The organism is Winogradskyella flava, from assembly GCF_014243395.1.
Taxonomy (GTDB): Bacteria; Bacteroidota; Bacteroidia; order Flavobacteriales; family Flavobacteriaceae; genus Winogradskyella; species Winogradskyella flava.
Genome location: NZ_JACLCP010000005.1, coordinates 57,672 through 115,342, shown reverse-complemented (window position 1 = coordinate 115,342; position 57,671 = coordinate 57,672). Strand labels below are relative to the sequence as shown.

Sequence of the window (57,671 nt, the reverse complement as noted above, 5' to 3'; positions counted from 1 at the left end):
ATTGAAACTTGAGTAATTTAAGCTAGCCACGTGAGAAAGTCCATTCTCTAAAATTGGATTACCCGAAAAAGGCGCATTAAAGTTATTTAATACTAACCCTCTAGCAAACCTCTTTACATCATTAAACTGTGTTCTCATATTATATCGGAACCTTAAATTTTCACTCTTTTTTAATTTAATTCTTGCTGTAAAATCCGGTAAAATTCTAAAAAAACTGTCATCAAATTCTTCTCCAAACTGTTTATTATTTACACTGTAAGCATGTAAATTAAAACCAGGCGTAAAAGTAAATATGCCTGTTTTAAATTGATAGTGTATTCCTGCATACAAATCAGAAAATCTATACTCTATATCATTTGTATTAAGTCCATCATTTATTAGTGGTGTTGGAACAAATTCTGAGCGGTTTAAATCTCCCATATTCCCTAACAGTTGGAAAAAATCAGAGTTGAAACGTTGACGACTTAATGTAGTGCCTAATGTAAAATTAATATTACTTCTTTCTGTAAGAACATTCCAATAGTCTAATCTAGAATCTAGTTGATTGGTTTTAACACGCCTTTCTTGAGATAAATTATAATTATCAAATGATCTATTTAAACCTAAATTCTCAGCTGTTAAATCAAAGGCATCAGCATCGTCATCGTCATTATTAGATGGGTTATTCTCTAATGCCGCGTTATAGAATGGATCTTCATCTTGAATTAGATATTGAGACGATAGTGCAAAAATATTGTTCTCATTGAAAGTATAATAATAATTTAAACTTTGTCTTAAGCTAAAAGGTGTAATATCTTCAAATTCGTCGGTACTCCCTGTAACTGTCGAAAAGAAATCCTGAGTTTGTGAAGTTTTTGACAATCGTCCTTGTATGTTGTATTCTAATTGATTATTTGAATTAGGTTTGTATTTTCCGCTTAATTTTAATAACCCTATATCTGAAGCTTGTTGCGTCTGACTAACTGTTGCCTCATCTGGTGGTGTATTAAGAGACTCATCTATTGCAGTGTCTGGGTTATCTTCGAATTGTACAAACTGTGCAAAGCGATTCTGTCTTTGATCTACTCGACTACTTGAAAACACCCCAAAACCATTAATACTTATATTTTTAGTTGGCGAATAGCTGAAGTTGGCAGCACCGAGCTTTGTATTTATATCTAAAGCATTATTATTTTGAATTGCTAAAAAACCTATATCATTATTACCCAGGTTAATATTTGTACCACTAGAGGCACTTGGAGCTCTAAACCCACTAGAGAGTTTAAAAAGGTCACTTCTATTAAGAACGACTTCTCCAATATTATTTAAATCACCGATTAAATTAATACTGTATTTTGGACTATAGTAAAATAACTTTGGTTGTAACACATAAAGGTTATCTCCTTTTAAAGTAAAGTTAGATGACAATCCTGTATCAAAAGCAACATCGTTATTTGGTATGTCAAAATCTCCTGAAAATCCAACTCCAGCCTTAATATCTCCAAACCAAAAATTCTTTTTGCCTTCTTTAAGTTTGATATTTAAAGCCAAATTATCTGAATTATCTTGCACTCCTTTTAACTGGTCTACTTCAGAGAAATTTTTTAAAACTTGTACTTTATCCACAGCATTGGATGGTATATTTTTAGTTCCTAATTTGGTGTCTCCATCGAAAAAAACTTCGCCATCAATCATTAGTTTTTGAATTGTTTTTCCCTCTACCTTAACCTCTCCTGCGTCATTGACTTCTATTCCTGGCATGTTTTTTAATAAATCACCAAGCTTTCTATCTGTTGGCCTCTTAAAAGAATCTGCATTATAAGTTATAGTGTCTCCATCTATCTTAACAGGAATTTCATAAGTCAATTCTATCTCGTCCAACAGGTTATCTTCTTTTAAAACGAAGTCTTTGCTAACATCTACCTCTTTAGTTTCATAGGTATCACTAATTGCCTTGTAACCAATAGAACTTACTTGAAGTATATATTTGGTGTTTTTCTCAACACTAAGCCTATATTTCCCTTCTTCATTTGTAATAGCAAAAGATTCTAACCCATTCGTTTCTTTATTAATTGCAACCACATTTGCAAGTTCCAATGGATTACCTATACTATCCTTAACAATTCCATCTATTTTAATTTGCGCAAAGGAAGTGCTAGCCACTATGAAAAACATAGTAGTAAATATATATTTCATTATATGATTTGTTAAATTTGAAAAGTTATAAGACACCCTACTTTGATCCTTATATGAATAATAATTACATATGATTTTATTGATTTATAGGACTAAGTATTAACCACCAATTTTTATCATTTGCACAGACTCGCCGCTTCTGCGTCTAGATCTAAATTGCTCCATCTGTTCCTCTGACTTTTTCTTTACAATTTTATCGTATTCTTTTTGATTGACTTTTTTACCTTTTTTAGGTTCTTTAATCTCAAAACCGTCTTTTGGGTTAATCTCAATCTTACTACAAATCGTCGTTGTTCTTCCATCATTAACCTCCAAGATTAAACCAGGAAGTCCGTGATAAATGTCTGGACCTGTACTAACAGGAATTTGAGGTGTGTACCATGCAGTAACCGTTACTTCAACCTCTTTTGTTTCTGGCTCTTTCTTTTTTTCATCTTCTTTGTCTTTGCCATTTACATTAAAACTGGTAAATGTCCTTACCGTTTCTTTTCTTGTAAATGTCTTAGTCGCTTTATAACAAGTATATTCTCCTATATTTTTTGTTTCATTTTCTAATTTCCAGTCATGTTCTTGAAGCTCATCTTGTATTAAAAATAACTTACTAAAAGTTTCGCTTGAACTCGTATACCTTTTCTCTTTAATATTTTTATATAGGATATCACCCGCTCCTCCACTAAAGTTAATCGAAAAACTTACATTGCCAGAGTTAGGTTTTGGCTTCTCTAATTTTTCTTCTTTTTTATAGATAGATTGTTCCTTATCGAAACTTAACTTATAGGTCTGTTGAGAACCTTTCTTTAATTGTTCCATTATTTGTTCTCGCATCTCTGTCGAGATACTTACATCACTAGATTTTGCTTTGGTACTCCCTAAGCTTGTACTATCTAACTTTAAATTTAATTTTGTAAGCGTCTTGTATGTTGCGACGCCTTGAAAATCTTGTGCATTACCGTTAAAGAAGGCTAACATTAATGCCAAGACTAAAACTCTAATAATTGTTGTCATATTATGCTCTATTTTTATAATACTTAATTGCTGCTTTTCTTACCTTTTTAATGCTTTTGATAAAAAAATCTTTATCATCAGTATTCCCTTTAACCGTATAAGACGCTGATGATTTATAACCAGTTGAAGCATTCTTATTATTACAAGTCATCTTAAATATGATGCTTTCATCTTCTGATATTTCATCTAGAATGCGTTTGATATCCTCAGTTGAAAACGTAGATTTTATTTCCTCTACAGAATCTACAGTTATTTCAATTTTTAAATTTTCAATCTTAGTTTCTTTTTCAGAAGTTTCTAAAGTTCCACTGAGACTTTTAGTTTGCCCAAAAGTTAGCGCTATCATTAAAAGTGATAAGCCTGTGATGAAATTTTTCATTTGATGTTTTTGTTTTATGATTAATACATCACAAATATCAACAGCATAATTATTTTTTTAAGTTAACCTGTGTTAACGTGTGTTAACCGATTAGTTTAACTTGTGATTAACCTATACTTTTGAAGCATGAACGATCAACGTTATAAATATATCTTATACACCATTGTATTGGTAATAGTGGTCACAATTGGCATACAAGTCTATTGGAATTTTAAAAATTATCAGATTAATAAACAGCAATTGATTAATGATGTGCAGGTTAGTTTGGATAAAGCTGTGGACGATTATTATGCAGATTTAGCTCAAAAAACAACCTTAGGATTTTCTTTCAATGGAAAAGGTCATAAAGAAGTATTTAAACAGGGAGGGAAATTTCGAAAACTTTTAAGCACAATTGATGAATCTGAAGGTTCTTTTAAAAACTTAGATTCCATAAGCATAAATTTTATTGACGATATTACGGTTTTAAGAGGCTTAAAAGCCGACTCAATGATGAAACATTACACTGAGCGGCACAAACCCGTTTCCCTAGATTCAATTAAAGCAACTTTAAGAAACACAAAGCAGGTTCGTGATTCTTCCGATATTTCTAATTTAGAAATGTTGACTTCAAAAATTGTTATCTCCATTACTAATGATACTCTAAATCTAAAAAAAATAGATGGCAACCTAAAGTCTGAATTGAGTCGGAAAAATATTAGTGTTGACTATCAATTAAATTATAAACAGCCAGAATATAGTTTTAACACTTCGAATAATTTAATTATTGTAAAAACAGACACCACAGACTTAGGTAATGGCACATTATTGAATGTGCTTTCAAAGTCCTCTTTCTTACCAAAAGAAAGTGAATTAAGCATCGATTTTACCAATGAAACCAAAGTCGTTTTAAAACGAATGTTAGGTGGAATTTCGATATCAACACTACTAGTATTAGCAGTTATTAGCTGTCTTTTCTATTTACTAAAAATCATAAAACACCAAAAACAATTAGCAGAAGTTAAAAACGACCTCATAAGTAATATTACACATGAGTTTAAAACACCAATAGCAACTATTGGTGTTGCTTTAGAAAGTATCAATAACTTCAACGGCATTGACGATAAAGAGAAGACAAAAAAGTATATCAATATGTCCTCTGAGCAATTAAACAAGTTGAATATAATGGTAGAAAAACTTCTAGAAACTGCAACACTGGACAGCGACAGTTTGGAATTAAATAAAGACCAAATTGATATTGTCGATCTGCTAAACACTTTGTCAAACAGGTATAAAATCCAGTATCCAGAAAAGGAATTCCAAACAAACTTTAGGGCAGATAGCTTAATGGCCAGCGTAGATGTTTTTCATTTTGAAAATGCCCTGAACAATATTTTCGATAATGCCGTTAAATATGGAGGGAACATCATTTTCATAGATTTAATACCTAAAAAGGATTTGTTTCATATCCATATTTCCGATAATGGAAATTCTTTATCTAAAGATAATAAAGAGCGAATTTTCGAAAAGTTCTATCGTGTTACCGAAGGCAATACCCATAACGTCAAAGGTTTCGGAATTGGTCTTTATTACACCAAAACGATTATTGAAAAACATGAGGGCATTATTAGTTTAGCTATAGAACATAATCTTACGACTTTTAAAATATCGCTTCCCAATGGCTGAAAACATAAAACTATTAATAGCTGAAGATGAAGCAGCATTAGGTCAGATAATAAAAGAAAGTCTCGAAACCAGAGACTTTGAAGTTATTCTTTGCGAAAACGGCGAAAAGGCCTATGAAAAGTATAATTCAGAAAATCCAGATATTTTGGTCTTGGACGTTATGATGCCCAAAAAAGATGGCTTTACTTTGGCGAAAGAAATACGAGCTATAGATAATACCATTCCCATTATTTTTTTAACAGCAAAATCACAAACTGCAGATGTTGTTGAAGGCTTTTCCATTGGAGGGAATGATTATTTGAAAAAACCTTTTAGCATGGAAGAGCTCATTGTGCGTATCCATAATTTGATAAACCGTACTGCCGTTCAAAAAACGTCCAAAGTATTTGAAGTCGGCCATTATTCGTTTGATTTTCCGAAACAGCAGCTTCAGTTTAGAGATGAGGAATCGGTCCAGTTAACGCACAGAGAAGCACATTTATTATTTCATCTTATACAAAACAAGAATAAGGTTTTGGATCGCTCATTAATTCTTAACAAACTCTGGGGAACGGATGACTTTTTCTCGACTCGTAGTATGGATGTTTTTATTACCAAGCTTCGCAAGAAACTGAAGAAAGATGAGAACATTCAAATTATTAATGTCCGTGGATATGGTTATAAACTTACCGTTTAAAATGCCATCCTATCGGTTTGTCATACTGACTTCATTCAGCATCCCATAAAAAGCATCGACTATGTGAATTGAGATACTGAAACAAACTTCGACAAGCTCATTGTAAAAGTTTAGAACGACAGTAAACGTTTGGAGCAATTTTTGTACTTTTCTGAATCCTATGTACAAAGCATTTATTTTCTTTTTTATAATCAGTTTTTCAGCTTTTGCCCAAGAGCAAATTCATATCAGTATAAAAGACTCTACCACTCTAAAAGCTGACAAGATTTTTGGAGTCGATACTTTCGGGACACTGTATTATACAGCAGAAGACAATACCTTTCATAAAAAAACCAAGGACACCACAATCACCTACACTAATTTTCAGCTTAGTGAAATCACCTCTGCCAATGCCTTTAACCCTTTAAAAATCAATTTATTTTATCAAGATTTTAATACCGTAATTATTTTAGATAATCGCCTAGCTGAAGTCTTTAAAATAGACTTTAATACTGTTCAACCTTATAAAAACGTAAGTTTTATATCCACTGGATACGACAACACGCTTTGGATATTCAATCAAGATTTACAGCAGTTGGAATTGTATGACTACAAAACCAATAAGATAAGATTGAAAACGGTACCTGTACAGTCACAAATCTTAGATCTTAAAAGCGACTACAATAATTGCTACATGCTCACGGAAAACTATTTATACATCTATAATTATTTTGGAAGCTTAATAGCAAAACACAAAAATGATGGTTTTGAAAATATGGCATTTAGTAAAGCACATTTAGTGTTGAAAAAAGACAATGGACTGAATATTTTAACTAAAAACACTACTGAAATAAAACCTGTTGAACATCCAAATTTGTTAATAAATCAGTTTTTGGTAACCAATGAAACCTTGTATATTTACGACGACGAAATTCTGCGTCAATACCAACTTAAACTAGAATAGATTATGCATGTTGCTGTTGCAGGAAATATAGGAGCAGGTAAAACCACGCTCACAAAATTACTCGCCAAACATTACAAGTGGGAAGCCCAATTAGAAGATGTTGTTGACAATCCATATCTAGACGATTTTTATAATCAAATGGAACGTTGGAGCTTTAACTTACAGGTCTATTTCTTAAACAGCAGATTTCGTCAGGTCAATCAGATTCATAATAGTGGAAAGGATATCATACAGGATAGAACCATATATGAGGATGCCCATATTTTCGCTCCCAACTTGCACGCTATGGGCTTAATGACCAATCGTGATTTTGAAAACTACTCTTCTTTATTTGAGTTAATGGAATCTTTTGTAAAAGGTCCTGACTTATTAATCTATTTGCGAAGTAGCATTCCAAATTTGGTAGCACAAATTCATAAGCGTGGTCGTGATTATGAAAACACCATTAGTATTGATTACCTGAGTCGATTGAATGAACGCTACGAAGCTTGGATTACTAAATACGACAAAGGCAACTTGCTTATTATAGATGTAGACAATCTCGATTTCGTGACCAATCCGGAAGATTTAGGAGGCATCATTAATAAAATTGATGCTCAGATTCACGGTTTATTTTAAGCAATAAAACCATGTTGTTTTGCATGCTCAATAGCTTGCTGACTATTTTCTACCATTAATACAGGCGTTGTTTTATAGTTTTCAACTAATGCTCTTACACGCAGCATTTTCTTCCTATGCTTCACACTTCTGAGATAAATTGATAATATTCGATCCGGAAATTCTTCTGCAATCTCCATATAGATATCGGGATCGTGCTCTCCACTATCTCCAATGAGAATAAATGGCAAATCGGGATAGGTTTTAAGAAGGTTTAAAATTTCTTTTTGCTTTTGAGGTTTGTCATCTTGAGATTTCTTTCTCAATATATTACTAAAACTCCTTAATAATATTGGACCCTTCGGGAAATTATTCTGTCTCAAAAACAACTCGAGATAGCGATACAAATTCCATGGACTATGACTGACATAAAAAATAGGGTTGGCATTATCGTCCGAAGCGCCTCTATGTAATTTATGATAAAACTCCGCAGCACCTTCAAGTGGTATTCTATTTTTGGCATGTTTGAATACGGAATTATAAATGACTTTCCATTTTAGCGTAGACACTACTCCTGTATGCAAAATAGTATCATCAATATCGCTAGCTACACCAAATTGTGCTTTAGCGGACGGAATCAATATTTCTCCAGGAAATCGATTTTCATTCTGAATGGTTCGCTTTATGTTTACATCATTATAAGATAACTCAAAAGGCAGCCATCCTTCTTCATTTGTTATTTTTTTCAAATCACGGAGATCAGCGTCAACCTTATAATAGCCATCACTATCCGTAGTACCTTTTAAAATTATATGGTTTGGAAGCTTGATATCAATACCAACATTTTTTATTTCATCGGTTTCAAAACGCTTCCAGGTGTTTATAATGAGGTGCCAAATATGCTGATTTTCTAAATCTATGGATTCGTCCTCCAGAGCTCTACCGCGAGCATAGAAATGGGTATCTGTACCATAACCTTGAAAAGCTATGATTTGTAAGGGATCTTTTTTTAACATTTAGTGATGTTACAGGGTATAAAAATAAAAAAGCCACACGAATTGAGTGGCTATAAAATAGAATAATACCATTAATCAATAACAAAACGCAAATTAGCTGTATTTGTTTTTAAAATATAGACGCCTGACGAAAACTGACTTACATTGATAGTTGCTGTTTTGAGATCTATGTTTTGTTTATAGAGTAATTTTCCATGTGTATTAAATATTATTATAAGTCCAATAGCTCCATCTTTTTTTGAAATAGTTAGTTCACCATTAGATGGCACAGGATGAAGTTTAACAGTGACACTTTCTATATTCACGTCATTAACGGATAGTGCATTCAGAGTACCAAAACCTATTGTGGTGCCAACATCTGCAACCTCATAAGGCCCGACAGTTCCGCCTGCTCCAAATTCTTCTGCACCTGCATCAAAATCCATCTCTCTATCTCCGTACAGAATATCTGTGGTTAAAAATGTATACGATCCTACTCCAGCATCAATAGCTGCACTGCCTGATACTAATCGGTAAAAATCTGTTCCACTTGCTAATAATCCTGAAGTAACCGTTTCGTTGGAATTTACACCATTGGTTAAATCCCAACTTCCGTTTTGGGTGATATTTCCTTCATATACCGAACTTCCGATTGGAGCAGTAATTTCTTGAAACGCATTTATATCAGAATCTAAAATGATGTTATTAGCAACTATTAGATTTTCTGGTGGCAGCGTCGCCCCACTCAGACTCGTACCAACTCTAATACCTAGATCACAGTCGACAAGCGTATTATTTACAATTTGTACATTTTTAACTTGATAATAACCACTTAAAGCAGAATTTACTTGACCATTCATTACATTTAGAGCACCTGTGGTATTAGAACCTGATCCATTTGGTTTTCTATATCTAAGACCTTCAAAGTAATTGTTATATACCTTATGATCTTCTCCAATGACTCTTACTCCTCCTGAAAAAGCATTATTATTTCCAAAAAAATAGTTTCCATATACATCAGCATTATTACCATGTCTTAAGGTTAGTGTACCTTGATAATCTCTAAATGTGTTATTGTAATATCTATTACTTCCACTTTTGTTAGATATGATTTCTACTTCCCCTGACCAATTATTAAAAAGATTGTCATAAACTTCGGTGAACGAATCCGAAAGCGAAGTAGTACTGGTACCAATTCGAATAGCGTCTTGGTCATTTAATCCGTTAACATCATTATTTACAGGCACTCTATCTGCAAAGTAATTATGATGTATTTTAGAATAATCTGGTGTTGAATTATTATGGTTATCATTAATAATACTACCTACACCATTTTTACCTATGAAAGAAGAGTAGCTTACTTCATTATATTCACCATAAATAATAACCCATTTAAAAATATCTTCTTCTTGGGTAGAAGTACCATTATAAGCATCTACTTTTATATTTCTAACAGTACAATTAATACAATCATTATTGCTTGTATCTCTAAATTCTATAATAGGTTCTATTCTTCCATTACTTGTAATAAGTCCGGACGCATTTTGAAAAACAACACCTTCAAAAATAATGTACGAACCACCTAAACTAATATTTGAACGTCCTTCAAAAAATACGCTTCCAGGATTTTGTGCCTTAATAATACAAGGTTGGGATTCAATGGCATTAACGTTAATGGATATTTGAACACTGTTCCAAGTACCATCGGCGAGCTCAATTACAGTGCCTGCTTGCGCATTTGATATCGCATTTTGTAGTTCTGCATTATTGCTAACAATTTGTCCTTTGGCATTAAATGCTAATAATAATAAAAACACAAGCATATAAGTTTTCATAGCTTTCACATCATAAACTGGAAAACCAGATTGGTTAACCAATTTCAAAGATAAGAAGTATTTCGCGAAATACGATAAAAAAAGCCACACGAATCGTGTGGCTTTAAGACTAAATAATTTATTATCTATTCTTTAGTAATATCAACCTTTTCGATCACTTTCTCAACGTCTCCAGCTTCATTTTTCAAAGAGGCTTCAAAAGCTTTTAATTCTTTCTCAACCTCAACCTGAGTACCTTCAAAAGTTATGGTTTCCATAACTTTTTCACCATCTTTCATTGTTGAATAATCTACAGTTGCTGTCGCCATATCTTTAGACTTAACAGTCATTTCTATTGAAACTTCATCTTCAATAGTTGCCATCGCTGTTTCAGAAGAATGACCACCTAAAATTGGAGCGATTACTAAACCTATAAGACATGTTAACTTAATTAAGATATTCATTGAAGGCCCAGACGTATCTTTAAAAGGATCACCAACCGTGTCACCAGTTACAGCGGCTTTGTGCGCGTCAGAACCTTTATAAGTCATTTCACCGTTAATCTCAACTCCAGCTTCAAAAGACTTCTTAGCATTATCCCAAGCTCCACCAGCATTATTCTGGAAAATCGCCCATAATACACCAGACACTGTAACGCCAGCCATATAACCACCTAACATTTCTGCAATTGCCATATGACTCATTCCAAACAACATTGGAACAAAGGCTATAACTAATGGAAAACCAATAGTTAATAACCCTGGTAACATCATTTCTTTTAAAGACGCTTGCGTAGAAATTGCCACACACTTATCGTATTCTGGCTTACCAGTACCTTCCATAATTCCTGGAATGTCTCTAAACTGACGACGTACTTCTTCTACCATTTCCATAGCGGCTTTACCTACGGCGTTCATTGCTAAAGCAGAGAACACTACTGGTACCATTCCACCAACAAATAACATAGCTAATACTGGTGCTTTAAAAATATTAATACCGTCAATTCCCGTAAACGTTACGTAAGCAGCAAATAATGCTAAGGACGTTAATGCTGCAGAAGCAATAGCAAACCCTTTTCCTGTTGCTGCAGTTGTATTACCAACTGAATCTAATATATCTGTGCGTTCTCTTACGATTGGTTCTTGCTCACTCATTTCAGCTATACCTCCAGCATTATCAGAAATTGGTCCAAATGCATCAATCGCTAATTGCATAGCTGTTGTGGCCATCATCGCTGAAGCTGCCAATGCTACGCCATAGAAACCAGCAAATGCATAAGATGCCCAAATCGCACCAGCAAATAATAATACAGACGGGAAAGTAGATATCATACCAGTAGCTAAACCTGCTATAATGTTGGTTCCTGCACCAGTTGATGATTGTTGTACGATATTTAAAATTGGTTTTTTACCTAATCCTGTATAGTATTCAGTAACCGAAGAAATCACCGCTCCTACAAATAATCCAACTAGAGTTGCATAAAATACGCGCATTGATGAAATTTCAACTAATCCTTCTCCGAAGAAATTCATTTTCATTGTTTCAGGTAACATCCAAGTCACTAACCCAAAACAAGACACAGCTACTAAAACAATTGATGTCCAGTTACCAATGTTTAATGCACCCATAACTTGGGCTTCTTTGGCATCGTTACTCTTTATCTTAACCAGCATTGTGCCAATAATAGAAATGATAATTCCGGCACCAGCTATTGCCATAGGTAATAAGATTGGGCCAATACCTCCAAAAGCATCAGAGATTGCACCACCCATATCTTTAATTACATAATTACCTAAAACCATTGCGGCTAATACTGTAGCAACATAAGAACCAAATAGATCAGCTCCCATACCTGCAACATCACCTACATTGTCACCTACGTTATCTGCAATTGTTGCAGGATTACGAGGATCATCTTCTGGGATACCTGCTTCTACCTTACCTACTAAATCTGCACCAACATCTGCTGCTTTAGTATAAATTCCACCACCTACTCTTGCGAATAATGCAATAGATTCAGCTCCTAAAGAGAAACCGGCTAATGTTTCTAATACAATAGTCATATCCATTGTATTTGTCCAAACACCATCCATAAATACATGGAAAAATATAATAAAAAATACCGTTAAACCTAACACAGCTAAACCAGCAACTCCTAGTCCCATTACAGTGCCACCTCCAAAAGAAATCTTAAGAGCATTTGGCAAACTTGTACGTGCAGCTTGTGTAGTTCTTACATTAGTTTTCGTTGCTATTTTCATACCAATGTTTCCAGCAAAAGCAGAAAACACAGCTCCGAAAACAAAAGCGATTACAATTAACCAGTGTGTTGTAGGCACTACAAAAGACACAATGGCTAATAAAGCTGCAACAATCACTACAAAAACTGTAAGTAACCTATATTCAGCATTTAAAAATGCTAATGCGCCTTCATAAATGTGATCTGAAATTTCTTTCATCTTACCATCACCTGCATCCTGTTTCATTACCCAAGATTGCTTCACTAGCATATAAATTAATCCTAAAAGTGCCAAAGCTATTGGCATATAAATCATAAATGATTCCATATTATAAATTTTAATTTGATTTGTTTTTAGCTGGGCAAAAGTAGTAAAATCAAAGGGAATAGAAAAACCCTTTAGTGCTAATTAAGAAAGGGGTTCGTATTATTAATTTTATGAGAATTTTTCTAAATGGTAAAGTCGCCGTTTGCCTTATGCTTACTTGTTTCGTATCGTTCAATACATTTGTTGAGAATATCATAAGCCTCCTCAGCATTTCCCCAACCGCCAACATCAACTTTCTTTTTCTCCAAATCTTTGTAAACCTGAAAAAAATGTGTGATTTCTTTAATCCTATGGGTGTTAAGATCCATAATATCCATGTAGCTATTCCATATAGGATCACTAACTGGCACACAAACCAATTTTTCATCGGGACCTTTTTCATCTGCCATATGGAAAACACCAATTGGTTTTACTTCCATAACGCACATTGGAAATGTTGGCTCCGTTCCCATTACCAAGACATCAAGAGGGTCTCCATCTAAAGCCAAAGTCTCTGGTATAAAACCATAATCTCCAGGATACATCATAGATGAAAACAACATACGATCAAATCTAATTTTCTTTAAATCGAAATCGTACTCATATTTATTACGACTACCTTTCGGAATCTCAATTAATACATCAAAGGTTAGCTTGCCTGATTTGGTCATAATCTTCTTTTTAAGAGGGCTGCAAAGATAGGCAAGTGTTTAATTTTCACCAACTAAAACATACTCTGGTTTCTAATTTACTCATAAACCAATGGCTAAATTACTATCTTGTAGTCCAATTAATTTAATCCATTCTTTGATGAAACGTATTGTTACCCTTACACTTTCCATTTTATTATCCTTTAGCCTATATGCACAGGACCAAAAATATCAGGGGAAATTTGAACCTATAGATAATATGATTCCGCCTCCCAACGTCTATCGATCGGCAAGCGGTGCTCCAGGAAAAGCCTATTGGCAGCAGCGCGCAGATTATAAAATCAAAGCTAAGCTTGATGAAAGGAATAATATTTTAAGTGGTGATGAAACGATTACTTATTACAATAACTCACCAGATGACTTGTCTTATTTATGGATTCAGTTAGAACAGAATGTGAATAAAAAGGAGAACGAAGATTTTGGCTATGCTTTTGGAAATGTGCGCGACTCTATGAACACGAGACACATGCAATTCTTAACACGTGCTATTGATTTTCCCGCAGGTTATACCATAAAATATATTAAGGATGCTGGTGGTAAAGCGATTAAATCCTTAGTCAATAATACCATGATGAAAGTATTGCTAAACGAACCTTTAAAGTCAGGTGAATCCATGACATTCTCAATAGGTTGGTCCTATCACATTACAGATAGAAGCATGTTCTTATTGTCTCGTGAGGGCTATGAATACTTCCCAGGAGATGACAATACCGTGTATTTGATTGCGCACTGGTTTCCTAGAATGGCTGTTTATAATGATACGGAAGGTTGGCAAAACAAACAATTTCAAAAACTGGGTGAGTTCGCTTTGGAGTTTGGTGACTATCATGTTGAAATCACAGTACCAGCAGATCATCTTGTCGCTGCTACAGGCGAATTATTAAATGAAGCTGACGTACTTACCAAAACACAAAGACAACGCCTGGAAAAAGCTAGAAAATCTACAGATGAACCTATAATGATAGTCACTCCTGAAGAAGCCAAGGTCAATGAAAAATCTAAAACCGCTAAAACAAAGACATGGAAATTCAATGCTAAAAACGTACGTGACTTTGCCTTTGCCTCATCGCGTAAGTTCATTTGGGATGCCCAAGCTGTGCCTTTAGAAACGCATACGGTTATGGCGATGTCCTTTTATCCAAAAGAGGGCTTACCCGTTTGGAGTGACTCGTCTACATTGGCCGTAAAAAATGCATTGGAAGTCTATTCTGAAGCCGTTTTTGAATATCCTTATCCTGTATGTATTTCTGTAAACACCTCTAATATTGGTATGGAATTTCCAATGATAAGTTTTAATGGCGGGCGACCAATCAATGGAAAGATTAGCAAAAATGCTAAAGCAGGTATGATAAGTACCATAGTCCACGAAGTTGGTCACAACTGGTTTCCTATGATTGTAAGCTCAGATGAGCGACAATGGATGTGGATGGACGAAGGCCTCAATACCTTTATTCATCAACGCACTATGGAAGAACGTTATCCAGATTATAACCATACTACTCCAAAAAGTATCGTGCCTTTTATGAGTGGTGACAAGAGCATTATGCGTCCCATAATGACCTCTTCGGATAATGATTTATTAAATCAATTTGGCGCAAATTACTATCAAAAACCAACGGTAGGTTTGCAGATCCTCAGGAATTCGGTTATTGGCAAGGAATTGTTTGACCAAGCCTTTAAGGAATATGCCAATCGATGGAAATACAAACACCCAAATCCTGCGGATTTGTTTAGAACGCTAGAAGATGCTACGGCTGTAGACCTGGATTGGTTTTACAGAGGTTGGTTCTTTACGACAGACAATGTGGATATGGAACTCACCAACGTCAAGTGGTTTACTGTTGCCAACGAGGAAAATATTGAAAACAAAAACAAGATTACCAAAGCAAATATTAAGGCTGAAAATGCTGGCGAAAACACTACCAATTTTGCTGGTGGATCCGAAACCATAACCATGGTCTCTACACCAGACCAAGCTTATGGTCAGTTTTTATCCAGAATGAATGAACCTGAAATACGCAAACAACTATATGGCAAGAACATTTACGAGATTACTGTAAAAAATGTTGGAGGTCTTATCATGCCTGTGACGATTGAGTGGCAATATAAAGATGGTACAAGTGAGATTGATACACTGCCAGCAGAAATATGGCGATTGAACGAATATGAAATCACCGAAACCTTTATTAAAGACAAAGAAGTAAAGAAAGTTGTATTAGATCCTAATTTTGAATTTGCGGATACTAACATGAAAAACAATATGTTCCCTAAAGTTGAAGAGACTTCGGATTTTGAGGATTTTAAGAACAAAAATAAAAATTAGATAGTACTATCTAATAGTCCATAGAAGTCTATATTTATTGACCCAGCAACTAATTGTGCTTTGGCACACCAATCAATGATAAAACTATTTAGGCACATCCGCCAAAAATTACTGTCAGAAAATAAATTCAGTAAATATCTCATTTATGCTGTTGGAGAAATTGTGTTAGTTGTTATAGGGATTTTGATAGCACTATGGTTAAATAATTTAAATACACAGTACAAAAATAAACAAGAAGAAGTTAGCATTCTAAAGGAGCTTAAAGAAGATTTTCTATTAGATATAACAGATTTTGAAATTAATGTAGAAGGTCACAGCAAATCAAATGCCTCTATAGCTATCATACTAAAAAGCCTCGAGGATAATTTACCATATAACGACTCATTAGCGCATCATTTTGCATGGACAACTAATTGGCCCATTTCTCTTATACATACAAACTCATTCGATGTACTAAAGTCAAAAGGCATAGAACTTATATCTAATGATGAACTAAGAAAAAAGATACTAAATATACATAGTCAATCGTATCAGAGTCTAAAAGCGTGGGAAAATCAACCAAATCGAGAATTTTATTTAGAAGAAATTCTAAAACGGTTTAGCAAACTAGATGCTTGGAATGTTAATGACAATGGGGAATTTATACAATCGGCAATAATACCAAACAACTATGAATCTCTAAAAACAGACGTTCTTTATAAATCTATTTTAAATTCAATAAAAAGTGATAATCAGCGCGTTTTAAACGCTGTCTATGTAAAAGTCATCAAAAAATTGAAAGCCCTAATAGTAGATCTAGATAATGAGATTGATACATTAATTAAGAGCTAATAACATTTATCACTAAATTTTATGGAAAAAGCGTATAGAAATATTGGATTTGTTTTTTTACTCTTCATTCCACTAACATTTTTAGGGTTTTACAAAACTTATTTTGTATTGTCACCAGAATTTGAAGGAACAGTAGATATGCATACCCATCTTCATGCATTTATAGCTTCAATTTGGATGACACTTCTAATTACGCAACCTCTACTTATTAGATTTAAGAACTTCAAATTACATCGCTTTTTCGGAAAAATCTCTTATGTCGTTTTTGTCGCTTTAATTCTTTCATTCATTCCTCAGATGATCAAAGAATATGGAAAGAATCTTTTCCCACTAAATGCCAGTTTTGATATTATACTCTTACTTATGTTCTATACACTCGCCATAAAGCATAAGAATAATGTTGCTATCCATATGCGCTATATGATCGCCATTACATTAATTTTTATTGGACCAACTTTAGGTAGAATTATTTTCTTTTTATTAGAGTTGGAGGATTTAGGTGCTTTTCATATTCCTTATTTAGCTGTTATTGGTATTCTTATAGGTTTAATAATTTGGGATAAAAAGAATAATAGAACATACAGTCCGTATGTATTAGCATTAATAGCGTTCATCATCTATTTAGTTGCCCTTTATACCATCAATGTTAATTTATAAGAAAATGAACAATCAGTCATGTTTAACGCTCATTTAAAACTACTCTAATATGAAAAAACTTTATCCTGCTCTTAGAACTCAAAATGCTATGAGTTTCTCAAGACTTATTATAAGTTTCATTATTTTATTAATTACCGTTTTTTTGATGAGCTCATGTACAGAAAACCAATCTAATAAAGATAAAGAGAAGAAAATAGTCGAAAGAATCGGAACCGAAGTTGCGTTTTATAAATTCCACTTCAAATATGGTGCGAAACGAATGACAGAAGTAATTGCGGCCGCAGATGCATTGCTTGAAGCCATTCAAAATCCAGAAATTGAATTAACCGAAGATCAGATAGAATTAAATATACATAAATTAACATGGCTGTGGCTAGCTGCAACACCAACAACAGAATATAATGCTCTAACGAATTCTGGTGAAATTAGCCTATTGACCTCCGAAAATTTGAAACGAAAGTTTAGAGAAATGAATTTTGACCAAGAAAAGTTACTACAATTCGAAGCCTTGCAAATTAACTATGTAAATCAAGAATTGAGACCATATCTGAGTAAGCACATAGATAAAACAACATTAAAAACAAGGCAAAACTTTGATGCGCTCGAGACGATTAAGGTGTCTTCACCATTTCAAAATTCTCCAAAAACACTTCTAAAAGAGCGCGAATTTCCGAACCTTTTGGTTGACTTATTATTTTTCACTAACAGAATTATGCTTCCATACAATCGATTGAACAATATTATGGTTGATATGGAAAACATAATAGCAAAGGATTATCCTAACGTGGAACTTAAGGAATACAAGCCATTTTAGGAGTTAATATAAAAAACGAACGGTCAATGACGTTCCAAATGCATAATAGCAGCTTAAAAATAGAACCCAAAACTGCCAGTAATACCAAATCTCCTAGCACCAGGATTATCAAGATAATTACCTCTAAAGTTAAAATCTAAACGCAATACTTTAAAAATATTGGCGACGCCAATACTGTATTCGTAATACACTCTAGAATCTGGTGCTACCAATGGAAACTCTATAGCATTTCCTGTAGTGCTTAAAGCTATATTTTTATCGGACAATTCGCCCCAAACACCTCTAATACTAGCGATAGCCCTTAGGTTATATTTCTTTAAGAATGGTATTCGAGAGAATAATCGTCCATTAAAATTATGCTCAAAGTGCATCGACGTATAAGTATCAGTAACGAACTCATAAAAATCGAGTTGAGAGAAAGTGTTGTAAATTGAAAAGTAGGTTTGGTTACCAGGTACTACACTTAGCAATGCCAAGGGCACCTCGCCAAAGGTTTTACCAGCTTCTATACTCGTTGTTAGACGTCCAAATCCACCTATTTGCCATGGTTGTATATAAGAGAACTGTACTTTAGTATAATCGAAATCACTATTAAACCAATCACGGTCACCTCTACTTACTTGCGCAAAAAGTCTTGCAAAGTCATCATTCTTTGTTTTTCGCTCAACGCCAAAACCTGTCATTTGTCGCTTTGGATAAAATGCCAGAGATAGTCGAGTCTCAAACTGATCGACCTCAGAAGAGACTCCTGTCGGAGATTCTGAATCATTATAATCTAAACTAAAGGTTGGTGATGCAGATCGCAGTTGCCTAAAACTACCATCCAGTCGAATTTCAAAGTTTCGCAATGGCTCAATAGACATACCAAAATTAGTTAAACTAATATTAGTAAGCTTATCATTTGCTCCTGTACCAATAACGGCAGATGATGCTAAACTTCGACCCAAAACGTCAGTAGAACTCGTTAAACTCGCACCAATTTGTTCTACATCGCGTCGCTGACCTCCAAAAATAGTGAAGCGGCTTCGCTTATCTAACAGCCATTTGCCCGAGATACCATATTTAAATTTATCGTCCCTAAACCCATAAGCCAAAAACCCTTCGAGTCTCCATAAATCATTGGGCCCAAAATACGTTCGCCCACCAGTTCGCAGTCGCAAGCCTTCCACCTCATTGAAACCAAATGTCGAAAAGATTGGGCCGTAATCAAAATTAATACTTGGAAACTCAACATAACCAGATGCCAAAATACTTCCCAAATTATAAAGTCGCTTAAATTTCTTTACGGTTTTAAGGGTATCTAGCATTTTATAAACCCCTTTTTCGTCTTTATTTAAAGCCTCTAACCTGTTCTGTTCCCAAAAATCGTCTTCCCTATTATAGACATCTTCATCATAATTATAAACCACCTTTTCATAGAACTTTTCATCTTTTGGAACATCAAATCTGTAATTGTCGTAAAGTGTAGTTCGTTTCCCATAGACACCTCTAGAGGACTCCTTTTTATTCAATGCAAAATCAGATAAGAAATAATCACGCTTTATGAGGAACACAGAATCGTTTAATACTTCAAACTCCTGCTCGATATAAATCTCTTTTACCCAATTGATATTCGCACTTTTAGACGCTTGAAGATTAATATCTTTTATAGCATAAGTAGAGTCATTAACCCAAAAATCCCCCTTAAAGGTTAGCTCATTTTTTCGTCTTGGATAATAGGTAATATTGTAACACCATTTATTGTCAATATATGCACTATCTGAAAGCACATAATTATAAGTCTGAATGCCTGTGCGGCTTAATGGACTCACAAAACTCTTATCAAAAAACTTTAAATAATTATCATAAATATTATAGTCAGAATACAAATCGTCAATAAAATCAATGATAACCTGATTATTACTAAATCCAGAATTTTTGTTTCCGACAAGATCTTCGCGCTTCTCATTGATTACATTATCGCCATAAACTTTTTTCACAGACTCATTTAAGAAAATAGGTAGGTAGGTTTTTCCCGTGACACTAGAGGTGTCCACTTCTTCAAACACAAACTCCATCCCCTTAAAGAGCTTACTCTTAATCAAAGCACTGTCAATAGTATTAAGGTCGAATTCGACCTTTTCATATTGATCATATTGATATTGCTTAAACTGCTTAAGACCGTTTTTGCGCTTGCGCTCCCAAATCTTTTTTAGAATTCTAATGGCTGGGTTTTCAGAAGCTTTTTTTGATTGTTTTCCCGTAACAATTAAAACCTCGCCGAGTGTAGAAGCTTCCTCCTTTAATATGAATTTTAAGTCGTAATTAACTTTCTGTGTCAATGGCAATTCTTGCATTTCGAAACCTAAAAAGGAAACTATGAGTGTATCCCAAGTTTCATCGGACTCCAAATAAAAACGACCATCTTCGTTGGTAATGGTACCCTCTGTAGAACCTTTAAAAAGTACGTTTGCAAAAGCGATAGGCTCGTTGTATTCATCGAAGACGTAGCCGCTGACTTTTGTTTGTGCGAATGCCGAAATAAATCCTGAAAATAGTAAGAGTGTAAATAACTTCAACTTCATACTTAAAATCTAATAACATTACAATTACTATCTATGAAAAGTTAGTAATTTTAAGCCAATTGCCCATTATGGGCTTCGTAATAAAAACAAACTTCATCAACAACCATGCTAAACTAATGCTTAAGGTTATTAATGAAGTTTTAAACGCAGAAAACTGCGATTTATTTATTTGTACATTACTTTTTTCACTGCCTTTATAACATCATTGCTATTTGGCAACCACTCTTCTAACAAGACAGGAGAATAAGGTGCAGGCGTATCTGCTGTATTAATTTTTACAACAGGAGCATCTAAATAATCAAATGCTTCTGATTGCACCAAATAGGTGATTTCAGTAGCTACATTACCGAATGGCCAAGCCTCTTCTAAAACTACCAGTCTATTGGTTTTTTTAACAGACTCCAAAATAGCGTTTCTATCCATTGGACGCACCGTACGTAAATCAATAATCTCACAAGAAACACCCTCTTTTTCCAATTCATCCGCAGCTTTATAAGCCTCTTTAATGATTTTACCAAAAGATACGATGGTGACATCAGTACCTTTGCGTTTGATATCCGCAACACCAATTGGTATCACATATTCGCCCTCTGGCACTTCACCTTTATCACCATACATCTGCTCACTTTCCATAAAAATTACAGGATCATCGTCTCTAATGGCAGATTTTAATAAGCCTTTGGCATCATATGGATTTGACGGTACAATAACTTTTAATCCTGGTGTATTAGCAAACCAACTTTCAAACGCCTGTGAATGTGTTGCTGCCAATTGACCTGCAGAAGCTGTTGGCCCGCGGAAAACAATCGGACATTTAAATTGTCCTCCAGACATTTGCCTGATCTTTGCAGCATTATTTATAATCTGATCAATACCAACTAAAGAGAAGTTAAACGTCATATATTCTACGATAGGACGATTGCCAGTCATTGTAGAACCAATGGCAATACCGGCAAAACCGAGTTCAGCAATTGGTGTATCGATGACACGTTTTTCGCCAAACTCATCTAACATGCCTTTGGACGCCTTATACGCCCCGTTATATTCTGCTACTTCTTCTCCCATAAGATAGATGCTTTCGTCACGACGCATTTCTTCACTCATAGCTTCACAAATAGCTTCTCTAAATTGTATTGTCTTCATGTTCTTGTTTTAAAAGAAAAACAAAAATAAGAATTCTTAAAAACAAAACACTATTAAATTTATATTGAAAATTGAGAAAATTCCACTAACTTTCATATTCACTGAATTTAGTTCATGTTATCTAAAAATTGTATTAAGAGCCTTATTTTTTCACTATGGTTTTGTATAACCTTTTCGCAAGAAGCTATTTTGTGTTCTTCCCAAAGTTTAACACTAAAAATTGAAAATACATTAGATATTCCAATTGTTACCACAAATAATGATGGTACACTAAGTTTAAATTTTGCCCAACAGTATATCACGGACATATTTGCTGATTACATTATTCATGATTTTTACCAGCTTTATCCAAATGGTTCTGACACATTGCAAAAATACTATATGGTGAATGCGAATTCCAGAGCGCTTTATGAGTCTGTATCTACTCAAGTCCCTACTAGTACAATGACTATATTCATTGAATATTTTGATTTAGGCAGTTTCCCAATTGTTACCTCAATAAGCCCTCAACTCATCACTAGTCTTGATGGTAACACTTATGACGTTACTAAACATATAAGCACGTCTGATGTTGACCCATGCTACTCTTGCCCTTTATATGACGTGCCTGAAAACTTTAATTTTAGGGTAAACTTTAACTACGATACCACAAAAGATATTTTGTATATGGAAAGTGATGAACCAACCTCTTGTGGAAATTCATTTGCAATAGGACTAAAAGGCGGAAATCCTAATGGATTCGAAAATGTAGACAATACCCTACAGCATTGGGAGTCTGAGCCAGGAATTGCTCCTCAAGTTGATTTTTCCGAACCATATCATTATTTAGAATTCGAGATTTTTTCAGTTTTAGATATTGCATGCAACGGTTATAACTATGGAAATATTGAAGTTTCTATAAATACAGAAAGTGAGACCTTTCAATTCTATAGGAGTAATGCAATCTTTGGCTATCACATTATTGAATTTTCTAAAGTGAACCTCTCCACTCAGGATGAAAGTTCGGTAAAAATGAAACCATTTAAATCTAAAGGCAATCCTTTTCTTCAAATTTCTAATTTAAATGATGTACCTATTTCCGTCGAGATATTAAATGGTATAGGTCAAACTGTTTTTTTTACTAAAAATTTTGAAAAAAATTCTATCGATCTTTCTAGTTATGAAACTGGACTTTACTTCGTTCGGCTCAAAAAATTAAACAATCAGCAGAAATCATTTAAATTATTATTGAATTAGCATTTTCTGGATAGTAATTTTAATTTTTCTTAAAATTTATTATGCACGCATAGTAAAATTCAATTTTTATAATTATCTTCGTGGACTCAAATTAAAAGACAATTTATATGAAAATATTAGTGTGTATTAGTCATGTACCTGATACAACTTCCAAAATTAATTTTACGGATGGCGACACCAAGTTCGATACTAACGGTGTGCAGTTTGTTATTAACCCGAATGACGAGTTTGGTTTAACTCGTGCTATGTGGTTTAAGGAGAAGCAAGGTGCCAGTGTAGATGTGGTAAATGTAGGAGGTTCAGAAACAGAGCCTACTTTAAGAAAAGCTTTAGCCATTGGAGCAGACTCAGCCATTAGAGTAAATACGCCTGCTACAGATGGCTATGCCGTAGCAAAACAACTAGCTAGTGTAGTTAAGGATGGTGGTTACGATTTGGTCATTGCTGGTAGAGAATCTATCGATTATAACGGCGGAATGGTACCTGGAATGTTAGCTGCAATGATTGGTGCTAATTTTGTTACAAACTGCATAAGTTTAGACGTGGACGGCACAAGTGCCAAGGCCGTAAGAGAAATAGATGGTGGTAAAGAAACCGTAAGTACGTCATTACCTTTGGTTATTGGTGGACAGAAAGGTTTAGTTGAAGAAAGTGACTTACGTATTCCGAATATGCGTGGTATTATGATGGCTCGTAAAAAACCATTGACAGTTGTAGAACCTACTGATGCTAATGCTGAAACTAAAGCGGTAAGCTTTGAAAAGCCTGCTCCAAAAGGTGCGGTGAAATTAGTGGATGCTAACAATATTGATGAATTAGTAAGCTTACTTCATAACGAAGCTAAAGTGATTTAAAAAAAAGAATTATGTCTATTTTAGTATATACAGAATCAGAAAACGGAAAGTTTAAGAAAGCAGCTTTAGAAGTTGTGTCTTATGCAAAAGCTATAGCAGACCAAATGGGAACCTCGGTTACAGCGGTTACTATGAACGCAGATAATGCAGAAAGCTTAGGCAACTATGGCGCTTCAAAGGTATTATCAATAAAGAATGAGGCATTAGGTAATTTTAATGCGAAAGCCTATGCTTCGGCTATTGCTGAGGCAGCAAAACAGGAAGGATCAAAAGTAGTTGTAGTAAGTTCTAGTGCAGATAGTAAATACTTAGCACCACTTCTAGCAGTTGGTTTAGATGCAGGTTATGTGTCCAATGTAGTTGAAGCACCATCGAGCACTGCTCCATTCACAGTAAAACGTACGGCTTTTACCAATAAAGCATTTGCAAATACGGAAATTACGACGGATATAAAAATTGTTGGACTTTCTAACAACTCATTTGGCTTAGTAGAGTCCGGCGGAACTGCTTCAGTTGAAGACTTCGCTCCATCATTACCAGATTCTGGAGTAAATGTGGAGTCTGTGGACAAAGCAACTGATAAAGTAAGTATTGCAGATGCAGAAACTGTTGTATCTGGCGGAAGAGGTCTTAAAGGTCCAGAAAATTGGGGAATGATTGAGGAATTAGCTGAAGTTTTAGGCGCAGCAACGGCCTGCTCTAAACCAGTATCAGATTTGGGCTGGAGACCGCACAGTGAACACGTAGGTCAAACAGGTAAGCCTGTAGCTTCTAACCTCTATATAGCGATTGGTATTTCCGGTGCCATTCAGCATTTGGCAGGTATCAATGCTTCTAAAGTAAAAGTTGTGATTAACACGGATTCTGAAGCACCTTTCTTTAAAGCTGCTGATTATGGTATTGTTGGTGATGCTTTTGAAGTTGTACCACAACTCATAGAAAAATTAAAAGCTTTCAAAGCTGAAAACGCATAATTTTATTACCTTGTAATAATAAAGGGCTGTTTAAATTTAGATTTTCTCGAAACTGATTACGTTTTATCGAAAGTATTGGGAAAAATATCCAAATCTGTGTCATGCAGTTGGTAAAGTCCAAATTTAAACAGTTCTTTGTGTTTTATAATTTATGAGTTTAGTTCGTTTAAATATTAAAGGTATTTCCTATAGCCAGACACAGAATGGCGCCTATGCCTTAATTCTCAATGAGGTCGATGGCGACCGAAAATTACCTATAGTTATTGGTGCTTTCGAAGCACAATCCATAGCGATAGCTTTAGAAAAAGAAATTCGTCCACCACGTCCATTAACTCACGATTTATTCAAAAATTTTGCTGACCGTTTTGATATTGTAGTGAAGCAAGTTATCATACATAAATTGGTTGATGGCGTGTTTTATTCTAGCTTAATTTGTGAACGGGATCAAATTGAAGAAATTATAGATGCCAGAACCAGTGATGCCATTGCTTTGGCTTTGCGTTTTCAAGCCCCTATTTTTACTTACAAGAATATTCTAGACAAAGCCGGCATCTATCTAAAAGTTAATCCTAAAAAGGATGAAGACGAACAAGATAGTATTCTTGTTGATGATCTTATTGCCGAAGAAATTGAAGCTGCAGCTATTGAACAAGAAGGGTACAAAGACAAATCCCTTGAAGAATTGCACAGTCTCTTGGAAGAAGCCGTAAATAATGAGGACTACGAAAAGGCGGCTAAAATTAGAGATGAAATTTCTAAGCGCTAACTAATATTTCACGTTTTATGAATCATTTTTTCAAAGCCCTAATTGCTATTTTTATTGGACTTTCATCAATTACAGCACAAGAGCTTGAAAAAACATGGCAATTCGATGCTATTGAAAATGAACAAACACGTGCAAGTGTATCAGTATCGGATGCTGATATTTTAGAATTTAAAAATGGTGATTTTAGATATAACCTATTAAGCAAAGACAGTCTTAAAGCTTCTGGGCATTATATCTTTCAAAATAATTTGTTGGTATTTTATTATAATCAGCCGAATGATACCGTAAGAAAGTATAAAGTCCGAGAGTTAACCGACTCAACATTAGTATTTACTGAAAAAACTGTATCCTATAGTTTTAAGGCTCCTAAATCTGATGATTTGGTTATTGCACATTCCGTAGTCGATTCTAATTCTAATTCTGAAATTATCCCAAGTCAAGGATTCTCATTCGATAGTCTCTGGCGAGGTGTTTTAGGGATGATCACCTTAATTTTTATCGCTTTTTTATTTAGTAGTAACCGCAAGGCTATCAACTGGAAAACCGTTGGTATTGGATTAACGTTTCAACTCATCATAGCCGTTGGAGTGCTAAAAGTTGATTTCGTAAAAACAGCCTTTGAATATGTTGGTCAAGGTTTTATCGCTATTCTTGGTTTTACACAAGCCGGTAGTGAGTTCTTATTTGGTGGTATGTTGGATGTAAATTCTTTTGGCTATATTTTTGCGTTTCAAGTGTTGCCAACTATTATATTCTTTTCGGCATTGACTTCTGTCCTCTTTTATTTAGGCATTATTCAAAAGGTGGTTAAAGGGATGGGCTGGTTACTCACCAAAATTTTGGGGATTTCTGGAGCTGAAAGTTTAAGTGTTGCTGGAAACATTTTTTTAGGACAGACCGAGGCGCCTTTATTGATTAAGGCGTATTTGGAAAAAATGAATAAGTCCGAAATTCTATTGGTAATGATCGGTGGTATGGCAACTGTTGTAGGTGCAGTATTGGCGGCTTATATAGGATTTCTAGGTGGTGATGACCCAGAGCTACAATTGTTCTATGCTAAGCACTTATTGGCTGCCTCAGTAATGGCTGCTCCTGGAGCCATTGTTATTTCGAAAATACTTTTTCCTCAAACTGAGGATATTAATACAGATGTCTCTGTATCTCAAGAAAAAATAGGTTCTAATATTTTGGAGTCCATTGCAAATGGTACGACTGAAGGCTTGAAGCTTGCCGTTAATGTCGGTGCCATGTTATTGGTTTTTGTAGCTTTCATAGCTATGATAAATGGCATCTTAGGAGGAATTGGAGATCTAACCTCACTGAATGACTGGGTTATTGCTAACACACCGTACCAATCATTTTCATTAGAATTAATTTTAGGATACACATTTGCGCCCTTAATGTGGTTAATAGGGATTGCTCAAGAAGATATGGCGCTTATGGGACAGCTCCTAGGAATTAAGTTAGCCGCAAGTGAGTTTGTAGGATACATACAACTGGCGGATTTAAAAGATGTGACAAGTGTAACCCACTTAAAATATCAAAAATCGGTGATTATGGCAACTTATATGCTTTGTGGTTTTGCCAACTTTGCATCCATAGGCATTCAGATTGGTGGCATTGGATCCCTTGCTCCTGGTCAACGCAAACAGTTATCTAAATTTGGAATGAAAGCCTTAATTGGCGGAACAATCGCTTCTCTGATTTCTGCGACTATTGCAGGAATGATTATTGGATAAAAGTTCCTTTAACTCTCCAAAATAAAAATGCAATTCGTTAATAACTTTTGATATTATCTAAGGGTTCAACTTATTCTTAATTAAAGCTTTTTTATATTTTCGTTTGCTGTCATGCTGAACTTGATTCAGCATCTCATTCCAAGTATATTTAAGTTTAATTTTAAAGAGATTCCTGCTTTTGCAGGAAATGAGTATGAAACAATATCACGACTTAGTAAAGCACGTTTTAGCAGAGGGGAACGAAAAAGGAGATAGAACAGGTACAGGAACCAAAAGTGTTTTTGGTTACCAAATGCGCTTTGATTTAAGCGAAGGTTTCCCTATGGTCACTACAAAAAAACTTCATTTAAAATCTATTATATACGAACTACTTTGGTTTTTAAAAGGCGATACTAACATTAATTACCTTACTGAAAATGGCGTACGCATCTGGAATGAATGGGCGGATGAGAATGGTGATTTAGGACCAGTTTACGGTCACCAATGGCGCAATTGGAATGATGATGAAATTGACCAAATTAAAGAGGTTATACAGACTCTAAAAACCAATCCCAATAGTCGCAGAATGATGGTTTCTGCATGGAATCCATCAGTGTTACCAGATACCTCAAAATCATTCTCAGAAAATGTTTCTAACGGAAAAGCGGCTTTGCCACCATGCCATGCGTTTTTTCAGTTTTATGTGGCTGATGGTAAATTGTCTTGTCAACTCTATCAACGCAGTGCAGATATCTTCTTAGGTGTACCTTTTAATATTGCATCTTATGCACTATTCACAATGATGATGGCACAAGTCTGTGGTTATCAACCAGGAGATTTTATCCATACTTTTGGTGATGCTCACATCTATAACAACCATATGGAGCAATTGGAATTGCAATTGTCAAGAGACCCAAGACCATTACCAAAAATGATACTTAATCCTGACGTGAAGGATATTTTTGATTTTAAATTTGAAGATTTTACCTTAGTCGACTATAATCCTCATCCACATATTAAAGGAGTCGTTGCCGTATAGGTAATATGAAGTACAGCGTTTTTACTATTTTACTATTTTTTATATCTATATCTTTATCTCAAGATACAATAAGTGTAGATTCTCAATCCACCTATCCTGTTTATAGAGGTTGCGACAAAGACATGACTAATGAGGAACTGAAGAGATGTTCCAAGAAAAAAATAATGAACTTTATAAAAATGAGTTTTGATACTGGAATCGCGGACGTGGCTTTGCCACTAGAGAAGTCCACTCAATTTCGGCTAGATTTTATCATAAATAAAAAAGGTAAAGTAGAACAGGTCAATGCCAAAGCCAATCATCGAGCTATTGCCATTGAAGCCATTAGAGTAACCAAGCGCCTTCCGAAATTTAAAAAACCTGGCACAGAGAATGACGAAGCTGTGGATACACCTTTCAGCATGCTAATGACTATCTATTTTTAAATCAACTTATATGAAATATTTACTATCACTTCTTATATGTATTTCCGCTAACTTCATTTGGTCTCAAGAAGATTCTAAATTAGTGTATAATAGACCTTACGTCATTTATCAAGGCTGTGAAGATGCTGAAGATAAAAAGAGTTGTTACGATATCATGCTTCATGAGTTTCTGGCCAAACATATCAATAAGAAAAACCTAAAAGATTCTATCTTCTCAAGAGCAAAGAAAGATACTATAACCATGCACACAAATATTTTATATGACGAAAAGGGTTATATCGTTAAAGACTACTCAAGTATTTCAAATCCTGTAAATGGAAAGTTCAAAAAGTTAGAGACCATATTGGATAGTATTCCAAAAGTTAAACCTGTGCTCGATTCTTATGACAACGGGGTGTCCTCTAACGCGACCAATCTATTTGGTTTTCTATTGGATAGAGTCAATGATTCCATAGTACCAATATTAGGATATATACCAGATGAAGTCCCTTTTAGTGTTATTGAAAAAGTTCCAGTCTATAAAGGATGTAAAAAATCGCTGAACAATAAAGCACTAAGAGATTGTATGAATGAAAAAATTCAAAAGCATGTTGCTAAAAATTTCAACATCAAAATTGCAAGTAAACTAGATCTAAACCCAGGTGTAAAAAGAATATTTGTTCTTTTTAAAATTGACAAAGAAGGTAACGTAATAGGAATAAAAGCTCGTGGACCACATGTAGCGCTTGAGGATGAAGCCATTCGGGTAATTAAGACAATTCCTAAACTTAAAAAACCAGGATACCAGAGGGGAAAAGCAGTAATTGTGCCCTACTCATTACCAATAGTATTTAGGATAAGCGAATAAAAAAAGCGTCTCAAAATTGAGACGCTTTTTTTGGATTAATAGCACATTAATAATTACAAGTTTAGAACACTGTTCTCTGCACCAGCAAAGTCGCTCCAAGCATAAGCATCTGCTTGATCGTCGTTGATATAAGTACCATCGACAACATATCTAAATTCATAAGAATTATCTTTTTCTAAATCAACAGTTCCTTTAAAGGTTCCGCTTTTTAATTTCTTAAGTTTAACAGCTTTCTTTTCGTTCCACTCATTGAATGTTCCAACTACTGCTACTTTTTTTGCTTCTTCTGCAGGCACAGAAAATGTTACTTTACAAACTGGCTTGCTTTTTAAATACTGCTTTTTAATTGCCATAATATTAGTTTTAAATAAAGCTCAAAAGTATAAAAGAAAAAACCACAAACTCAAGTTTAAATTACTTTAAATGAAAGAATTATCATTTTAATAAAATAGGCTTTACTTTTTAATAAACTTCATACTTTTAATAGCATAAAATTATGGTTTCAATAACTGAATTATTCGTTCTTAATACCTGATTATCAACGATATCGTTTTCGAAAATTATTAATCATTCAAATCGAAAGATCACTACAACGATTTAGTGAAAAAGAAGTATCTTTATCTTGTAAAATTCGGTATATGTTTGGAAAGAAAAAACAAATTTCTACTATAGATAAAGACCAATTAGAGCTTATAGAAAACGCTCAAAAACGCATTAGACAGAAAAAACGTTTATATATACATTTCGTCATCTTTTTAATTGGTGCTGTCTTTTTAATTTTAGCAAATACAGTTCTCGGTATTGGTAAAGATTTTACAATTGCCGGTGTAAATTGGTTTGTCTATGCTATTCTGGCTTGGCTCATTTTATTCTTATACCATTTTATAAATGTGTTTATCACAAATAAATTCATGGGTAAGGATTGGGAAAAGCAGCAGCTCGATAAACTAGTAAATCAACAAGAAGCTCGAATTGATAAGCTTAAACAGAGTTTCTTGAAAGAAGAAACCAAAATGGCACAGACACAAGCTTATAACGAAGCCAAGACAGAACAACGAGCTATTGAAAAAAAAAAGGGTAATGAGCTAACCATTATTGTTGCGGCTGGCGAGGACAATGCCATTGGTAAGGATAATGACTTGATTTGGCATTTGAGTGATGACTTAAAACGGTTTAAGAGTTTAACTTCTGGTCATCACATCATAATGGGAAGAAAGACTTTTGAAAGTTTTCCAAAACCGCTTCCAAACAGAACACATATCGTTATTACTAGACAAAAAGGTTATGAGGTTCCAAGCGGTGTTATTGTAGTTAACTCATTACACGACGCTATAGATGCGGCCAGAAATGATAAACAACCGTTTATTATTGGTGGTGGTGAAATCTATAAACAATCCATTAAATTTGCCGATAAGCTGGAAATTACCAGAGTCCATGCCTCCTTTGAGGACGCCGATACGTTCTTTCCCGAAATTGATAGCACTACGTGGAAAGAAGTCAAAAGAACCACTCACGATGCAGACGAAAAACATGCTTATGCCTTTTCTTTTATTACTTATTTAAGAAAATAAGTTTACCTAAATTTCTTTTTCCTAGGCAACCATTCCCAAAATTTTAGCGTCTTTGATAGTAGAGGCTTAAGTCAAGTAAGATAAAAAATCTTTGGACTAATTGTAACGCATTTAAAAAAGCGTCGTCTTAAGTACATACTAATCAATCAAAAAATCGACTTTTATGAGTACGTTAAAAATCAATAATCTCTCCAAAACTTACGCAAATGGTGTAAAAGCTCTAGATAATGTGAGCTTAGAATTAGAAAACGGCATGTTTGGCCTACTCGGCCCAAATGGTGCAGGAAAATCCTCTTTAATGCGCACTCTTGCGACCTTGCAAGATGCAGATTCTGGAACTGCAACCTTGGATGATATTGACATTTTAAACCAACCAGCAGAAATTAGAAAGGTATTGGGTTATTTACCTCAAGAATTTGGCGTATATCCGCGTATTACAGCTGAGCAATTACTAACACATTTAGCCATTCTAAAAGGAATTACCAATTCCAAAGAACGAAAGTTACTCGTTGATTATTTATTGGACAAGGTCAACCTGTACGATAAGCGCAAGAAATCCGTAAAAGGATTTTCTGGAGGAATGAAGCAACGCGTTGGGATTGCGCAAGCACTTATTGGCAATCCAAAATTAATTATAGTAGACGAACCAACCGCTGGATTAGATCCAGGAGAACGTAATCGTTTTTATAATCTTTTGGCCGATGTAGGTAAAGAAGTTATTGTTATCCTATCTACTCATATCGTTGAAGATGTACACGAATTGTGTACAAAAATGGCCATTATGAACTTAGGAGGAATCGTTTATCATGGCTCTCCAAAAGATGCTACTGAGGCCCTTAATGGTAAAGTATATCAAAAAATAGTTAGTAGAGAAGAACTCAAAAACTATGCTAACGAGTATAAAATTATTTCGAATAAAATGGTAGGTGGCCAACCACTTATACATGTATTTAGCGATACCAATCCACAAAATGGATTTGAACAGGTAAGACCAAATTTAGAGGATGTCTTCTTTTCTAAAATCAATACGTCTAACGTACTTGTTTAACCTTAAATCCATGTATTAGTTATGTTTAAAACATTTTTTCTTTCGGAATTAAAGTATACATTGAAGCAACCTATGGTGTATATATTTATCTTTATTATTGGGCTTCTAGAATTTGGTGCCACAGTAAGTGATAATGTACAAATTGGTGGAGCAATCGGCAACGTTAATAGAAATTCACCCTACACTATAACCTTACATATTACTATTTGGTGCATTTTCGCATTAATTATGGCAGCAGCTTTCTTTAATAATGCTGCACTTCGTGATCACAATAACGAGTTTAACGAAATTCTTTTTACCACACCATTAAGTAAGCCAGGCTACTTTTTCGGTCGCTTTTTCGGTGCTTTATTTGTATCTACTTTACCATTAGTCGGAGCCTATATAGGGCTATTTATAGGTTATTGGCTTAACTCTGTAAATGGATGGATAGATCCTTCACGTTTCGGACCGTTTTATTTAGAAACTTTCGTAAATAATTACCTCTTATTTATTCTGCCAAACATGTTCCTGGCTGGTACAGTGATTTTTGCCATGGCCAATAAGTGGAAAAGCACAGTGATTTCTTTTGTAGGAGGTTTAGTTATTATAGTCGCTTATATTGTTTCTGGATCATTAATGTCTGATGTGGATAATGAAACTACTGCCGCATTATCAGACATGTTTGGATTCAACACTTATAGTATAGAAACAAAGTATTTTACACCTGCAGAAAAGAACACCATTAGCCCTAGTTTTTCAGGCGTATTACTTTGGAATAGATTAATTTGGACAGGCGTTGGAATTATAATTTTAATGCTATCTTATTTCAGCTTTTCGTTTAAAAAGAAGAACAAAAAAGTAAAAAAGGAAAAGAAAGATGCTTCAAAAAGAGAAACGGCATTTTTATTACCACAATTAAATCCATCGTTTTCTAAAGCAACAAACTGGCAACAGTTTAAAAGCTTTTTCTATACCAATTTTTTGAGTATTGTAAAGAGCATTACGTTTAAAATTTTATTCTTGTTCTGTATCATCATATTGGTTGCTGATTTAAGTGGCGGTTTTGAGTATTTCGGATTAAAATCATACCCACTAACTTATAAACTTATCGACTCCATTAAAGACAATACGGATATCTTTATCATCATCATTGTAGTATTCTTTAGCGGTGAATTGATTTGGAGAGATAGAGACTATAAAATAAATGAAGTAATAGATGCCACCGCACATACATCATTTATTTCTATGGCTGCAAAAGCTTTGTCATTGGTTAGTATTGCTTCAATCTTAAATATATTCTTTTTAGGGATAGGTATCATATATCAATTACTTTATGGATTTACACGTATAGAAATCGACGTCTATTTGTTAGACTTCTTCTATGATAATCTACCGCTTTTTATTGCTTTTGCCGGCATAACTATACTTGTACAAGTTTTATCTAGTAATAAATACATTGGTTACTTTATTGCAGTACTGATACTTCTGGTCTGGGAAATTGTGTTAAGTATTCTAGATCTGAATTCAAATATGTTAGATGTTGGTGGTGGTCCATCTACATTTTATTCAGACATGAATAGCTTTGGTCCAGGAGTAAAAGGTGCACTATGGTTTAATCTCTATTGGGCTTTACTAGCTGTAATTGCCCTCCTCATAGCAGGTGCACTTTGGAATCGTGGATCTAAAAACTCGCTTTTAAGTCGTATTAAAACTGCTAGAAAGGAAGTTCCTAAAAGCTATCGTAGTGTTATAGCCGTAGCTACTATAACTTGGCTAGGAGTTGCAGGTTATGTGTATTATAATTCACAAATTCTAAACCCTTATCGTACTGGTGACGAGCAAGAACAACTTATGGCTGAATTTGAAAAGAAGTACAGCAAATACAAAGATGCTGTTCACCCGAAAGTAACTGATGCCAGATACTATATAGATATATTCCCAAACAAGAGAGATATCTATGTAAAGGCTGACATTCAATTAGTCAATGAATCTAATGAAACTATTGACTCACTTCACTTTTTTGACGGTCTAGGTTGGGACACTACCCTAAATATTCCTAATAGTGATATTGTTTATAAAGACTCAACATATTTATATAAAATTTATAAATTAAGTCAACCGTTGCTGCCTGGAGACACTTTAGTAATGGAAGTAGACAATAAATATATTACTAAAGGCTTTCAAAACAATCGAGGTAATACCATGATTGTAAAAAACGGCACCTTCTTCAACAATGGTGAAATTTTACCAACAATGGGTTATAATGAAGGCTATGAACTCAGTGATAAAAACACACGTAAAAAGTATGGTTTAGAGCCTAAAGAACGGACACCTGAGTTGACAGTAGAATTATCAGAGTTGCACAATCGAAATTACCTTAACAATGGTCAATCGGATTTTATAAATGTTGAAACTGTTATTTCTACTATTAATGAACAGACGGCTATTGCGCCAGGTTCCTTAATTAAAAAATGGGATGAAAATGGTAGAACTTATTATCATTATAAAACGGACACACCATCTTTAAATTTCTATTCGTTTATGTCTGCAGAATATGAAATCGCAACACGTCAATGGAATGGTATAGATATCGAAGTCTATTATGATGAAAAGCATCCTGAAAATGTCGAAATGATGTTAGATGCCGTAGAACGTTCTTTAGCTTATTATACCGAAAATTTTGGTCCCTATTTTCATAAGCAATGTCGAATTATTGAATTCCCTCGCTATGCTTCGTTTGCCCAAGCATTCCCTGGAACGATGCCATATTCTGAAGCCATCGGCTTCGTGATAAATCTTGAAGACGAAACTGAAAACAATGTGGTGGACGCTGTTATTGCTCACGAAATGGGTCATCAATGGTGGGCACACCAAGTTATTGGTGCCAATATGCAAGGAGGTACCATGATGAGTGAAAGTTTTTCTGAGTATTCATCTTTAATGACCATTAAGAATATTACCGAAAACCCCATGAAAATGAGACAGTTCCTTAAGTACGATCACGATCGTTACTTAAGAGGACGCAGTGGTGAGCGCGAAAAAGAATTACCTCTATATAAGGTAGAAAATCAAGGCTATATCCATTATGGAAAAGGCAGCGTGATTTTATATGCGCTTCAAGATTATATTGGAGAGGAAAAGGTAAACCTAGCGATGAAAAACTTCTTAGAGGAATACCGTTATCAGAAACCTCCATATCCTACATCATTAGATTTCTTGAAACATTTAGAGCCTCAAGTTCCAGATTCTCTAAAGTATCTCGTCACCGATTGGTTTAAAGAAATCACCTTATACGATAACCGTTTAAAGGAAGCTAAATACAAAAAACTTGATAATGGTAAATATGAAGTCACTTTAGAAATTGAAAGTGCCAAAATCAAGTCTGATAGTTTAGGAAACGAAAAAAGAGTTGCTATTAATGACTGGATTGATGTTGGCTTCTTTATGGATGATGACGAAGAACATCTTTATGAGCAAACGCGTTTAAAATTCAATAAAGAGAAATCTGCAATTACTGTTCAACTGGATTCACTTCCTATAAAAGCAGCCATAGACCCAAGACACATTTTAATAGATCGTGTTTATAAGGATAATATTAAAAGCTTAAGTTTAGAGGAGTAATTTTTTAAACTTCTGCACATATTCCCTGAGTCATTGAACGCTCAGGGAATTTTTGTTAGCCTTAAACAATATAATTCCTATTTTTGCAGGAATAAATTTGACACAACTATGAATGCATATATATTTCCAGGGCAAGGTGCTCAATTTTCAGGAATGGGTTTAGACCTCTATGAAAATTCACCTTTTGCGCAAGAGTTATTTGAAAACGCTAATGATATTTTAGGATTTCATATTACTGATATCATGTTTGAGGGTTCTGCAGAAGACTTAAAGGAAACCAAAGTGACGCAACCAGCCATCTTTTTACACTCTGTGATTTTAGCTAAAACTTTAGGTGAGCGCTTTAAGCCAGATATGGTTGCTGGACATTCTCTTGGAGAATTTTCTGCACTAGTTGCTGCAGGTGCCTTAACTTTTGAAGATGGATTGAAATTAGTTTCCCAACGCGCGCAAGCCATGCAAAAAGCGTGCGAATTGCAACCAAGCACAATGGCTGCAGTTTTAGGATTAGATGATGATGTGGTTGAAAAAATATGTGCCATGACAGACGGTGTTGTGGTTGCCGCAAATTATAATTGCCCAGGGCAGTTAGTCATATCTGGTGAAGTTGAAGCTGTTAATAAGGCTTGTGAAGCGCTTAAAGAAGAAGGTGCAAGACGTGCGCTAGTCTTGCCTGTTGGTGGTGCTTTCCATTCTCCATTGATGGAACCTGCTCGAGAAGAGTTGGCTGCTGCTATTGAAAATACAACGTTTAACAAACCTAATTGTCCTATTTATCAGAATGTCACTGCCTCCGCAATTACCGATGAAAACGAAATCAAAGCTAACTTAATTTCTCAACTGACGACACCAGTACGCTGGACACAATCTGTACAACAAATGATCGCAGATGGTGCAATACATTTTACAGAAGTTGGACCAGGCAAGGTACTACAAGGTCTGGTGAAAAAAATACACAGAGAAGCAGAAACAGCCTCAGCAACTTTTGAAACTAACGCCTAAATCCTATCATTTTGAAGAGAAACCTATTTATTACACTACTTATCGTATTTAATATTGCCATTGATCAAATTTCTAAAATGTGGGTACGTGCTAATTTTGAATATGGCGAAATCAAGAATCTGATCGGTGATAAATTCATCATGCAGTATGTAGAAAATAAAGGTGCATTCTTGGGTATGGGAAGTGACATGAATGCTACGTTAAAACTCATTCTTTTATTGATTCTACCGACGCTTGTTTTGGGGTATGTTATCTATTATATTATAAAAAACAAAGAACTAGATCGACTAAGTCTTATAGCTTTCTGCTGTATTATTGGTGGCGGAATTGCGAATGTATTTGATCGCATAACTAGAGGAGAAGTGACTGACTTCTTTTTTATCAATCTGGGAGGCGTATTTAAAACAGGTATCTTTAATGTAGCCGACCTTTCTGTGACTACGGGAATGATTATCTTACTGTTTAGTGGTATCCTTAGTAAAAAGGAAAAAGCTACCGCTTCTTAGTTTAACACGATTATTTATTTCTAGTTTTTGTAAATTACACCATTTTTCATTACAAAAGTGACATTTTCCATTGTAGAAATATTTTTTGTAGGGTCTTCATCTACAGCAATAATATCGGCTAAGTAACCTGTTTTAATCTGACCAAGCTGGTCATCCATTTTTAGAATCATCGCATTCGTTACTGTAGCGCTTTGTATGGTTTCAATAGCTGGCATACCAGCTTCTACCATGTAGCCAAATTCCTTTCCGTTATCCCCATGATAAAACACAGCAGCATCAGTACCAAAAGCAATACCAACTCCTGACTTGTATGCTCTACCAAACATATCCTGAATTTTAGGACCAATATCTAAGGCCTTAGGCACAATGATTTCTGGATAGTAACCCTTAATTTGTGCCTTTTCGGAAACAAACTTCCCAGCACTAATTGTTGGAACTAAATATACGTCGTGTTTTTTCATAAGCTCCATAGTTTCTGCGCTCATTAACGTACCGTGCTCTATGGTTTTTACACCTCCTAAAATGGCACGTTGCATACCTTCATCTCCATGAGCATGGGCAGCGACATGAAATCCATAATCCTTGGCTGTTTCACAAATAGCTTTTATTTCCTCTACAGTAAATTGCGGGTTTTGACCACTCTTCGCAACGCTCAAAACACCTCCAGTTGCTGTTATTTTAATTAAGTCTGCGCCATTTTTATAGCGCTGTCTTACCGCTTTTTTAGCATCCTCAACGCCATTTACAACACCTTCTTTTGGACCTGGATTACCTATTAGGCTTTTCTTTGCTCCATTAGTTGGATCTGCATGACCACCAGTTGTTGCCAATGCTTTTTCTGCAGTAAAGATTCTAGGGCCATCTATCTTACCAGCATTGATGGCATTTCTAAGCGAAACATTTACTCCAGAACCTCCTAAATCCCTGACGGTTGTAAAACCGCTCATCAATGTTATTTCTGCATATTTCACAGAACCAAATGCAACATCAGCATCGTTTTGTGTGTAAGCTTCCAGATATTTTTTAGGATTCGTTTCACTTTCAATATGCACATGCATATCAATCAATCCAGGCATTACGGTTTTTGCCTTTAGGTCTATGACGGTATCTTCAGAATTTTTTGGGTTTGTGTAGCCATTTTGTACAGCAGTAATTTTATTTCCCGAAATAATAACTGTCTTTTCAATTAATACTTTTCCAGATTTAGTATCAATTAACTGACCACAATGCAAATAGGTACTCTGAGCTGTCATCGTTATGGAAACCAATAACAATAATATTCTAAATAATGTTTTCATCCTTTTTATTTATTTCTGATTTTTTGTTCCCATTTCCATGCAGAGGACATAGCATCATCGAGCGTTAATTCTGTTTTCCAACCCAAAACACTATTGGCCTTATTGGTATCAGCATATGCAGCAGTAATATCTCCAGCCCGTCTGCCTACAATTTTATAGTTTAGTTTTTTACCCGAAACTTTTTCAAAAGATTTAATAGCATCCAATACAGAACTACCTTTACCAGTACCTAAATTGAAAACCTCGGAATTAGATTCATTTTTATTGTCAAGCAAGCGCTGTAGAGCTATGACATGGGCTTTTGCCAAATCTACTACATGAATGTAATCTCTTATACAAGTTCCATCTGGAGTTGAATAATCACCTCCAAAAACAGACAACTCTTCTCGCAATCCAATTGCAGTCTGTGTTATATAGGGTACTAAATTTTGTGGCACTCCTATAGGTAATTCCCCAATTTTAGCTGAGGGATGTGCTCCAATTGGATTAAAGTAGCGCAATGCAATACTTTTAAGTTTATCATTAACCTTGCAAGTGTCACTAATGATCTCTTCTCCAATTTGCTTAGTATTTCCATAAGGTGACTCCGCTGGCTTTACAGGTGCATTTTCTGTAATAGGCAATTCATCTGCTTGACCGTAAACGGTACAAGATGAGCTAAAAATAAAGTTTTGATGCTCTAAACCACTTAGCTCCTGCAATACATAGACTAGTGTATTAATATTGTTTTCATAATACAATAATGGATTATTTACACTTTCACCCACGGCTTTACTAGCCGCAAAGTGTATAACTCCAGAAATATCACTATGCTTGTTGAAGAATTCCTTAACACCCTTCTTCACTTTCAGGTCTAATCTTTCAAAATGTGGTCTAATACCTGTAATTTCTGTAATTCCATCCAAAACATCTATAGAAGAATTGCTTAAGTCATCTATAATTACAACTTCAAACCCTTTACTTTGCAGTTCTACAACAGTGTGAGAACCAATAAAACCTAAACCACCTGTAACTAATACTTTCATTTCACTAAGAATTACCATTTATAAAATTAAGAACGGTAGATGTAATGAACTTAATCTGCTCATCATCTAATTCCGTATGCATAGGTAATGAAATTACAGATTGTACTAATTGATTTGTAATCGTAAAATCATCTTCATTATAGCGGTCATCTTTATATGCTTTCTGTAGATGTAGTGGAATCGGGTAATAAACGCCACAAGGAATATTATTTTCCTGGAGATGTGCTACTAGTGCATCGCGGTCCACATCTTTTAAATTCAATGTATATTGGTGAAATACATGACAATCGCAAGTATCGCAGATACCTTGACAAGTTGTTCTGCCACTTGGTGTTACAATTTTTGGATGATTTTTAAACGCTTCCGTATATTTTCTTGCCGCATTTCGTCTTGCCAAATTATAACTATCTAAATGAGGAAGCTTGGCATCTAATACTGCTGCCTGCATAGAATCTAATCTCGAATTGACACCAACCACATCGTGGTGATAGCGCTTGTACATCCCATGATTAACAATACCTCTAATAATATGTGCTAAAGCATCGTCGTTTGTGAAAATGGCTCCACCATCACCATAACAACCTAAATTCTTCGACGGAAAAAAAGATGTTGAGGCTACATGTCCTATAGCGCCTGTTTTGGTTTTAGTACCATCTCTATGTGTATAGTCAGCACCAATACCTTGGGCATTATCCTCAATGACATACAAATTATGTTTTTTAGCTAAATCCATTATAGCATCCATATCTGCAGCTAGTCCAAATAAATGAACTGGAACAATAGCTTTTGTTTTTGGTGTAATTGCTTTTTCAATAGCATCTACATCAATGTTGAAAGTCACAGGGTCTACATCTACTAAAACAGGAGTCAACTGAAGTAGAGCAATGACTTCAACTGTTGCGGCAAAGGTAAAATCTGCGGTAATAACCTCATCACCTGGCTCTAGTCCCAAACCCATCATTGCAATTTGTAGAGCATCCGTTCCATTGGCGCACGGAATAACATGCTTTACACCTAAATAATTCTCCAAATTCTTTTGGAATTGATGAACTTTTGGTCCATTTATAAAAGCTGCACTATCTATTACTTCTTGAAGTGAAGGATCTACATCAGCCTTGATTTTTGCATATTGACCTTGAAGGTCAACCATTTGAATTTTTTTCATTCTGAAGATTCTAGTTTATAAAAACCTTTAATACCAAGGTACAAAGCGAAAATACGAAATTGTCCTCGCTATGCCAATGCAATTAATTGAAAGAAATGTATTTTAGCATAAATCTTTTTGTTTGGCACTACTTTATTCCATAGGAATTTACATTGCTGGTTTTGTTATTAAACTTTTGGCGCTTTTTAATTCAAAATTGAAAATGGGTGTCGTTGGGAGAAGTGAGACGTTCTCAAAGCTTAAAAATGCCTTAAGTTCAAATGACAGGACGTTTTGGTTTCACTGCGCATCACTAGGAGAATACGAACAGGGGCTACCCGTTTTTGAAGCTTTAAAAAGCAAATACCCAAATCATAAAGTTGTATTATCCTTTTTTTCGCCATCAGGTTATGAGGTAAGACAAAACACAAAAATTGCCGATGTTGTCGTTTATCTTCCAATGGACACTAAACCAAATGCCAAAAACTTTCTTGACATTGTAAATCCAGACTACATCATTTTTGTGAAATATGAAATCTGGCCAAATTTTCTATCTGAAATAAAAAAGAGAACCTCAAAAGCCATTCTTATTTCAGCTGTTTTTAGGAATTCTCAAAGCTTTTTTAAATGGTACGGTGGTTTTATGACTTCATCACTATTTGCGTTCAATCATATTTTTACACAAGATGAGAATTCTGCAGCACTTCTTAAAAAAACAGGATATAGTACGGTTTCAGTTTCTGGTGATACACGCTTCGATCGTGTATTAAATCAATTAAACACAAATAATACTATTTCGTTTATTGAGGCTTTTAAAAAAGATAAAACATGTGTCGTTTTTGGTAGCACTTGGCCTGATGATGACAAATTATATTTAAACTTTATAAACGATTACTCTAATCGGGAAAGCAAATTTATTATTGCGCCTCATAATATAAAGTCTGCTTATATAGCTTCACTAAAGTCTCAACTTAGAGTGAAAACAATAAGCTACTCAGAGATGAATGATAAAGACCTGTCGCAATACAACGTATTTATTTTAGACACTATTGGTTATTTGAGTAAAGTATATAGTTATGCCGATATTGCCTATGTAGGAGGTGCCGCTGGAAGAACGGGTCTACACAATGTTTTAGAACCTGCAGTTTTTGGTGTTCCAATAATTATTGGTGAAAATTATGATAAATTTCCTGAAGCCAAAACCCTGATAGACTTAAATGGTATAAAGAGCGTTTCAAGTTCCATGGATTTTGAATCTACGATAAATACTTTGATAACTGATATTACTTTCAGAAAAGAACAAGGAAGCATTAATGAAGCCTTTATTAAAGAAAATCAAGGTGCCGTCATCCAGATCCTAGACTATATTCGTATATAAACATGTTGCACGACTAATAAGTCTTGAAATTTTGTTAAAGTTTCATTGAATTTGTTATTTTAGTGCATTAACAACAATTAACACTAAAACTATTAAAATGAAAAAAGTTGTATTAAGTTTAGCCTTAGTTGCATTTTTAGGCTTATCATTAAATTCTTGTAGAGACACAAAAGAAAAGGCAGAAGATGCAGTAGAAGATGCTGCAGATGCTGCGGGTGATGCTATGGATGACGCTGCAGACGCTGCAGGTGATGCTGTAGATAGCGTTAAGGATGCTGCAAGTGATGCTGCTGATGCTGCAGGAGACGCAGTTGATGGTGCTGTAGATGCGGCAGGTGATGCTGTAGATAACGTAAAAGAAGGCGCAAAAGACATGGCTAATGATGCTAAAGAAGCGGCAGGTGATGCTGTAGATAAAGCAAAAGAAGCTGGTAAAGATGCGGTAGATAAAGCTGCTGATAAAGTAAAAGGAAATTAAGAAAAGCCCTTTAAAAAATAGAAAAGCCTGATTTTATCAGGCTTTTTTTATATCCTACATCTAAATAGTAGATTCACTGAATTTAAGTTCACTAGGCACAACAATTGTTTGTAGTGTATGATTTTCTGTGTTTAAGTTGTCTATTAAAAGGGTCACAGACATTTCGCCAATTTCAAAAGCTTTTTGATGGATAATAGAAATTTTTGGGCTGGATAACAGATGTGTATGCTCATATCCAAATCCTATAACAGATAAGTCTCTTGGAATGGATTTCCCAAGTTTTTTAGCCATGTTTATGGCAATGACCCCTGTAATATGGTCTATGGATATGATGGCATCTGTCTTTCCATTATCCTTTAGATATTCATATATCTTATCTTCAACATCTTCTACATTATCTAATTTCAATATATTTGGTTGTAGATTGGCTTCTTCCAAAGCTTTCCGATAACCTTTAGTTCTAAGTTTACCAACACTCAATTCTTCTATATTACTTACCAGAAGGATATTTTTTCTTTTCTCCTTTTTTATTAAATACTCAGTAGCTTCATAAACAGATTGAAAATCATCAACAATAACTTTATCGCAAATAATCTCATTGACCACTCTATCAAACATTAATACCGGAATTTTGTTATCAATTACAGACTTAATATGTCCTGATTCTTCCTCAACTTGACTCTCTCTTGCAACGGCCATAATAAAACCATCAACACTCCCGTTAGATAGCAACTCCAAGCTACGTAATTCTTTTCCTAAAGATTCGTTAGAAAGACAAACTATAATATCATAGTCGCTACTAGTAGCTGCTGTTTCGATACCATGTAATACTTCTGCAAAAAAGGGATTAGTAACGGTAGGAAGTATTACGCCTATTGTTTTCGTCTTATTTGTCTTCAGTTGCTGAGCAATTCTATTTGGTTTATAATTGAGTTTTTCTGCTAACTCATAAACTCTTTTCTTAGTGTTCTCACTAATTTCATGACTATCGTTTAACGCCTTAGAAACGGTAGAAACTGAAATATTCAGAAGTTTTGCTAATTCTTTTAGTGTTGTCATGTTGTTTCTATTTAAGAATCTGACTTAAAGCCTTATTTACTGAATCAACAGGTAATTTACAAGTTCCATTTACACAGACGTAAATTAAGGTTTTATCTTCGATAAATTTATTTTTAAGTAAAGGTAGGGTGCTCTCAGTTGTTGCTCCTGAAATAAGAATATTTGGTATATAGTACGTTTTAAGCGCTTTCAATTTAGTATTCGCATCTTTTCCAGAAATGGCAACTTCATAATATGGATTTGAATAATTTAAATATAAAGACATCCAGTTGGTATAAACCGATGGAATTTCTAGCATCTCATCATTTACATTCTTAAGCATTTGATTGCCCAATTTCAAATACGTTTTGTCTGAATAGTAATGTCCCAGCTTAAATAAGTTCTCTGCCAAAACGGAATTTGAAGATGGAATTACGTTGTCATAAACCTCAGTTTTTCTAGTAATTAAATTAGTAGAACTATCTGAAGTAAAGTAGAACATACTACTTTCCTTATTTAAAAAGTTTTCTATTGTGTAATCCAGCAATACTTTAGATGAATCCAGCCATTTTTCATTTAAAGTAGTTTGGTAAAGTTCTATAAATGCTGATATCACATGCGCATAATCCTCAGAAAATCCATCAATAGTGCTTTTACCATTCTTATAGCTATGGTATAATGCGCCATCACTAGACAATTGATTATTGATAATAAAATTGGCATTATCCGTAGCTTTTTTAAGGTAAGCTTTACTACCAATAGCATTAAAAGCGTCTATATACGCTTTTAGCATTAATGCATTCCATGATGTTAGAACCTTATCGTCTAGCTTTGGTTTATGCCTTTTATATCTGACTGCCATAAGTTTTTGTTTCCAACTTTCTTTTTTGGCATCAAAATTTTCGAAACTTAAATCATGAGCTTCCGTAAATATTGAATCGTTAGCCGTTCTATATAAAACATATAAATCGTTTTCCCATTTCCCTTTAGCATTGATGTTGTAATAATCTTTAAATAACTCGAAATCATCACCAAGTAAAGATTGCAGTTCATCCTGTGTCCAAGTATAATATACGCCTTCTTCAAGCTCACCTTGTGAGTTTTCACTATCGGCATCTAAAGAAGAAAAAAATGCGCCTTCTTTTGTTAAAAATTCCGAATCTACAAAGTTTAGCGTTTCCTCCACAATCTCCTTAAAATCAATGTTTTTCGTGAGTTGATAAGCTTTTGAATACAAACTTACTAATTGCGCATTATCATAAAGCATTTTTTCAAAATGCGGAATATGCCATTTGTCATCAACTGAGTACCTAGAAAAGCCTCCTTCTATTTGATCGTAAATACCGCCATTTGCCATTTTAGTCAAAGTAGTAACCACATAATCCTTTAGTTGATCATTATTGGTTTGAAAGCTATAGCGCAGTAAAAAATCCAGATGACTTGAAGATGGGAATTTGGGAGATCCCTTTTGCCCACCATCTTTAAAATCTAAAGATTTAGTAAATTCTTTAACAGCTACTCCTAATAATTCGGTATCAAAATCTACGCGTTCTTTTTTTACAGTAATTAAATCTGAATTTCTTACACCTTCAGTGAGTTTCTCTGCAAAAGAAATAACTTTTTTTGGATCTTTTTGATACAAACTAGACATATCCTTTAGAATCTTTATCCATTGTGCTTTGGTGAAGTAAGTACCTCCAAAAACTGGTCTACCATCAGGTAAGGTAATACAATTTAAAGGCCATCCTCCACTTCCTGTCATTAGTTGAACCGCATTCATATATATCTGATCAATATCGGGTCGCTCTTCTCTATCTACTTTAATATTAATAAAATTATCATTCATCAATTTGGCCACAGAATCATTTTCAAAACTCTCTTCTTCCATAACATGACACCAATGGCAAGCTGAATAACCTACTGAAATTACTATTAACTTATTTTGATCTTTTGCTAATTGAAGCGCGTCATCATTCCAAGCTTTCCAATCTACAGGATTATAAGCATGTTGTAATAAATAAGGGCTGGTTTCATTGATTAAAGCGTTGGATTTCTTTCCTTCACTCTTAGAAATGGATGTATTACTTTGAGAGCAGCCCAAAAGAAAAATCATTAGAGTGATATAATAGACTGCCTTATTTGTCATTGTATTCTTTTTAGTAAAATTAAAATATTTCACTATGTATCTAATAAAAAAGCGTGCTTAAATATAAACACGCTTTTAAAAATCATTAAGATGTTATAATCTAATTCTTTATTAACTTAATAGTTTTAGAACCGTTAATTCCACTGATTTTAGCCATGTAAATACCGTCATTTAAACCTGAAGCATCGATAGCTACTTCAGTTGAATTAGGGCTTAGACTTAGTACTTGTTTTCCTAAAATATCAAAAACTTGAATGCTTACAATGCTTTCACTATCTGTTTTGACGTTCCAAAATTCACTTGATGGATTTGGAGAAATACTAATTTCAGATAATTCAAAGTCATTTGTAGATAAACTACTGTTCACTGTAAAAATTATATTATCAAAAAATACGATTCCACCTTGGGCAACGGATTGCATAAATGGATCAACTTTCCATTGAAACAGATTAGCCTCGGAAAAGCCTTGTCCAGTAAAATAGGTCATTGGAATTTCTACTTTTGTCCAAACCTCATTAACAACAGCTTCATTTGTACCTACTTCATAGTTGAATTCTTGAACACCACCATCATTATCAATTAAGACAAATCTAAACCCTGGTGTTCCTGAAGACGCCCAATAATCAAATGACACAAAGTCGTAAGCCGATATATCGTCTGGACCACCTTCACCTTGTCCCCATCCAGCTACAGTAAAATTCATTTTCAACGCATTGTTAACTCCTGCGGTAGGATCTAAATCTACATCTCCTTGTGAGGTTCCAAAAGCGTAGGCTACAGGAAAGATAGTTGAATAACTATTAGTGTCGTTATAGATACTATATACTTCCCCATCAGGTGCATTTGGTACAGGTGCAGCTGTAGATGGCTCTGGATCTGGAGCAATAACTGCACCATTTGGACCATCAATGTCATCTATATAATAAGTACCTGTAGCTGTATTCCCTGCTCCTGAGTCCGTGAAAATCACGAGAACAGGATATTCGTTGCCTAGTCCTGCTCCAAAGTCAACACTTACCGTTTGCCAACCAGCAACGTTGGTATCAAAAAATAGCTCTGTTGCACCAGAAGATCCTCCCTCTAATTTTAATAGGTGAGTACGCGTTGTTGCATCTGGGGCCCAGATATCTAAAGTAATTGTGTTGTTATTATCATCGGATAAATCAACATAAGTATCTAAATTAATGGCTGCTCCGTCAAAATCAACACCAGCACCTATCATTTCTAATACCTGGTTTCCAGCATCTGTAGGGTCCGTAACAACGCTTGCCGCTGTACCGTTAAAACCTCCAAAGGCATCGTCTTCCGCAACTTCGAAATCGAGAGGTAAGGATTGGGCGAAACCAAAGGTTGTGAAAATTAGTGTTAAACACAAAAAAGTAATTTTTTTCATAATCGTTATTTTTAGTTATTGTTTATATTCACAATTATTGATTTTCAAAATTGTGGTTTTCTTAAAATTATATATAAAATATTGAATTTTTCACAATATTACCTTAACAAAAAACATACATGCTCTTAAAAATTATTTTCTAAAAGATATCCAGCCAAACGCCTTCAAATAAAGGGAGTTCAGGTGATATACCCTATACACTCGTATTCCCTAATAGTCTTTTATGTATGGGTATTGTTGTGTTATTGCCATATCTTTTTTGCGAAAATGTTAATACTTTAATTTTTCAACTTTATCCCAAAGTCCCCAAAAAGCACCAACATCGCCTTCTCCTCCCACTTTCCAGGACTCATCAAATGACGAAAAATAGAAAATTTCTATATCTTCTTCTTGAGACCATTTCTGTGTATTGATAAAATACTTGATCGCATTTTCTTCTGTTGGAAATGCACCTTGTAAACTTGTGCCTTCGCTTGGCCATCCCGTTTCTGTAATGATTACTTTTTTACCATTACCAGCTCGTAAGGCCTTGTTGTACATATCTTTCATGTAAAGCAGAGAATAATCTAAATCACAGCCTTCCCAAAACGGATAACAATTAGCCAAAATAACGTCGCAGGCATCAGTGATGGCCGGACGCTCTTGAAACTCATAGTACGCATCAACATACCCGACAGGAATATTCAAGTTCTTAATCGAGTCTTTCACGTAGTAAAGTTTATCTAAAAGCTCGTCTTCACTTAAATCCCCTCTATACATGACTTCGTTACCTACGGCAGCAATATCCACAGCACCTTGATGACATAAACTGATTAAGCTTTCCAATTCTTTTTTGTTGATTTCAGGATCATCCCCTAACCAAGCACCAACTAAGGTTTGCATTCCCATATCCTTGGCAATCTTAGGTATAAATTCATTACCATCTGTACAGGAAAAAGAACGAATCCACTTGGTATAGGGCTTTACTATTTCCAATCTTCGCCGCACTTGCTCCTCAGATAATTGGTCTCCTGGCTCTTGCCCTTCTTCATAAGGACTAGAACATAAACCATGCATGCCAGAATCCAATACTTCTTTGAATAGATTTCTTAAGTCTTCAATAGACTTACCCTTATAATCCATGGAGGCCAATGCAAAAAATTTCTCTTCTCTAAAAGACATAAACTGATGCGAATATTCTAACTGTATTTGAGTTTCTCATGCTTATCCCAAAGTCCCCAATAGGCACCTACTTCACCTTCTGGTCCAACTTTCCAGGACTCATCAAACGATGAGAAGTAAAAGATTGGAATATCATTTTCTTTAGTCCAACGCATAGCATCTATAAAATACTTCATTGACGCTTCTTCGCCTGCTACAGCACCTTTATGACCACCACCTTGACTAGGCCATCCTGTTTCCGTAATAATAATTGGCTTTCCTTGAGCCGCATCGACTACCTGACCATACATAGCCTGCATATGACCTAAAGCATATTCAATTGGACACCCTTCCCAATACGGATATAAATTTGCCAATATCACATCCGTCTGCTCCACTAGGATCGGATGGCGAGAAAATTCATAATAAGCATCTACATAACCAACAGGAATATTCATTCCTGAAAGTGCTTCTTTGACACGTCGTATATAATCCACTAGTTCCTCTAAACTCAAATCGTTGCGATATAATACTTCATTTCCGACCGCTGCAACATCCACACAACCTTCTTTGGCCAACTGAATTAGACCTTCAATCTCTTGTTCGTTATCATCTTTATCGTCTCCCAACCAAGCACCAACTAAGGTTTTAACACCATGCTTTTTAGATAACCTTGCAACATGTTCGTTCCCCTCAATACAAGAAAATGATCGTATCCATTTCGAATAAGGCTTAAGTAGTTTTACACGACGTTCTACTTGTTGCTCTGTGATAGTATCTCCTGGTCTTTGACCATCTTCATACATACTAAAACAAATACCGTGCATACCACTCTCCAAGGTTTGCTGCCATAGCGCCTTTAATTCGTCTAAACTATATGTTGACAGGTCAATACCTTCGGTTGTTATTTGGCTATAACCTGTCGTTTTAAAATATGATTCTTCTCTATAGGACATTTTTTAGTTTTTGTTTTTCTCAATCTATAATTCTCCGCGTCGCTCAACAAGCTCAGCCTTTATCTCTCTAGCTCTTTCTTCGTTTAAGTTATATTTCCACATTACCCATACTGCCAATGCAGCTGTTAACGAAGGTACTATGATATCTGCTATTCTTAGATTATTCATTGTTTCTATTGATTGTTCAGTAATGTTAGGATCAAATCCAACAATACTTAGGATAAGTCCACCTAAAACAAGAGCTATTGATTGACCGATTTTAACCATCAACCAATAAATAGCACCAAACGTACCTTCTTTTCTAGGCATACCGTTTTCTAGTTCATCTAAATCACAAACATCCGCTGTCATGGACATCATCAAAGTAAATAACCCGCCCATTCCAAAAGCAAATAGTGGAATTGGAGCAAATATTAACCAAGGTACTTCAGTTCCAGGATCAATACTAAACCAAGACATTCCAATACTATCAAGAACTGGATTTAAACTCTCAAAAATTGAATTTACTCCTGAATTTAAACTTTTACCTAAGCCTGTTTGATTAAATTGACTATTTAAATCCTTATCAAATCCCCACCATTTTAAAATATAACCTACTATTGATAGAACAGTAGATATTATAAAAGCCTTCTTCTTACCCCATTTGTTTGCCATCTTAGAGATAATAGGAATTACTATAAAAGCTGTAATAATTGCATTAATCGTGTTAAACCAAGCTGGCCAAGTACCTGCCATTTCATAACTCCCACTATACATGTAGAATACTATAATAAAGACGCCAAATGCTGCTACTAATTGAAACCCATTAAAAACCAAGAATGTTGCTCCACACAACTTCATAAACGGTTTATTTTTTGAAACTTGTAGAATTCCTGCCCATAACTCTTTCATATTCGCGGCGAGACTCTTAAAATTAATTTCTTTTCTATTCTCCATATGGGAAGAGTCAATACCCTTACAAAACAATGCTGGCAGAATTCCAAACACTATACACATAGCACCAACGATAAGAGCCATAGTTCTTACACCTTCTGTCTGTGTATTGAAAGTATTTGTATCAGGGATAATAACATACAACCAAGGCACTATCATCCACGCAATTTGCCCCATGGTGTTTGAGAATGCCATTAAACGAGTACGCTCATTATAATCTGAGGTCATTTCGTAACCTAAACCAACTAGAGGAGTAGCAAACATGGTGTTACCAATAAGGAATAATAACTGGAGTACCATAACATGCCAAATTATATATGACTGTGATGCATCATCATCGATTTGCCACATTAAAAAGAACAAAATTCCACTTATAATTGCGCCGACAAAAATGTAAGGTCTTCGTCGTCCCCATTTAGATTTAGTATTGTCCGATATAAAACCCATTATTGGGTCGGTAATTGAATCAAAAATCCTAGGTAAACCTCCTAAAAGTCCAGCCCATAATGGATCAACTCCCCAAGCAGTTAAAAGGAAGAATTGGATAAAAACCCCAAGTGTACCAGGTAATATATTTAATATAAAATGACCAGCTCCAAATGCTGATTTTTGGCCAATTGGGACCTTATCTTTTGCTGCTGTTTTTACTTGCGACATATCTTATTAGTATTTAGTTAGTTATATATCCGAAAGCTTTCTTAGGGCTTAGGTATTAAAATAGTTTGAAGTGCTTTCTCACTTATTTTAATTTGTATTGTTTTGTCATTAAGACTTAAATCGAAATTCTTGGCTGTATCGCCTTCATTAAAAACCACTACAGCAATAGATCCATCTGGATTTTTGGCTGCTGTAACCATTAAGGCTTCATCTGTATTCTTTATATCAATGACTTTGGCATCAGGACGTATGTACTTACTAAAATGTGCCATAGTATAGTATAATGGTGTAAAATACACTTCATCCTTGTCTGGGTCTACAATTACAGGAGCAATGCACCAGTTTTTGAACCAATTTGGACCACCTTTTGTATCAAGTACCATATTCCAATCTACCCATCCATCAACCCAGTTGTTCAAACAACCTATGATATCTCTAGCATAACGATTTACGGGTGCATATTTTGGATGTAAATGTTTGTCTTTTTCTGGTGCCCAAGTAAATCCCCAATCGGTAGCTTCTTTTTTAAAATACCATGCATCGTCTTTCCAAACAGGAGTCTCCGCATCTACACATGCCTCCGACTGAATTAAAAGTTTGTTAGGCGCTTTATTGTGAGCATACTGTAGTTCTTCTGGAAACACTTCAAACGTACTCGCATACCAATGAATAGCTGTACCATCAAAGTACTTAGAAGTTTCATCATTTTTATACTGAGAATCTACCCATTCCTTTAAATGCTCCCTGTTTTGGTCATAACCCAAAATTTTAAGGTCACCTTTTCCGTCCGCTTCAAGTTTTGGTCCCAAATGATTGACTACAAAGTTGGTCATTTCATCAGGAGAATAGTGCATACTTTCCCAGTTGTTACCATTTCCTAATGGTTCATTCTCCACTGTGAATCCCCAAATATCGATGCCTTCTGCTTTGTAGGCGTCTACATATTTAGAGAAAAACAAAGCCCAAGCATCATAATATTCAGGCAATAATTTACCGCCAACCCATTTATTATTGTCTTTCATCCAAGGGGCTGCCGTCCAAGGCGAACCAAAAATTTTAAATCCATCCGCAGATGCTGCCATGGCATCTTTTATAAACGGGATGAGATCATCTTTATCCTCTTCAATTGTGAAATGTTCAAGATTTTTATCGCCTACAACTGGAGTGTAAGAATAATTGCTTACCGAAAAATCACAAGAATTCATATGTGTTCTGGTTAGGGAATAATTAGCTCCTTCTGAACTGAAATAAGCATTAATAATTTTTGTACGATTCTCTTTACTTAATTTATTTAATAAATATGCTGAAGCTTCTGTAAATGCACCTCCAAAACCAGTTATTGTCTGATATTCTTTCTCCGGATTTAAAACAATTTTTGAAGCATTTTCTGAAACTGAAAAATCTTTAATGGGTGTCAACTTATTACCACTGGCAGATGTTTCATAAACCTGCACCTCTAATTGCTCTTGTTTTTCAGCACAGCTCATAAGCATAAAGACTAAAAATAAGATTGAACTATATCGAATGACTTTCATGATATTATAAATTCTATTTATGTACTAGCATTTCTTCTTCAGTTGGTGGAACCAAAACATCTTTCATCAAGGCTTCCTTATCACCAGAGTACGTTTTTTTAATTGGTTTTCCATTTCTTGTCAATCCCTTAAAAACGCCTTTATCGACCATATCCCAAAGTGCGAATTTCGCCTTACCATCAACTGTAAAGAGTCCAAAATGATTCTCCGAACCTTCCGGGTTGTTTGCATCTTTCCAAGGCTCATCAAAACCTTCAAAATAGAAACAAGCTATTCTATTTTCATTTGTATAATCTCTAATCAAATCATAGAATTTAGCCTCTTTATATTCGTCTGTAGCTTTAGAGCCCTTTGGACCATAGAAACTATTTGATAGTGTTGCCCAACCTGTTTCTCCAATATGGATTGGTTTATCAGCACCTATACTTTTCATATAATTGAACACGCCTTTGTATTGTGCTTTTGAATAGTCTAAGGAACGATTCATTGCAGCATCAATCTTTTCTATGCTTGATAATTCGTTCTCATGTTCTGGAGCATACCAAAACGCCGGATTGTAATGCGTGTCATGCATTGGGTAGGTATGCATAGATATAAAGTCTACGGCTCTTATTAAGCTGTTTAAATCTTCAACATGATACTGGTCTTCTCCACCTCCCCAAGATGCAAAATTATCTGAGCTGGTAATCCATAAATCCTTTGGCAACTTTCCTTGAGTCTTAAAGTTTTGAAGATGGTTTACCCACTTTAGAATAATACCTGGCTCTACATAATATTGCGCTTGCCACTTTACCATAGCTTCGTTACCAACAGCGATAACCTTAACGATATCTGGATATTGATTAGCCAAAGAGACAGCTTTATCAATTTCAGTGGCATTAGCTTCACTCTCTTCATTATGAATAGGCTCTTGATCTGAAAATGCATTTTTACAACTTATCCATGCACCTAGCATAACGTACATTTCAAAATCAGGATCCTCTTTCTTTAATTCTGAAATGGCCTTTAACACATTGGAAGCATGAGGTAAATACACTTTATAGGTACGAATTATTCCAACACCCATTGCAGACAATAGTTTCATGTCTTCTTTAAGTTCTTCTATTGTTGGTTCTATATCATGATCGACATTTCTATAGCCTCCATAAGACATAGCCAAATACTTCGGATTGCCCAAAATATCCTTTGCTGATAATTGACGTTCGGTTTGTTCTTGTTCTTTCAATTTAGGGGAATCTTTACATGACCAAATGAATATTGAAATAATCATAGTTATTAATATGTATTTACTCAATTTCATTTTTAATCTTCTTTATCAGTTCGTTTTAATTTATGCTTACTCACTATTCTTAATTCTTAATGAACAGCCTTTTATTTTACAACTATTTACCTAGCCATTATCTCTTGTTCAGATGGCGGTACCAAAACATCTTTTAAAAGTGCTTCTTTCTCACCATTATAAGTTTTAGTAATTGGATTCCCATTTCGTGTTAGACCATCAAAAATTCCTTTATCTACCAAATCCCAAATAGGGTATTTCGCCTTTCCATCAATCGTAAATAATCCGAAATGATTTTCAGAACCTAAAACATTCTTCGCATCTTTCCATTGCTCATTAAATGCTTCAAAATAAAAACAAGAAATACCTGCTCTATTTGTCCATTTTCTCATCATGGCATGGTATAACCCCTGTTTGTATTCGTCTGTTGCCCTAGAACCATTATTTCCGTAATGACCATTTGATACCGTAGCCCAGCCCGTCTCACCAATATGAATTGGTTTATTAACTCCTAAGCTTTTCATATAATTAGTGACACTATCGTAGTGTTTTTGAGCAAACTTAATAGCACGTTCCATAGCCATTTCAATCTTGGTAGTATCGGGCATATTTTTATGCGCTTCTGGAACTCCCCAAAACTCTGGATTGTAATGCGAATTATGATAAGGATAGGTATGCATCGAAATATAATCCACAGCCTTAATCAGCTGATTTAAATCTTCTACATGATATTGTTCTTCTCCACCTCCCCAAGATGCAAAATCGTCTGAACTGGTAATCCATAAATCTTTTGGTAGCTTACCTTGTTTTTTTAAGTCCTGCAAATGGTTAACCCATTTTAAAATGACATTAGGTTGAACATAATAAGAGGTTGCCCATTTCACCATAGCTTCGTTACCAACAGCGATAACCTTAACAATATCTGGATATTGATTAGCTAAAGCCACAGCTCTTTCTATCTCGCCTGCATTATTTGGACTTTCCACATCATGATTAGGCACCTTGTCTGTCCATGCATTTAGACAATCGATCCAAGCACCAAGCATCACATACATCTCAAAACTATCATCTTCTTTTTTAAGTTCGGTTATCGCTTTTAATACATTTGAAGCATGGGGAAGTTTTGGTTGAACATTATAGGTTCTTAGAACTTTTATGTCCATTGCTGATAGGATTCTTAAATCTTCTTTCAGTTCTTTTATTGTAGGTTGACTGTCTCTCGACTTTTTGCGATAACCGCCATATGAAATGGCCTGATAATCCGGATTTCCTAATATATCTTTAGCTGTCACTTCTTTCTTAATTTGGGTTGAAGACGTTTCGTCTTTTTTATTTTCATTGCAAGCCGTCATGAACACAAGAGATAAAACAAAAAATATAAGAACTCCTTTTCTCATGATGCTATATTTTATTTCAAATAGTCTTCTTTAATATGCACTCGAATGAGTTCTACTTCTCCCGAACGACTAAAAATCTTGTCACTTATTTCCTTATTGAGGTCTAAACCGTCAAAAGTGTTTATTTGGCCATCTTTCATCTTAACCTCAGACTTATGCGCTTCAGCTAAACTATAGATTACAGGCACTTGGCAGTAGGTAAATACGAGTTCTCCTTTATTAATCTCTAATTCAGATTCTGTATGTTCAACGTTGATGTAGTTAAACATGCTTGTCTCTTCTAAAAACTCTTCTTTACGAAGCATACAAGGGTTAAAAACCAATTTTCCGCCTCTCATAAAAACACCAAGCTCTCCAAAACGACTTAAAATATCTTCTTTTACTTGGCCCGTCATACCTGGCTGTTGCGCCCCTTTACCCGCTGGTGTGTGCGAATAAGGATCCGTTGGAAATGCGCCATAAAGTTCTGGTGATTTATGTACTCCAATACCTTCGTTGATTTCGTAATAATGTTCTAAAAGTCTTCCAACAACCTCATCACTTTCATTCGCTTTAATTGCTTTTTGACAACACTCCATTACCGCCAATTGAAGTTTTGAAACCATATGCCAATAGATTGACCCTAGACCTTCATAGCCATAAAAAGTCCCAGAACGTCCTGTAAATGCTTTATGATTAAAAATGTCTTCAAAAATTTGAAGCACTTTAGATTGATCGGACTCAACTAAACTACCATAAGCTGTAGTTTCTAAATTCTCCAATCCTGCTTGCAAGTCATTAGCATTTTTGAAATTCCCATTAAAATGGTATTCTCCTTTAATGTCTTTATCAATAATCTGGGTATTTCCATCTGCTACTAACTTCTGTAATAAGTCTGAATTATTTACAGCACTAGATGGAATTGTATTTCGATCCATAAAACCTTTAAGGTTTTTATATGGATACAGTATATAACTGTATTGGTCATCCCTAAAAAGTTTACTGCGCTTTAAACCATCCAAGACTGCCAAATTCTCCTTTGAGGATAAATACCCTGAACTTAAGACGGCCACTTGTCCTTCTAGCATTTCATCTAGATATGACACCGAAACTTCTTTATCATTCTCGACCGTCATCAGGTTATAAGCATGATAAATCTCATCTTGTCTCTTGTTAGCTTCAATAGAATGTTCTAAATGTTTTAATGCAGACTTTGTAAATAATTTAATATCACTAAAAGATAATGTTGATTTATCTCCTGAAAACGACTTTCCATAAACGGTTTCTCTATAGTTGCTTCCCGCTTTACCTAAAGCATCTAAAATTTGTTTTCTAGTATAATCATTAATCGAACCATTCAATACAGATTCGTTATCTCGCAAAGTAGATTTTACAGCCTTAAAGAAGTCGGCTAATTCAGTAGCAACTTCAATTGTATCTGTATTTGAATTTTGAAAAACTTTATCAAAGAAATTCAGAAAGCGTCTTAGGTAGTATAAAGTCACCATTGAAACGCCATTACCTACCAAAGCATTATTAGCGTCATTCCATTCTGGACGTTGTGTATTCATCCAAATACCACCCTCTGGAATAAAGTTAGAGAGTTTAGCTAAAGTTGTCGCTAAGATTTTTTCCATAAAGTTAGCACGAACGACGTCTCCATTAGCATACTGCAGCAAAGCACCATCTGCACCAATGTTATCTCTATTCGCCCTGATTTTATGATCTGAATCTTCATCGAATTCAATCGTATCTTTTGGGTCTTTTAGTAAATCTTGATACCCCTTAATTCTGTAAGGTACGTTGGCATAAATAAAAATATCTTGACTGAAAAAACTTTCTAATTGACCGGGATTATAATCTTCAATAAATTCCAAGAATTTCAACAAGTAAATAATTTGATGATCTCCCCAATACCCAATGTAAGACCAAGGATCGTCAGGCTCTATAATTTCCCAATCAAAACCTCCTTTTGTTACGCGATACGGGTTATAACCATCGAACGTTGTTGCGTTTAAGAATTTATGAATCATGTTTTCAATAAATTCTGGATATGAACATGCTAAGGCTTCCCAATTCTGGAAGATATCACGCCAATTCCCTTCATAATCTAAAATCTTAGAGCCATCAACCTCGCTTCTAGTATTAATTGAGAACTTATTCCAAGGACGGCTAGGGTCGCCATGACGTCTGCTAAATTTTAGCGGCATATACTCTAATGCTAGCCTTCTGAAATCTTTATCTTCACTCCAATTCGCATATTTTCTTAAGACTTGTAAAGAGAACGTTTCTGGTAAGTCCTCCAAAAGTTTTTCGCTTGTGCGATAGACATCTTTATTGGCCTTGGCAAGATAATTCTCAAAGTCCCATTTTTCAATAATGTAGCCATCATCGAAGATACCACCTCGCATTATATTGAAAAGTGTATTTGAAAAATGTCTCGTATCTCTATAATTATCTGACGTTAAT

General features: G+C 34.9%; 46 protein-coding genes (2 of these 46 cut by a window edge). 23 read left to right on the top strand and 23 right to left on the bottom strand.

The window, feature by feature from the left end:
- The 3 genes from H7F21_RS14735 to H7F21_RS14725 all read right to left on the bottom strand — a co-directional run.
- Nucleotides 1–2,175 carry the 5' portion of a carboxypeptidase regulatory-like domain-containing protein gene (locus H7F21_RS14735; protein ID WP_185790073.1) on the bottom strand. Its footprint begins 672 nt before the window's first position, so only the first 2,175 of its 2,847 coding nucleotides appear in the window; it begins with the start codon at nucleotides 2,173–2,175; its stop codon lies beyond the left edge, outside the window.
- A 99-nt stretch (nucleotides 2,176–2,274) separates the two neighbouring features.
- A complete protein-coding gene (locus tag H7F21_RS14730; RefSeq protein WP_185790072.1) occupies nucleotides 2,275–3,180 on the bottom strand; it encodes a GLPGLI family protein in 906 nt (301 codons plus the stop codon).
- Between the two features lies 1 nt (nucleotide 3,181).
- Nucleotides 3,182–3,559: a hypothetical protein gene (locus H7F21_RS14725; protein WP_185790071.1), complete on the bottom strand. Its 378-nt coding sequence runs from the start codon at nucleotides 3,557–3,559 to the stop codon at nucleotides 3,182–3,184.
- Nucleotides 3,560–3,685: 126 nt separating this feature from the next.
- Between H7F21_RS14725 and H7F21_RS14720 the strand changes: the two genes are divergently transcribed.
- The 4 genes from H7F21_RS14720 to H7F21_RS14705 all read left to right on the top strand — a co-directional run bounded on the left by H7F21_RS14720 (nucleotide 3,686) and on the right by H7F21_RS14705 (nucleotide 7,461).
- Complete coding sequence (locus tag H7F21_RS14720) at nucleotides 3,686–5,224, top strand: sensor histidine kinase (protein WP_185790070.1); 1,539 nt, start codon at nucleotides 3,686–3,688, stop codon at nucleotides 5,222–5,224.
- On the top strand, nucleotides 5,217–5,900 hold the full coding sequence (locus tag H7F21_RS14715) for a response regulator transcription factor (RefSeq protein WP_185790069.1): 684 nt from the start codon (nucleotides 5,217–5,219) through the stop codon (nucleotides 5,898–5,900). The genes H7F21_RS14720 and H7F21_RS14715 overlap by 8 nt, the downstream gene beginning before the upstream one ends.
- A gap of 160 nt (nucleotides 5,901–6,060) precedes the next feature.
- Nucleotides 6,061–6,843: a hypothetical protein gene (locus H7F21_RS14710; protein ID WP_185790068.1), complete on the top strand. Its 783-nt coding sequence runs from the start codon at nucleotides 6,061–6,063 to the stop codon at nucleotides 6,841–6,843.
- A 3-nt stretch (nucleotides 6,844–6,846) separates the two neighbouring features.
- Nucleotides 6,847–7,461, top strand: coding sequence for a deoxynucleoside kinase (locus H7F21_RS14705; protein WP_185790067.1), 615 nt, complete (start codon nucleotides 6,847–6,849; stop codon nucleotides 7,459–7,461).
- Here H7F21_RS14705 and H7F21_RS14700 read toward each other — a convergent pair.
- The 4 genes from H7F21_RS14700 to H7F21_RS14685 form a co-directional block, all read right to left on the bottom strand.
- Nucleotides 7,458–8,456, bottom strand: a complete 999-nt coding sequence (locus H7F21_RS14700) for an App1 family protein phosphatidate phosphatase (RefSeq protein WP_185790066.1) — start codon at nucleotides 8,454–8,456, stop codon at nucleotides 7,458–7,460. The genes H7F21_RS14705 and H7F21_RS14700 overlap by 4 nt on opposite strands.
- Before the next feature lie 71 nt (nucleotides 8,457–8,527).
- Nucleotides 8,528–10,318 (bottom strand): polysaccharide lyase 6 family protein, encoded by a 1,791-nt coding sequence (locus H7F21_RS14695; RefSeq protein ID WP_185790065.1) that lies wholly within the window; start codon nucleotides 10,316–10,318, stop codon nucleotides 8,528–8,530.
- Between the two features lie 77 nt (nucleotides 10,319–10,395).
- Entirely contained in the window at nucleotides 10,396–12,816 is a 2,421-nt protein-coding gene (locus tag H7F21_RS14690) for a sodium-translocating pyrophosphatase (RefSeq protein WP_185790064.1), read from the bottom strand.
- A 122-nt stretch (nucleotides 12,817–12,938) separates the two neighbouring features.
- A complete protein-coding gene (locus tag H7F21_RS14685) occupies nucleotides 12,939–13,466 on the bottom strand; it encodes an inorganic diphosphatase (protein ID WP_185790063.1) in 528 nt (175 codons plus the stop codon).
- A gap of 139 nt (nucleotides 13,467–13,605) precedes the next feature.
- Between H7F21_RS14685 and H7F21_RS14680 the strand changes: the two genes are divergently transcribed.
- The 4 genes from H7F21_RS14680 (at nucleotide 13,606) to H7F21_RS14665 (ending at nucleotide 18,130) form a co-directional block, all read left to right on the top strand.
- Nucleotides 13,606–15,828: a M1 family metallopeptidase gene (locus tag H7F21_RS14680; RefSeq protein WP_185790062.1), complete on the top strand. Its 2,223-nt coding sequence runs from the start codon at nucleotides 13,606–13,608 to the stop codon at nucleotides 15,826–15,828.
- Nucleotides 15,829–15,903: 75 nt separating this feature from the next.
- On the top strand, nucleotides 15,904–16,659 hold the full coding sequence (locus tag H7F21_RS14675; RefSeq protein WP_185790061.1) for a DUF6090 family protein: 756 nt from the start codon (nucleotides 15,904–15,906) through the stop codon (nucleotides 16,657–16,659).
- 21 nt (nucleotides 16,660–16,680) lie between these two features.
- Nucleotides 16,681–17,316: a hypothetical protein gene (locus H7F21_RS14670; protein WP_185790060.1), complete on the top strand. Its 636-nt coding sequence runs from the start codon at nucleotides 16,681–16,683 to the stop codon at nucleotides 17,314–17,316.
- A gap of 49 nt (nucleotides 17,317–17,365) precedes the next feature.
- Nucleotides 17,366–18,130: a hypothetical protein gene (locus H7F21_RS14665; RefSeq protein WP_185790059.1), complete on the top strand. Its 765-nt coding sequence runs from the start codon at nucleotides 17,366–17,368 to the stop codon at nucleotides 18,128–18,130.
- 53 nt (nucleotides 18,131–18,183) lie between these two features.
- On the opposite strand, the gene H7F21_RS14660 is transcribed toward H7F21_RS14665, so the two are convergent.
- Both H7F21_RS14660 and H7F21_RS14655 read right to left on the bottom strand, forming a co-directional pair.
- Nucleotides 18,184–20,694 (bottom strand): DUF5686 and carboxypeptidase-like regulatory domain-containing protein, encoded by a 2,511-nt coding sequence (locus H7F21_RS14660; protein WP_185790058.1) that lies wholly within the window; start codon nucleotides 20,692–20,694, stop codon nucleotides 18,184–18,186.
- A 165-nt stretch (nucleotides 20,695–20,859) separates the two neighbouring features.
- Nucleotides 20,860–21,837, bottom strand: coding sequence for a pyruvate dehydrogenase complex E1 component subunit beta (locus H7F21_RS14655; protein ID WP_185790057.1), 978 nt, complete (start codon nucleotides 21,835–21,837; stop codon nucleotides 20,860–20,862).
- 114 nt (nucleotides 21,838–21,951) lie between these two features.
- Here H7F21_RS14655 and H7F21_RS14650 point away from each other — a divergent pair, with 114 nt between their 5' ends.
- The 8 genes from H7F21_RS14650 to H7F21_RS14615 all read left to right on the top strand — a co-directional run bounded on the left by H7F21_RS14650 (nucleotide 21,952) and on the right by H7F21_RS14615 (nucleotide 29,696).
- A complete protein-coding gene (locus tag H7F21_RS14650) occupies nucleotides 21,952–23,073 on the top strand; it encodes a T9SS type A sorting domain-containing protein (protein WP_185790056.1) in 1,122 nt (373 codons plus the stop codon).
- A gap of 107 nt (nucleotides 23,074–23,180) precedes the next feature.
- A complete protein-coding gene (locus tag H7F21_RS14645; protein WP_185790055.1) occupies nucleotides 23,181–23,927 on the top strand; it encodes an electron transfer flavoprotein subunit beta/FixA family protein in 747 nt (248 codons plus the stop codon).
- 11 nt (nucleotides 23,928–23,938) lie between these two features.
- Nucleotides 23,939–24,901 carry an electron transfer flavoprotein subunit alpha/FixB family protein gene (locus H7F21_RS14640; protein ID WP_185790054.1) on the top strand — a complete coding sequence of 321 codons (963 nt, stop codon included), beginning with the start codon at nucleotides 23,939–23,941 and terminating at the stop codon, nucleotides 24,899–24,901.
- A gap of 151 nt (nucleotides 24,902–25,052) precedes the next feature.
- Nucleotides 25,053–25,667 (top strand): bifunctional nuclease family protein, encoded by a 615-nt coding sequence (locus tag H7F21_RS14635; protein ID WP_185790053.1) that lies wholly within the window; start codon nucleotides 25,053–25,055, stop codon nucleotides 25,665–25,667.
- A 17-nt stretch (nucleotides 25,668–25,684) separates the two neighbouring features.
- The gene (locus H7F21_RS14630) at nucleotides 25,685–27,406 is read left to right on the top strand and encodes a nucleoside transporter C-terminal domain-containing protein (RefSeq protein WP_185790052.1); all 1,722 of its coding nucleotides are present in this window, start codon (nucleotides 25,685–25,687) and stop codon (nucleotides 27,404–27,406) included.
- Between the two features lie 193 nt (nucleotides 27,407–27,599).
- Nucleotides 27,600–28,424, top strand: a complete 825-nt coding sequence (locus H7F21_RS14625; RefSeq protein WP_185790051.1) for a thymidylate synthase — start codon at nucleotides 27,600–27,602, stop codon at nucleotides 28,422–28,424.
- A 5-nt stretch (nucleotides 28,425–28,429) separates the two neighbouring features.
- Entirely contained in the window at nucleotides 28,430–28,849 is a 420-nt protein-coding gene (locus H7F21_RS14620) for a hypothetical protein (protein WP_185790050.1), read from the top strand.
- 10 nt (nucleotides 28,850–28,859) lie between these two features.
- The gene (locus H7F21_RS14615) at nucleotides 28,860–29,696 is read left to right on the top strand and encodes an energy transducer TonB (protein WP_185790049.1); all 837 of its coding nucleotides are present in this window, start codon (nucleotides 28,860–28,862) and stop codon (nucleotides 29,694–29,696) included.
- Between the two features lie 53 nt (nucleotides 29,697–29,749).
- Here H7F21_RS14615 and H7F21_RS14610 read toward each other — a convergent pair whose 3' ends face one another.
- Nucleotides 29,750–30,049 (bottom strand): isoamylase early set domain-containing protein, encoded by a 300-nt coding sequence (locus tag H7F21_RS14610; RefSeq protein ID WP_185790048.1) that lies wholly within the window; start codon nucleotides 30,047–30,049, stop codon nucleotides 29,750–29,752.
- A gap of 285 nt (nucleotides 30,050–30,334) precedes the next feature.
- Here H7F21_RS14610 and H7F21_RS14605 point away from each other — a divergent pair, with 285 nt between their 5' ends.
- The 5 genes from H7F21_RS14605 to lspA all read left to right on the top strand — a co-directional run bounded on the left by H7F21_RS14605 (nucleotide 30,335) and on the right by lspA (nucleotide 37,426).
- A complete protein-coding gene (locus tag H7F21_RS14605) occupies nucleotides 30,335–31,267 on the top strand; it encodes a dihydrofolate reductase (RefSeq protein WP_185790047.1) in 933 nt (310 codons plus the stop codon).
- A gap of 163 nt (nucleotides 31,268–31,430) precedes the next feature.
- A complete protein-coding gene (locus tag H7F21_RS14600) occupies nucleotides 31,431–32,315 on the top strand; it encodes an ABC transporter ATP-binding protein (protein ID WP_185790046.1) in 885 nt (294 codons plus the stop codon).
- A gap of 21 nt (nucleotides 32,316–32,336) precedes the next feature.
- Nucleotides 32,337–35,918, top strand: coding sequence for an ABC transporter permease/M1 family aminopeptidase (locus tag H7F21_RS14595; RefSeq protein WP_185790045.1), 3,582 nt, complete (start codon nucleotides 32,337–32,339; stop codon nucleotides 35,916–35,918).
- Nucleotides 35,919–36,026: 108 nt separating this feature from the next.
- A complete protein-coding gene (fabD, locus tag H7F21_RS14590; RefSeq protein ID WP_185790044.1) occupies nucleotides 36,027–36,920 on the top strand; it encodes an ACP S-malonyltransferase in 894 nt (297 codons plus the stop codon).
- 11 nt (nucleotides 36,921–36,931) lie between these two features.
- Nucleotides 36,932–37,426, top strand: coding sequence for a signal peptidase II (gene lspA / locus H7F21_RS14585; RefSeq protein ID WP_221892488.1), 495 nt, complete (start codon nucleotides 36,932–36,934; stop codon nucleotides 37,424–37,426).
- 20 nt (nucleotides 37,427–37,446) lie between these two features.
- On the opposite strand, the gene H7F21_RS14580 is transcribed toward lspA, so the two are convergent.
- The 3 genes from H7F21_RS14580 to H7F21_RS14570 are packed head-to-tail and all read right to left on the bottom strand — an operon-like array spanning nucleotide 37,447 to nucleotide 40,914.
- Nucleotides 37,447–38,724: a metal-dependent hydrolase family protein gene (locus H7F21_RS14580; protein ID WP_185790043.1), complete on the bottom strand. Its 1,278-nt coding sequence runs from the start codon at nucleotides 38,722–38,724 to the stop codon at nucleotides 37,447–37,449.
- A gap of 5 nt (nucleotides 38,725–38,729) precedes the next feature.
- Complete coding sequence (gene galE, locus H7F21_RS14575) at nucleotides 38,730–39,749, bottom strand: UDP-glucose 4-epimerase GalE (protein ID WP_185790042.1); 1,020 nt, start codon at nucleotides 39,747–39,749, stop codon at nucleotides 38,730–38,732.
- A gap of 4 nt (nucleotides 39,750–39,753) precedes the next feature.
- Nucleotides 39,754–40,914, bottom strand: a complete 1,161-nt coding sequence (locus tag H7F21_RS14570; protein WP_185790041.1) for a DegT/DnrJ/EryC1/StrS family aminotransferase — start codon at nucleotides 40,912–40,914, stop codon at nucleotides 39,754–39,756.
- Between the two features lie 121 nt (nucleotides 40,915–41,035).
- On the opposite strand from H7F21_RS14570, the gene H7F21_RS14565 reads away from it, so the two are divergent.
- On the top strand, nucleotides 41,036–42,271 hold the full coding sequence (locus H7F21_RS14565) for a 3-deoxy-D-manno-octulosonic acid transferase (RefSeq protein ID WP_246431498.1): 1,236 nt from the start codon (nucleotides 41,036–41,038) through the stop codon (nucleotides 42,269–42,271).
- A 97-nt stretch (nucleotides 42,272–42,368) separates the two neighbouring features.
- On the top strand, nucleotides 42,369–42,749 hold the full coding sequence (locus tag H7F21_RS14560) for a hypothetical protein (protein WP_185790040.1): 381 nt from the start codon (nucleotides 42,369–42,371) through the stop codon (nucleotides 42,747–42,749).
- Between the two features lie 60 nt (nucleotides 42,750–42,809).
- Here H7F21_RS14560 and H7F21_RS14555 read toward each other — a convergent pair whose 3' ends face one another.
- From H7F21_RS14555 to H7F21_RS14510, 10 genes are all read right to left on the bottom strand, one after another.
- Nucleotides 42,810–43,808, bottom strand: a complete 999-nt coding sequence (locus H7F21_RS14555) for a LacI family DNA-binding transcriptional regulator (protein ID WP_185790039.1) — start codon at nucleotides 43,806–43,808, stop codon at nucleotides 42,810–42,812.
- 7 nt (nucleotides 43,809–43,815) lie between these two features.
- Nucleotides 43,816–45,933 (bottom strand): thioredoxin domain-containing protein, encoded by a 2,118-nt coding sequence (locus tag H7F21_RS14550; protein WP_185790038.1) that lies wholly within the window; start codon nucleotides 45,931–45,933, stop codon nucleotides 43,816–43,818.
- A 100-nt stretch (nucleotides 45,934–46,033) separates the two neighbouring features.
- Nucleotides 46,034–47,326, bottom strand: coding sequence for a T9SS type A sorting domain-containing protein (locus H7F21_RS14545; RefSeq protein WP_185790037.1), 1,293 nt, complete (start codon nucleotides 47,324–47,326; stop codon nucleotides 46,034–46,036).
- A gap of 270 nt (nucleotides 47,327–47,596) precedes the next feature.
- The gene (locus H7F21_RS14540) at nucleotides 47,597–48,487 is read right to left on the bottom strand and encodes a glycoside hydrolase family 17 protein (protein ID WP_185790036.1); all 891 of its coding nucleotides are present in this window, start codon (nucleotides 48,485–48,487) and stop codon (nucleotides 47,597–47,599) included.
- Nucleotides 48,488–48,504: 17 nt separating this feature from the next.
- A complete protein-coding gene (locus H7F21_RS14535; RefSeq protein WP_185790035.1) occupies nucleotides 48,505–49,422 on the bottom strand; it encodes a glycoside hydrolase family 17 protein in 918 nt (305 codons plus the stop codon).
- A 24-nt stretch (nucleotides 49,423–49,446) separates the two neighbouring features.
- Nucleotides 49,447–51,012, bottom strand: a complete 1,566-nt coding sequence (locus tag H7F21_RS14530; RefSeq protein ID WP_185790034.1) for an MFS transporter — start codon at nucleotides 51,010–51,012, stop codon at nucleotides 49,447–49,449.
- 41 nt (nucleotides 51,013–51,053) lie between these two features.
- Nucleotides 51,054–52,547 (bottom strand): glycoside hydrolase family 30 protein, encoded by a 1,494-nt coding sequence (locus tag H7F21_RS14525; protein WP_185790033.1) that lies wholly within the window; start codon nucleotides 52,545–52,547, stop codon nucleotides 51,054–51,056.
- Between the two features lie 13 nt (nucleotides 52,548–52,560).
- Nucleotides 52,561–53,847: a glycoside hydrolase family 17 protein gene (locus tag H7F21_RS14520; RefSeq protein WP_185790032.1), complete on the bottom strand. Its 1,287-nt coding sequence runs from the start codon at nucleotides 53,845–53,847 to the stop codon at nucleotides 52,561–52,563.
- 86 nt (nucleotides 53,848–53,933) lie between these two features.
- A complete protein-coding gene (locus tag H7F21_RS14515) occupies nucleotides 53,934–55,223 on the bottom strand; it encodes a glycosyl hydrolase family 17 protein (RefSeq protein WP_185790031.1) in 1,290 nt (429 codons plus the stop codon).
- An 11-nt stretch (nucleotides 55,224–55,234) separates the two neighbouring features.
- Nucleotides 55,235–57,671, bottom strand: partial view of a hypothetical protein gene (locus H7F21_RS14510; protein WP_185790030.1) — the 3' portion only. Its footprint extends 1,025 nt past the window's final position; 2,437 of the gene's 3,462 nt are visible here — the last part of the coding sequence; its start codon lies off the right edge, out of view; the stop codon is at nucleotides 55,235–55,237.

Bases quoted from the DNA above. Each gene is read 5' to 3' on its own strand.
- H7F21_RS14730 (WP_185790072.1), bottom strand. From the start codon at position 3,180: ATGACAACAATTATTAGAGTTTTAGTCTTGGCATTAATGTTAGCCTTC.
- H7F21_RS14725 (WP_185790071.1), bottom strand. From the start codon at position 3,559: ATGAAAAATTTCATCACAGGCTTATCACTTTTAATGATAGCGCTAACT.
- H7F21_RS14720 (WP_185790070.1), top strand. From the start codon at position 3,686: ATGAACGATCAACGTTATAAATATATCTTATACACCATTGTATTGGTA.
- H7F21_RS14715 (WP_185790069.1), top strand. From the start codon at position 5,217: ATGGCTGAAAACATAAAACTATTAATAGCTGAAGATGAAGCAGCATTA.
- H7F21_RS14710 (WP_185790068.1), top strand. From the start codon at position 6,061: ATGTACAAAGCATTTATTTTCTTTTTTATAATCAGTTTTTCAGCTTTT.
- H7F21_RS14705 (WP_185790067.1), top strand. From the start codon at position 6,847: ATGCATGTTGCTGTTGCAGGAAATATAGGAGCAGGTAAAACCACGCTC.
- H7F21_RS14700 (WP_185790066.1), bottom strand. From the start codon at position 8,456: ATGTTAAAAAAAGATCCCTTACAAATCATAGCTTTTCAAGGTTATGGT.
- H7F21_RS14690 (WP_185790064.1), bottom strand. From the start codon at position 12,816: ATGGAATCATTTATGATTTATATGCCAATAGCTTTGGCACTTTTAGGA.
- H7F21_RS14685 (WP_185790063.1), bottom strand. From the start codon at position 13,466: ATGACCAAATCAGGCAAGCTAACCTTTGATGTATTAATTGAGATTCCG.
- H7F21_RS14680 (WP_185790062.1), top strand. From the start codon at position 13,606: ATGAAACGTATTGTTACCCTTACACTTTCCATTTTATTATCCTTTAGC.
- H7F21_RS14675 (WP_185790061.1), top strand. From the start codon at position 15,904: ATGATAAAACTATTTAGGCACATCCGCCAAAAATTACTGTCAGAAAAT.
- H7F21_RS14670 (WP_185790060.1), top strand. From the start codon at position 16,681: ATGGAAAAAGCGTATAGAAATATTGGATTTGTTTTTTTACTCTTCATT.
- H7F21_RS14665 (WP_185790059.1), top strand. From the start codon at position 17,366: ATGAAAAAACTTTATCCTGCTCTTAGAACTCAAAATGCTATGAGTTTC.
- H7F21_RS14660 (WP_185790058.1), bottom strand. From the start codon at position 20,694: ATGAAGTTGAAGTTATTTACACTCTTACTATTTTCAGGATTTATTTCG.
- H7F21_RS14655 (WP_185790057.1), bottom strand. From the start codon at position 21,837: ATGAAGACAATACAATTTAGAGAAGCTATTTGTGAAGCTATGAGTGAA.
- H7F21_RS14650 (WP_185790056.1), top strand. From the start codon at position 21,952: ATGTTATCTAAAAATTGTATTAAGAGCCTTATTTTTTCACTATGGTTT.
- H7F21_RS14645 (WP_185790055.1), top strand. From the start codon at position 23,181: ATGAAAATATTAGTGTGTATTAGTCATGTACCTGATACAACTTCCAAA.
- H7F21_RS14640 (WP_185790054.1), top strand. From the start codon at position 23,939: ATGTCTATTTTAGTATATACAGAATCAGAAAACGGAAAGTTTAAGAAA.
- H7F21_RS14635 (WP_185790053.1), top strand. From the start codon at position 25,053: ATGAGTTTAGTTCGTTTAAATATTAAAGGTATTTCCTATAGCCAGACA.
- H7F21_RS14630 (WP_185790052.1), top strand. From the start codon at position 25,685: ATGAATCATTTTTTCAAAGCCCTAATTGCTATTTTTATTGGACTTTCA.
- H7F21_RS14625 (WP_185790051.1), top strand. From the start codon at position 27,600: ATGAAACAATATCACGACTTAGTAAAGCACGTTTTAGCAGAGGGGAAC.
- H7F21_RS14620 (WP_185790050.1), top strand. From the start codon at position 28,430: ATGAAGTACAGCGTTTTTACTATTTTACTATTTTTTATATCTATATCT.
- H7F21_RS14615 (WP_185790049.1), top strand. From the start codon at position 28,860: ATGAAATATTTACTATCACTTCTTATATGTATTTCCGCTAACTTCATT.
- H7F21_RS14610 (WP_185790048.1), bottom strand. From the start codon at position 30,049: ATGGCAATTAAAAAGCAGTATTTAAAAAGCAAGCCAGTTTGTAAAGTA.
- H7F21_RS14605 (WP_185790047.1), top strand. From the start codon at position 30,335: ATGTTTGGAAAGAAAAAACAAATTTCTACTATAGATAAAGACCAATTA.
- H7F21_RS14600 (WP_185790046.1), top strand. From the start codon at position 31,431: ATGAGTACGTTAAAAATCAATAATCTCTCCAAAACTTACGCAAATGGT.
- H7F21_RS14595 (WP_185790045.1), top strand. From the start codon at position 32,337: ATGTTTAAAACATTTTTTCTTTCGGAATTAAAGTATACATTGAAGCAA.
- fabD (WP_185790044.1), top strand. From the start codon at position 36,027: ATGAATGCATATATATTTCCAGGGCAAGGTGCTCAATTTTCAGGAATG.
- H7F21_RS14580 (WP_185790043.1), bottom strand. From the start codon at position 38,724: ATGAAAACATTATTTAGAATATTATTGTTATTGGTTTCCATAACGATG.
- galE (WP_185790042.1), bottom strand. From the start codon at position 39,749: ATGAAAGTATTAGTTACAGGTGGTTTAGGTTTTATTGGTTCTCACACT.
- H7F21_RS14570 (WP_185790041.1), bottom strand. From the start codon at position 40,914: ATGAAAAAAATTCAAATGGTTGACCTTCAAGGTCAATATGCAAAAATC.
- H7F21_RS14560 (WP_185790040.1), top strand. From the start codon at position 42,369: ATGAAAAAAGTTGTATTAAGTTTAGCCTTAGTTGCATTTTTAGGCTTA.
- H7F21_RS14555 (WP_185790039.1), bottom strand. From the start codon at position 43,808: ATGACAACACTAAAAGAATTAGCAAAACTTCTGAATATTTCAGTTTCT.
- H7F21_RS14550 (WP_185790038.1), bottom strand. From the start codon at position 45,933: ATGACAAATAAGGCAGTCTATTATATCACTCTAATGATTTTTCTTTTG.
- H7F21_RS14545 (WP_185790037.1), bottom strand. From the start codon at position 47,326: ATGAAAAAAATTACTTTTTTGTGTTTAACACTAATTTTCACAACCTTT.
- H7F21_RS14540 (WP_185790036.1), bottom strand. From the start codon at position 48,487: ATGTCTTTTAGAGAAGAGAAATTTTTTGCATTGGCCTCCATGGATTAT.
- H7F21_RS14535 (WP_185790035.1), bottom strand. From the start codon at position 49,422: ATGTCCTATAGAGAAGAATCATATTTTAAAACGACAGGTTATAGCCAA.
- H7F21_RS14530 (WP_185790034.1), bottom strand. From the start codon at position 51,012: ATGTCGCAAGTAAAAACAGCAGCAAAAGATAAGGTCCCAATTGGCCAA.
- H7F21_RS14525 (WP_185790033.1), bottom strand. From the start codon at position 52,547: ATGAAAGTCATTCGATATAGTTCAATCTTATTTTTAGTCTTTATGCTT.
- H7F21_RS14520 (WP_185790032.1), bottom strand. From the start codon at position 53,847: ATGAAATTGAGTAAATACATATTAATAACTATGATTATTTCAATATTC.
- H7F21_RS14515 (WP_185790031.1), bottom strand. From the start codon at position 55,223: ATGAGAAAAGGAGTTCTTATATTTTTTGTTTTATCTCTTGTGTTCATG.